Consider the following 57,180-nt stretch of genomic DNA (forward strand, 5'->3'; position numbering starts at 1 on the left):
ATCGGCTCATGGCTTCGATTCACGCTTCCTCTCCACACTCGGTCGCCCTTATGCAGTTGCGCTTCACTTCGTTCGCTGTGGTCAGCTTACGGCGGGACTTTCACCCACAAGATTGCGCCCATGCTGGGCGCACATAAAAAACGCGGCCGAAGCCGCGTTGCGAGAGTGATTTGCTGCCATTTATCAGGCCGCTGCGGCCTGCTGCAAATCCTGCCCTGAGGGCCTATCGCAGGGAGAAGCCGGCACGCTGGAGCGAACGTGCCGGGGAGCAAGCAGCAATCAGAAGAAGCCCAGCGGATTGATGTCATAGCTGATCAAGAGGTTCTTGGTCTGCTGATAGTGATCGAGCATCATCTTGTGGGTTTCGCGGCCAACGCCGGACTTCTTGTAGCCACCGAAGGCGGCGTGAGCCGGGTACAGGTGGTAGCAGTTGGTCCACACGCGACCGGCCTTGATCGCCCGACCCATGCGGTAGGCGCGGTTGATGTCGCGGGTCCACAGACCGGCACCCAGGCCGAACTCGGTGTCGTTGGCAATGGCCAGGGCTTCGGCTTCGTCCTTGAAGGTGGTGATACCCACCACCGGGCCAAAGATCTCTTCCTGGAACACGCGCATCTTGTTGTTGCCCTTGAGCAGGGTCGGCTGGATGTAATAACCGCTGGCCAGGTCTCCTTCCAGACGCTCTGCCGCGCCGCCGGTGAGCAGCTCGGCCCCTTCCTGCTGGGCGATTTCCAGGTAGCTGAGGATCTTGTCGTACTGCTGTTCGGACGCCTGGGCACCGACCATGGTTTCGGTATCCAGCGGATTACCGCGCTTGATCACCTTGATCTTCTTCATCACCTCGACCATGAAGGCGTCGTAGATGGATTCCTGCACCAGGGCCCGCGATGGGCAGGTGCACACTTCGCCCTGGTTGAAGAAGGCCAGTACCAGGCCTTCGGCGGCTTTTTCGATAAAGGCCGGCTCGGCGTTCATGATGTCTTCGAAGAAGATGTTCGGCGACTTGCCGCCCAGTTCCACGGTGCTCGGAATGATGTTCTCGGCGGCGCATTTCAAGATATGCGAACCGACCGGAGTGGAACCGGTAAAGGCGATCTTGGCGATGCGCTTGCTGGTGGCCAAGGCCTCACCGGCTTCGCGGCCAAAGCCCTGGACCACGTTGAGCACGCCTGGCGGCAGCAGGTCGCCGATCAGCTCCATCAGTACGGTGATCGACAGCGGGGTTTGCTCGGCCGGCTTGAGCACGATGCAGTTACCGGCGGCCAGGGCCGGCGCGAGTTTCCAGGCGGCCATCAGCAGCGGGAAGTTCCACGGAATGATCTGCCCGACCACGCCCAGCGGCTCATGGAAGTGATAAGCAGCGGTGTGTTCGTCGATTTCTGCAGCAGAGCCTTCCTGAGCGCGGATGCACCCGGCGTAGTAACGGAAGTGGTCGGCGGCCAGGGGCACGTCGGCTTTCAGGGTTTCGCGCACGGCCTTGCCGTTGTCCCAGGTTTCGGCCACGGCCAGCACTTCGAGGTTGGCTTCGATACGGTCGGCGATTTTCAGCAGCACCAGGGAACGGGCCTGCACGCTGGTCTTGCCCCAGGCATCGGCGGCGGCATGGGCGGCGTCGAGGGCGCGCTCGATATCGGCGGCATCGGAACGCGGGAACTCGCCGATGACCGAGGCATCGACCGGGCTGGTGTTAGTGAAGTAACTGCCACCCAGCGGCGCAACGAATTCGCCGTTGATAAAGTTGCCGTAGCGCGGCTTGAGATTGATGACTGCGCCTGGAGTACCGGGTTTAGCGTAAATCATGATGCTGACCTCTCTTGTTGTCGGAGCCTGCCGCCGGGAACGAGGCGCAGGTCATGGTTCGATATTAGGAAGCTGCCGGCGCGGCCGGTATGCGTCCATGGCATAGGACTGCTAATCATTTGGTAGTAGACAGCCCGGCCGTATGCCGCGCGGCAGGGCCCTGGACTGCTCAGCATAGGCGCTGCTGCCGAGCCGTGCTGTCGGCAATCCGGTGCACGCCCGGTAAAGGGTTGGCAACCAGCACCGCGAAAGGTTCGCGAGTTGCCGCTTGCCGCTTGTCCCCTCCCACAAAGGCCTGCGCGTCCGTAGCCCGGATGCAATCCGGGACAAATCTGCGCCGGCCAAACCGCTCCCGGATTCCATCCGGGCTACCCGCGGCATGGCTGGCCATGACATATACAGCGCCTGCTCGCTGGTGGCAGGCCTGCGTAACCGCCGGATTTCTGGTGCGCACGGCCTAGGCGGCCCCGCGCACCCTACCCAGGCGCAGCGCGTGCCTCGGTGCAATCCGGGGAAATCTGGCGGCTGCAAACCGCCCGCGAATTTCAGCCGGGCGACGCAAGACCGGAAAACCTGTACGACAGAAAGCACAAGGCCGGCTAAAAGCCGGCCTTGTGTAGCATTGCAGCCTTAGCGCTAAAGGATCAGCGCTTGGCTACCAGCTCCTTGGGCAGTTTGAAGGTCCAGAGCATGCCGCCCTGGTTGAAGTCCTTCACCCGCTTGGCCACTTCGCCGCCCCACAGCGGCACTGCGCCGCCCCAGCCGGAGAGTACGGAGACATACTGCTCGCCATCCATTTCCCAGGTAACTGGCGAACCGAGCACGCCGGAGCCGGTCTGGAATTCCCAGACCTTGTCGCCGGTCTTGGCGTTGAAGGCCTGCAGGAAGCCCTCAGGCGTACCGGTGAACACCAGGTTGCCCTTGGTGGTCATCACCCCGCCCCACAGCGGCGCGAAGTTCTTGTGCCGCCAGACTTCCTTGCCGGTCTTCGGGTCGATGGCGCGCAGCACGCCGATATAGTCTTCGTTCAGCGGCTTGATGGTGAAGCCAGAACCCAGGTAGGCCGCGCCTTTTTTGTAGGCGATGTCCTCGTTCCAGATGTCCATGCCCCACTCGTTGCTCGGCACATAGAACAGCCCGGTGTCCTGGCTGTAGGCCATCGGCATCCAGTTTTTCGCACCGAGGAAGGCCGGTGCGGAGAACACGCTCTTGCCCTTGGTTTCGCTGCCCGGTGCACCCGGACGGTTGCTGTCGTCGTAGATCGGCCGGCCGTTCTTGTCCAGACCCTTGGCCCAGGTGATCTTGTCGACGAAGGGGAAGCCGCGGATAAACTTGCCGTTGGTGCGATCCAGCACGTAGAAAAAGCCGTTACGGTCGGCGGTGGCCGCGGCCTGGATGGTCTTGCCGCCTTCCTGGTAGTTGAACGACACCAGTTCGTTGACGCCGTCGTAATCCCAGCCGTCGTGCGGGGTGGTCTGGAAGTGCCACTTGATGGTGCCGTCATCCGGGTTCAGGGCCAGACGCGAGGACGAGTAGAGGTTGTCGCCAGGGCGCAGGTGCGAGTTCCACGGTGCCGGGTTACCGGTGCCGAACAGCAGCAGGTTGGTTTCCGGGTCATACAGGCCGCCCAGCCAAGGGGCCGCGCCGCCGGTCTTCCACAGGTCGCCCGGCCAGGTCTTGCCGGCTTCGCCGCCGCTGATGCCGTTCTCGACCGCCTTGCCGTCCTTGTAGACATAGCCCATATGGCCTTCCACGGTAGGACGGGTCCACAGCAACTCGCCGTTTTTCGGGTCATAGGCTTCGATCTTGCCGACCACGCCAAACTCGCCACCGGACACCCCGGTAATCAGCTTGCCATTGATCACCAACGGTGCGGCGGTGATCGAGTAGCCGGCCTTGTGGTCCGCCACGCTCTTGCGCCATACCACCTTGCCGGTGTCCTTGTTCAGGGCCACCAACTTGGCATCCAGGGTGCCGAAAATCACCAGGTCACCGTACAGGGCAACGCCGCGGTTGATCACGTCGCAGCACGGACGGATGTCTTCCGGCAGGCGCGCATCGTACTGCCACAGCTCCTTGCCGGTGCGCGCGTCGACCGCAAACACCCGCGAGTAGGAGGCGGTGACGTACATCACGCCGTCCTTGATCATCGGCTGAGCCTGCTGACCGCGCTGCTTCTCGCCGCCGAAGGACAGCGCCCAGACCGGCCGCAGATCCTTGACATTGTCGACGTTGAGGGTATCCAGCGGGCTGTAACGCTGGCCTTGCAGGCCCATACCGTTGGTGACGATTTCATGGGTGGTATTCACGTCACCGAGAATCTCCTCGTCGGTAACGGCCCATGCGCTCGCGCCGGACATCAAGATGGCGGCACACAGCGTGCTGAGAACGAAAGGCTTGCGTAGACCAGAGTGTTTCATTGCGGCTACCTCTGTGGGTTCATTGTTATTACCGGGAAGTTTTCCCGGTCTGTGGCAGATTCTTGGCCTAAGGGGGCTGCCCAACAATTGAACGCAGTACCGATTTCTCTAGTTCCTTGGTAGCAATACCTCTCCGTCTGACATAGGCGCGATGAGTATCCGGCGCAGCGCACCTACCAGCTGTGACGCAATCCAGCCTGGACGGCCCAGCTCCGCTCGGCATCCACCGCAGAGGCTGTGGACGCCTCGATAAACAGGTTGGTGGGGCCGAAGCCGACATCGCCACCGAGCACAAACTCATGCCCGTTGCCTTTGCGCGCCACCGTATCGGGCGCAATGCTGCCACCGTCCTTGGAGGCGGTGATGTCCAGCTGCTCACCCTGATAACGCAGTGCCGAGGCGCGCGCGTACAGGCCACCATTCATCCCCACGCCCTGCAGGGTCTTGCCAAGCTCAACGCCGGCCCGCGCAACGGAAGACACCTGTCGGTCCTGCTCGATCTCTACGCCATTGCGGGTCGTGTGCTGGCTGCCGCGAACAACACCCACAGACAGGCCGAGCTGGGGTTCGATGTAATAGCCGTTGGCGAAGGTGAACGGATAGCCGCTTTCGGCGTAGGTCCGCGCCGCTTGAGTGCGGTATTGGCCGACAATCTTGCGGTTCTGCGAGTCGCGCGCGCTGTACCTGTTCTCCAGCTGCGAAGCATCGACTCCGAGCAGAAGATAAGGCCCGCTATCGGCGGCCCAGCCGCTGTAGAACCCCAGCGTGGTGCCGGTCAGCTCGCCCTTGCCCTGCTCGTAGTTCGCCGTCGAGCGGAGCTGCCCGACGCTAAAACCGAGGGTGCTGGAGGAACCGTCACGGGCAAAGCTGCGGTCCGCGCCGACGGTCAGGCCGCTGTAGTTCTGGCGATAGTCGCGCGCATAGGCGGTATCGGAGCTGAGCTCAGCGCTATCGCCTCTCGCCCAGACGCTGGTTTGATCGCTGCCCTGGCGACGTGCCCGGCTGCGCAGGTGCTGCAGCGAGGCCTGGCCGCTGGCATGCCACAGATCGACCATGCTGTCCGCGGCGTCGGCGGCGCTCAGCACCGTCTGCGATGGGCGGATGCGGGTAGCCCCGGCAACGCTTGGGCTCTCGCTGTCGATCACACTGGCCGTATCAGTGTTGCTGCCACTGCCCGTATTGGTGTTGGTGCCAGTTTCGGTGCCAGCGTCAGAGCTGGAACCACCTGAGCCGGCAGTGGTGCCACCCTCGCTGCCCTGGATACTAATCCCGCTCAACAGGATCTTCCTGCCATCGGCACTCCGCGCCACCTGGGGGGTATAGGTGAACTGCACCAGATCGCCTTCGTAGGTGCCGCTCCACTGGCTATTCAGGCCGGTCGCCGCCACGAAGGTGGCGCTGCCGCCAGCGGCCGCGCTGGCATCGACGATTTCGAGCGGTGTAGCGGCCTGGATCGTTGTGCCGCTGCGCAGGGTCGTGGCATTGACCCAGGAACTGTCGTCCAGCGCCGGGTCGTAGACGATGCTCACGCCCTGGGTGCCGGTGGCGGAGAAGCTGCTGATGCCACTGCCGAACACAATCTTGTCGGCGCTGGCCGTGCCGTTGATACCGGTGATGTCGCTCAGCAGTTGGAACCGCGCACCGTCGCCCAGTGAAACGCTGGCACCACTGCCGTTGCTGCTGTCGATCAGCAGGGTGCGGTAGCTGTGCGTGGGGATCGACGAAGGCGCAAAGCTGCCCCAGTAGCCGGCCATGTCGATCGAGCCAGTGTCGGCCAGGGTAAACGAGCCGCTACCGAAATCGTTGCTCAGCGTACCGGTGCCTTGTGGCGTCCAGGTCGCGCCATTGGTAAACGCAAGAATGGCTTGGCCGGTGGCCAAACCCGCCCAGCCACTGACCAGGCCGCGCAGGTAGGAGTCTGAGGTGTCGAGATTGATCTCGGCCGCACCGCGGAATCCGTTATCGGGGTTGGTCGCGGTCACCAGATCGCCGGTGAGTTGCACTGCCTGCCCGCCCGCCTGGTTGACCGAGACCACCGCGTCCTGGGTACCGGCCAGGCTCCAGATCGAATAGGCGTTCCCGCTGCCGGTCGCGGTTGCCACCACGCTCAATCCGCCGGCGGCGGAGACTGTGCCAAAGTTGCGGACGCCATACACCGCGCAGCCATCGCAGCTGGAGGCGACGATAAAGGACACCGGAGCGGTGGCCGAGGTAAAGCGGATGCTGCCGGTGTTGACGCTGCCATAGGTCTCTGCAGCGGAGGCGACATCGGCGTTGAACGCGCCATTGAAAGTCATTTGCGCGCCAGGGGAGCGATCATTGCTGAGGCCGCTGGGGTTGCCGAACGGCACGAAGGAGCCACCGCGCACGCGCACGTCGACGTCGCCATGCCAGGTCATCCGCGCCAGACGATGGGTGTTGGCGATGCCATGCGAGGAGCGCGGGCCGTCCACGTTGACCGTGGCGTCGCCGGTCACTTCCATGATGCCCTGGTTACGCACACCGAACGCAGTCGAGCCTTGCGAGATGGTGGTCAGCGCCAGATTGCCGTTTACCGTCAGGCGGCTGTTGACGCCGTCGTTGTAGATGGCATGGGAGTTGTCGCTGGGCCAGATGCCGAGCGCGGAGATGCTGGTGTCACCGTTAAAGGTAATGCTGCTGAGCTCGGAGTTGTAGACCGCGTCGAGCGTACCGCGGCTCTGCGCAAGTATCGTGGTCGGGCCATTGAAGACGATGCTGCTGCGTCCCGCCGCCCAGACCGCGCGCGCAAAGCCCTGCGTATAAGCGTGGAGGTCGGTCGAGCCGTTGAAGACCGTGGTGCTGCCGCCGCGGCCGATCACCGCGTGCGCGCCGTTACCGATGACCAGGCCGAAATCCGCGTCGCGGGCACGGGCGGAGATTCTGGTGTCGCCGTTGACGGTGAGCGTATTGCCGTCGTTAAGGATACCGATCGCCATCCCCCGGGTGGCGCTCTCACCGCGGATCGCCGACAGGTCCAGCCAGCCGCCGCCGACCACGTCCATCGCCACCGGAGGATTCCCGGAAGCGACGGACACGGTGATCACGTCGCGGTCGACATCTTCCATCTCTATGCTATCGCCGCCAGCGAGGGCGTAGTGCAAGGCACCGCCGATAAAGCTGACATCGTAAGCGGGGTCGTAGCCGCCCGTTCCGCCGGGCCCGTCGTTGCCGGCAACGCCGGTGATCGGCTCGATATAGAGCACCGCAGCGCTTACGCCAGGCCACACCGCCACCCCCGCCATCAGGGCCGCCCTGATCGAAAGAGAAAGCCTCTTGCGCAGGTAGAGGCCACCCTCTTCCCGGCCAGGTTCGGCTGTCGACGCCGACATGAGTGGCAGTACAGGCAGACGATAGCCAGCGCCACGCGCAGCAGATCGCCCCCGATTCTGGCGGATGCAGGTCATAGGTTTTCTCCAACAGATCGAAAGGCCATGGCTACGACGGCCAAGTAAATGCTCGGCCCCCAAGCCGAACGGCCGGACGCTAACACAGGCACTTCAAGGGCTGAAGGCGAATGACTGTATGTTGCTGACTGCGATGCATTCGTGTGAGCGGCATCGCACAAGCTTTGCCAAGTATGCCCATTACGTACGCGCCATTCGGCTTCTGCGACCGACTTAAGTGCCGCCCCGGCCACCGCAAAAGAGCATATCCAGCGCCCCGCCCAGGCTTTAGAAAGACACACCCCCACGCCAATGGAGAACACCCATGGCCCGTGTCATCTTGATGTGCTGCCTGTTACTCAACTGCCTGGGCAACCAGCTGCTTGCCGACCCGATCAAAATCGGCCTCAACTACCCACGCACCGGCAACTACAAGGATGAGGGCCTGGAGCTGCGCCGCGGGGCCATGCTCGCGGTCGAAGAAATCAATCGCGCCGGTGGCGTGCTCGGTAGGCCGCTGGAGCTGCTTAGCGAAAACACCGCCTCGCGGGCCGCACAGGCCCGCGACAATGTCGACCTGTTCGCCGACCAGGGCGCGCGCATGGTCTTCGGCGGTGCCACCAGCGAAGAGGCCATGGCCGCCGGACAGCGCGCTCGCGAGCGGGGTCTGCTGTACTTCGCCACCATAGGGTCTGTTGCCATTTCATCGTGAGCCGCGTTGCCGCGAGAAATGGCCCCCGGTTAGGCGCAGGACGCAGGTAATGGTTATTCCCTTGCCAAGTCCTGCAACAACAGCGGGGGCCATTTCCCGCGCAACCCGAAGGGCCGGGCCTGTTTTTGCGCGATACTGCGTTTCTCGACACTCATTTGGAACAACCAAACTTCGCGTCTCGTGCCTTGTCTCGCGCAAAAACAGGCTCCGGCGCGGCCACGAATGAAATGGCAACAGACCCTAAGCTATGCCAACGAAGTCACCGGCCAGGCCGGCCACCGCTACCTGTTTCGCGAATCCAACAGCGCCTGGATGAGCGCCCGGGTGCTGGGCGAATACCTCTCCTGGCATCAGCCGCGTCAGCACTACCACTACATCCTGATCGACGATGCCTGGGGCCGCAGCATGGAAAACGCCCTGCGCCAGGCCACCGGCAGCAGCGACCGCGCCCGCCACGGCCGCAGCGTACTGCCCAACGGCGTGGTCAGCCGCGCGCAGTACCGCAGCGTCCTGGCCAAGGCCCAAGCCAGCGAGGCCGATATCCTGGTGCTGGTGCTACTGGGGGAAAACCTGCAACGCAGCATGCGCCTGGTGCACAACCTCGGGCTGAAAGAGAACATGCAGATCATCGTGCCCAACCTGACCAAAAGCGTGGTGCAGAACACCGGGCCGCTGGTGATGGAAGGCGTGATCGGCACCGAAGCCTGGACCTGGGAACTGCCCCGGCTGGACCAAAACCCCCACGGCCAGCGCTTCGTCCAGCGCTATATCGACGCCCACCAGGAATACCCCGGCAGCACCAGTGGCAGCGCCTATTCGGTGGTCAAACAATGGAGCGCGGCGGTGCAGCGCAGCCAGAGCCTGGACAGCGAAACACTGATCCAGGCCCTCGAAGGCCACAGCTACAGCCTGCTCAAGGACCAGCAGCAATGGCGCGCTTTCGATCACCAGAACGTACAGAGCATCTACGCCGTGCGTGTGCGCAAGCGCGACGAGATCATGAGCGACCCCTTCAAGCAAAACTACTTCGAAATCATCCACCGCATGGCCGGCGACCAGGCCGCCCCCAGCCTGGACGACTGGCAACAGGAACGCGGCGAAGAGCTGACGCTGCAGTAGGCTGCAGCAGCTTTTTGCCAGCCGCCTGTCGATTCCTCGTCATGGCAAACGACTAGGGGTTGTTGGTAAGGGATCGCGTCCTACCGACACGATCTAGTCTGAAACCTGCCCTGTCGAGGAATCGCCCATGTCGCTGAAACTCTATGCCCACCCCTTCTCTTCGTACTGCCAGAAGGTACTGATTGCTCTTTATGAGAACGCCACCGCGTTCGAGATGCGCCTGCTCGCACCCGATGACCCGCAGACGGCGGCCGAGCTCGCCGCGCTCTGGCCGCTCAAGCGCTTTCCCGTGCTGCTGGATAACCAGCGCGGGGTGCTGGAGTCGAGCATCATCATCGAGTACCTGGACCTCTATCACGCAGGCCCGGTGCGCCTGACTCCCGAGGACGCGCGCGCAGCGCTGGAAGTGCGGACGATGGATCGCTTCTTCGACAACTACATTTCCACGCCGATGCAGAAGATCGTTTTAGACCGCATCCGCACGGCCGATACCCGCGACCCTCAGGGTGTCAGCGAAGCCCGGCAGATGCTCGACAGCGCCTATCGCTGGCTCGACACCACCCTGATCGGCCGCCAGTGGGCTGCGGGCGACAGCTTCAGCCTCGCCGATTGCGCCGCCGCGCCCGCGCTGTTCTATGCCGACTGGGTGCAGCCGATCAGCCCGACCCTGACCCAGGTGCATGGCTTGCGCCAACGCCTGCTTGCCCGCCCCTCCTTCGCCAGAGCGGTGGATGAGGCGCGCCCCTATCGCCACCTATTTCCGCAGGGTGCGCCTGATCGGGATTGAAAAGGCTGTGCCTCAGTTACCTGGTACATGCAGCAATTTCGTGTAGGAACGGGTGGGACACGCAGCTCCATGCCCACGATCCGCGGCGCGGCCAGACACTTTCGCGGGCATGGCCCGCTCCTACAAGTACCTACAAGTGCGGCGTCTGGACCACGGGCTCTGTGCTGATGCGGAGCCAACTGCGCCGTAATCCACCAGGCCGACCACCGCTTGGCGGGTTACGTGGCGCACAGATTGCGCAGTTGATGTTCAAGCCCCGCCCCACGCCACTCACCCGCCCTACACTGCCCAAGCCCCAGCAGGAGCCAATCCGCCGAGTAGAAGATTCCCCGTCGCGCAGCAAATCTATCGGCTTGTGGGTACCTGTAGGAGCGGGCTTGCCGCGATGGATTTCGCGGGCAAGGCTAGGTGCCCCCGCCGCTCCTACAAAAGCGCTTACCGGCCACAACCGGGAACAGCGCCTTATCTATCCACCCGCTGCATCTGCGCCTGCTCGTAGCGCGGATAGAGATGACTAACGCTGCGGATCAGCTCGTAGCGGCTCAGGCTGATGCCGGCAAAGCGTTCAGGGATGGGGGTGCGGATCAGTTCGTTCATTTCCGCGCCCCGCTCGGATCCGCTGCGCATCACGCCGTCGAGCCAGCCGAGGTAGTCGCGCATCTGCACGAAGGGGGCGGCGTCGCGGGTCAGCGGGCCGTGGCCGGGGACGATCTGTTTCCAGGGCAGTTGCTGCAGCTGGTCGAGATCCGCCAGCCAGGTGTCCAGCCCCGGAGTGCCGGGGGTGGTCAAGGCGCGCTGGTAGAACAGCAGGTCGCCAGCAAACAGCACGCCGCTGTTTTCGTCGAGTATCGCCAGGTCAGCCCCACTGTGGCCGCTCAGTTCCAGCAGATGCAGGCGGCGTTCGCCGATCTGCAGCACCCCGGGTTGCAGGGTCTGGTTGGGCAGCAGCACTTCGGTGCCGCGCATCCAGTCGCCGACCAGGCGGTACATGTTTTCCGCCATGGCCTCGCCCTGCTCGTCGAGCAGGCGGCGGGTGCCGGCCAGGGCGGCTATCGGCACGTCGGCGAAGGCCTGGTTGCCGAGGGCGTGGTCGGGGTGGTGGTGGGTCAGCAGCAGTTGCAGTACGGGCTTGTCGGTCACCCGGGCAATGGCCTGGCGCATGGCTTCGCCGTAGCGTTTCGAGGGGCCGCTGTCGATAACCACTACGCCCTGTTCGGTGACGATAAACCCGGTATTGACGATATTGCCGCCATTGCTCTGGGCGAAGTTGTCGGTGCTGCCTTGCAGCAGCCAGACGCCGTCGGCAATCTGCCGGGGTTGCAGCTCATAATTCAACTCGGCCTGGGCCGGGCCAAACGCCAGGCTTAGCAGCAGTACTATCCAGCGCATTGCATTCCCCCCGTCAAAACGCCGCCTCGAACTCATTGCCGTTGTTGTCGCGCAGCCACAGCGTGGTTTCACCCTCGCCCTTCACTTCCAGGCTGATGGTGGGGTTTTCGCTGACGGCGGCGAACAGCTCCAGGGTCGCCAGGCTGTTGCCGGCGCTGTCGCGCAGCTCGGCCTGGTTAAGGAAGAATTCGGGGATGCCGCCGACCAGGCCGTTGTCCATCGGGTGGGCAACCTGCAGGCGCAGACGGCTGGAGTCGGCCAGGGGGTAACGCTTGCCGAGCACCTGGCCCAGGCGCTCTTCCCATTCTGCTTCGGCGCGCACCACGCTGGGCGCGGTGCAACCGCCGCCGGCAGCCTCGACCTGGGCCGAGCCGATATGCCAGAGGCCATCGCGGGTCAGCACCGCGGCGCGGATCGGCGTGGCCTGCTCGACGCGAATGCGGATGGCCAGGCGCGCCACCATTTGCTCGCCGGGGCGAAAGTCGAAGATCTGCGCAATCGGGTTGAGCTCGGCCCAGGCCAGGATGCGCACCACCTCGCCGTCATAGGCGCTGGCGTCGACCTGGATCGGCACCTGGCGGGCATCCTCGGCAAAGGGCGGCACCTGCACCACGATGCGCTCGTCGAAGACATAGGGCGCGCCGTCGAGCAGGCGCGCGTGGTGGTACTCCCACATCACCGAGCTGACCGGGTCATCCTGCGCCGCCCAGCTTTCCCAGGGCACGGCCAGCAGGGCCAGTAACAGACAGCTACGCCAATCCAGATCCATCCGCCACCTCCGCTGCAACGACCTGTTAATCGACATCCTGATACAGGCCAGGCAGCTCGTAGCGCAGACCGTAGCGGCTGTAGAGGGTTTTCAGTTCGCCAGCGAGGATCAGTTCCTCAAGCTTTTCTTCCAGGGCATAGGCCAGTTGGCGGTTGCTTTCATGCACCGCCATGCCGATATCCCAGACCTGCTTGCCCATATCCGGGTAGGCGTTTTCCGCCAGGGCCAGGTTGTCGTCGGCGGCCTTCTGCAGCTGCCAGTCGATCTCGCCGCGCATGGCCATCACCGCATCCACCTCGCCGTTGCGCATCCCGGCAAAAGCCGCCTGGGGCGTGGCGAAATGGTGGGTCTTGGCGCTGAGCATGCCGTCGAACACCGAGGACAGGTAGAACGAGGGCACGCTGTCGACCTCGACGCCAATCGGGTGCCGCTGGAATACCGCAATGCTCGGCACCGCCTCAAGCCGGCGCTGGTCGTAGGCCACCTGCCAGCGCTCGCGCTGATAGGCCCCGAACATCACCACCAGTTCGTTGACCAGCTCGCCGAGCTCGTTGCTCTTGTAGGCAAATTCGCGGTCGTAAGGCACGCGCAGCATCACGTCGGCGAGCACCTCGGGGCGCAGGTAGTGACCGCGCCAGATATAGTCGCGCAGGTCGGCGTCGAGGTTTTCCCCAGGCGGTGCCCAGATCAGCTCCAGCCGTAGCCCCAGACCTTTGGCCAGGGCTTCGGCGACCTCGTAATCGACACCCCGGGGCTGGCCGTCCTGCCGGAAGCTGTAGGGGGCGAAATCATCGTAGAGGGCGACCTTGAGCACCCCGGACTCGATGATCGAGTCGAAGCTGCGCACCGGCGCGCGACCGACGCTCTGCGCCTGAACCTGGCCCGCAAACAGGGCCAGGCACAGGGCCAGGTACAGACCGCACTGGCGCACAAGGGCGACCAGGCTCGGCGCATTCTGGCCCATGGCCGTTACTCCTCGACGGCCACGCTTTCCAGGTAGCTGCGCACGGCCCACAGCGCTTCCTGGCTGAGGTAGTCGGCCATTTTCGGCATATACACCCGGCCGTCGCGCACCGCGCCGTTGATCACCCGCTCCTTGTACCACTCATCGCCCAGGGCACCGGCTTCAAGCAGACGCAGGTCCGGGGCGATGCCGCCGGATTTGGCTTCCAGGCCATGGCAGGCCGCGCAGTTCTGGTTATAGGCCGAAGAACCGATTTCGATGGCCTTGGGGTTGTCGCGGTAGGGGTTCTCTTCCAACCACTCCTCGCCCAGCGGCTCCAGGCCATCCGTCTCGACCGCTTGTGGCACTACATCGCCATGGGCCCACAGATTGGCGGAGAAGGCCAACAGCAGGAACGCACCGGCACAGTTGCTTTTAATAGCCATGATCAAGACCTCTTCTTCTTGTGAATGCACACAGAGCACATCAATAAATCGCTCGTCATCTGCATCTTAGAAAGGCCCCGGTCAACAACGAATGCTGCTTTGGTGGCTCACCTCTAGTCCCTTGGTAGTAGGGCCGATGGCGAGCGGCGGCAGGGCTTAAGACCCAAGGCCAAGTCATGACGGCCATAGGCAATTTTCCCGGCAAACCCGGGAGTTTTTCCGTTTCTGCCCGCAGGCCGTGGTTCCACTATCGGCTCGCCAGTTCGCCAACCAGGGCGCACTGGCTGCCTTCTTCATCACGATGGGAACCACAACCATGACAACAAGATCGTTACCCAGCTCGCCACGCCCCGTGGCACTCGCCCTGCACAGCCTGCTGCTGGCCGGCGGCCTGGCCCTGGCGGGCAGCGCACTGGCGAAGCCCGTCACCTGGGACGATATCGCCAGCGACCACCTGAGCACCCACAACGTGCTGCAGTACGGCATGGGCACCAACGCCCAGCGCTGGAGCCCGCTGGCCCAGGTCAACGACCAGAACGTGTTCAAGCTGACCCCGGCCTGGAGCTACTCCTTCGGCGACGAGAAGCAGCGCGGCCAGGAATCCCAGGCGGTGGTGCATGACGGTGTGGTCTATGTCACCGGCTCCTACTCGCGGGTCTTCGCCCTCGACGCCAAGACCGGCCTGCGCCTGTGGACTTACAGCCACCGCCTGCCGGACAACATTCGGCCGTGCTGCGACGTGGTCAACCGCGGCGTCGCCATCTACGGCGACAAGGTCTACTTCGGCACCCTCGACGCCCGCGTCGTGGCGCTGAACAAGGACACCGGCAAGGTGGTGTGGAACAAGAAGTTCGGCGACCACGCCGTCGGCTACACCATGACCGGCGCACCGACCATCGTGAAGGACAAAGTCAGCGGCAAGAGCCTGCTGATCCACGGCAGCTCCGGCGATGAATTCGGCGTGGTCGGCAAGCTGTTCGCCCGCGACCCGGAAACCGGCGAAGAGGTCTGGATGCGGCCCTTCGTCGAAGGCCATATGGGCCGCCTGAACGGCAAGGACAGCACGCCGACCGGCGACGTCAAGGCACCCTCCTGGCCGGATGATCCCACCCACCCCACCGGCAAGAAGGCCGCCTGGAGCCAGGGCGGCGGCGCGCCGTGGCAGAGCGCCAGCTTCGATGCCGAGACCAACACCATCATCGTCGGTGCCGGCAACCCTGCGCCCTGGAACGGCTGGGCGCGTACCAGCGACGGCGGCGACCCGAAGGACTATGACAGCCTCTACACCTCCGGCCAGGTCGGCGTCGACCCCAGCACCGGCGAAGTGAAATGGTTCTACCAGCACACCCCCAACGATGCCTGGGACTTCTCCGGCAACAACGAACTGGTGCTGTTCGACTACAAGGGCAGGGACGGCAAGACCGTCAAGGCCACCGCCCACGCCGACCGCAACGGCTTCTTCTATGTGGTCGACCGCGCCAACGGCAAGCTGCAGAACGCCTTCCCCTTCGTCGACAAGATCACCTGGGCCAGCCATATCGACCTGGAGACCGGCCGCCCGGTGGAAAACCAAGGCCAGCGTCCGCCCAAGCCGAAGCCCGGTGAGTCCAAGGGCGAGTCGGTGGAAGTCTCGCCGCCCTTCCTCGGCGGCAAGAACTGGAACCCCATGGCCTACAGCCAGGACACCGGCCTGTTCTACGTACCGGCCAACCACTGGAAGGAGGACTACTGGGCCGAGGAAGCCGTCTACAAGCCAGGCTCCGCCTACCTGGGCATGGGCTTTCGGATCAAGCGCCTGTTCGACGACCACGTCGGCATCCTGCGTGCCATGAACCCCACCACCGGCAAGGTGGAATGGGAACACAAGGAAAAACTGCCGCTGTGGGCCGGGGTGCTGGCCACCAAGGGCAACCTGGTGTTCACCGGTACCGGCGACGGCTTCTTCAAGGCCTTCGACGCCAAGAACGGCAAGGAACTGTGGAAGTTCCAGGTCGGCACCGGAATCATCTCCCCGCCCATCACCTGGGAACAAGATGGCGAACAGTACATCGGCGTGACCTCCGGCTACGGCGGCGCGGTGCCACTGTGGGGCGGCGATATGGCTGAGCTGACCAAGCCCATCGCCCAGGGCGGCTCGTTCTGGGTGTTCAAGCTGCCGAGCTGGGACAAGACCACCGCCAAGCGCTGAGTCCTGCCCACATGGCGCACCCACTGCGGGTGCGCCATGTACACGCCGCTCGGTGCGCGTGGCCTGAATGGCCCCGCGCACCCTACCCGAGGAATCACCATGAACTACCTGACCCTGTTTCTGCCGCTGATCCTGCTGGTGATCGGCTGCCAGGTACTGGCCGACGACCAGGTGCTGACGATCAACGGCTGCCGCATCGAAGCCGACAGCCAGTGCCCCAACGCCGACCTGCGTAATGCCGACCTGAGCCATCAGGACATGCGCCGCATGAACCTGGCCGGTGCCGACCTCTCCGGGGCCAACCTGCGCCACGCCAACCTCAACCTGGCCAACCTGGAAAAGGCCCGGCTGATAAAAGCCAACCTGACCCGCGCCAGCCTGCAACAAAGCAACCTGCGCCTGGCCGACTTCACCGACAGCAGCCTGGTGGCCATCCGTGGCTGGGGCCTGTTTGCCCAGGCCGCGCAATTTCAAAATGCCGATATGCGCGCCGCCGACCTGGAATTTGCGCGCATGTCCGCCGCCCGCATGCACAACGTCCAGCTGCACGCCGCCAACCTGGAAATGACCTGGCTAAGCAAGGCCGACCTCAAGGGCGCATCCCTGACCGATGCCAACCTGCAGGAAGTCAAACTCTCAGGCTCCAACCTGGCCAACGCCGACCTGAGCGGCAGCCGCACCCACTACGGCAACTTCCAGGGAGCCAATATGCAGGGCTGCACAGCCTGCCCGCCGACCTGGGATTAGGTTGTCATGGAGGTTCGGGGGGCGGATCGATTGGCTGAGATCAGGCTAATCCTGATCGGTAAATAACCGCTTCTATAGGTGGACAAGCTTCGCGTGTCCACCCTACAAAAACCCATCACCGTGTAGGGTGGAAAACCTCGAAGGGTTTTCCACCATTGATATCTGGGCTACTGGATGCGCGAACTACAGAATGGCCGGCGCGGTAAAGCCAAAAACAGGTTGGATATATGAATGAAACGTGCTAACGATAGATACAAAAGAAAAATTTGCTCACTACTTGCGGGAGAATCCATATATATATTGTCAGCCGCCGACTTTGATGCCTGGGTATAGAGAGCTGGCAATTTCATAGATTTTATCTTTACTTATTTTTGTTATTTCGTAACACTTTTCAAAGTAAGGCGACAAAAGCAGCTTGGTTTCCAAGAAATAGCTCTCAATTTCGCCGAGTTCGGTTATTGCTCTCTCATGCCATTCTTCGTGAGTTGCGGCGCGAGTAATAATTGCTGAAGCCCGATGAGCTAGTTCGTTTCGAAAATACACCATATTATCTAGCTCTTCTTCGAGTGCGCTAGATGGCTTTAATTCGCTTGTGAATTTTCTGACCAATTGCCCCAAAGTCATTCGCCTTATTTGCTCTACGCTCAAATCAACTTCGTTCTCAATGAGATGGCACATGAGAATTGCAGAGAGCTGCATTTCTAAATCATGAGCGCTGATCATAGCTCGACCATATGCAGCATGGACGAGTAGCAGTTGAAGAGATGACATCGATGGCAAGTTTTCGGGCATAGGTGGCTAACGTCCGCATTTGCGTCTGGTCTGGAGCGCAGCGGAAAACCAGTCCGAGAACACGCGCTTTTTAGGCATTTTCACTTAATTCTCCAGAGCGACTTATGATTACTCCGCGAGCAAATTTAAGTCTCTCAACTAGCCCACTTAACGCCTCAGGAGTCTCATTTAAATTACCCAACGGACAATATTCATCTTTGGCAACGATACCAATTCGGCAGTCACCATGTAACGAATTAAGAATAAGTGTTTCATCTTCATCCTCTTTCACAGGCACCTGTAGAAATCTATTGAAGTAGCTACTCTTCTTTTGCTTATGAATATGGCTAACTTTGGAGCAAAAAATTTCGCTACACCGAACACTCAGATCATGAAAGATAGTGTTAAAAATAGGCTCATATCGATTGAATCTCAATTTATCGGGGAGTTCCATACCTGGCTCAGCAAACTCCTCAGGATTAAATAGAACTTTTGCCGTTAGCTCTTCACCAATTCTTAAAAGAAGGCATTGAATAATATATGACAATCCATTAATAAGTATAGCCTGCTCTCTGTTCAGGGCGCTGCATTTTAATATGAATGGATACACGTTTAACATGCCTGTAGCAGCAACCGCGAACAACCTAGCCTCATCAATATCTAATCCCCATTGACGAGCAACAACATCTCCATATGCCACCTCAGCCAACATAGCAATTAAAGTAAGATATGAGTTCTCGTAATATTCCTCTCTCTTATTCCACAACTCATCCAGCTCACCCCCTGCCGGAAGAAGCATAAGATTTGAAAACTTAGACTCGATAACTTTACAACGACCACTGAATGCTAGTGACGAGGGGAGAAACCTAGCTAAAGTTCGTGGATTCTTCCTTAAAAGAAGCTCTAAATCATGACCTTGCCATACTGAAACACTTGGCGTTTTATGTGTATTTTGAAACTCCTTGATCCAGTCTAACGTGGGATTTGAAATTGTTTTATTTGCAACTATAACGACATTATCTTTTGAATTGTTTCCAGCTGCATTCAACACAGTGCCTTGGACTTGAGATTTTTCTAATTGACCCTTCCGATACTTTACTTCAAACCAATATTTTTCCTCTTTAGACACAGCAGGTAGAACTGTCCAAAATGTTGCCTCTAAATCACGACCACCATCTGTTGCAGAATTACCTTCCCCCCCTTTCCTCCACGTCAAATTAGAAAACCCCATCTCATCCAACAAATGAAATACGAGATTTTCAAAATCAACAGGACTAATTTCCGAAAAATTTAATTGTTCCTGCAGGAAATCAATATCTGCGAGAGTAATTGCTATATCCGTCATCTACGCCCTCTGTCTAATGGATGTCTAACAGTGATTAGATGGCACTCCACATCAATCCATTACACGAGAACCCGGTCTAACACCGTATGCCCGCCATGGCCCAGTGCCATCAATCTACACCGAATCAACGGCGTGCGGCGAGCCCCAGGCAGCGGCCGGTGTTATAGGGAATTGTGCTTTTGCCGCACTGAGATGACTGGATAGAAAGTGGCATCGCCTTCAGGCCCTGAGCAGGTCATTGCAACCTGGCCGCCTCGCCGTTTCAGGCGCTCTCCAGCCCCACCCGGATCACCCCGGTGTCGATGGCCAGGTGCACAAGTTCGGCATGGGAGTCGACCTGCAGTTTGCTCTTGAGCAGGGTCAGGTTGTTGGAGACGGTCTTGCTGCTGATGCACAGTTGCTCGGCGATCCGCCGGTTGGGGATGCCCTTGGCCAGCATCACGAAGATTTCCAGCTCGCGTTGGGTCATGCCCTGCAGGCGCGGGTCGTGGCTGCCGTCCTGGCCGCGGTTGCAGGCCAGGTGGGTGGCGAGGTCCTGCTCTATGTACACGTGCCCGGCCAGGGTGCGTTTGACGGCCTCGATCAGCACTTGCGGCGATGAGGTCTTGGTCAGGTAGCCCAGGGCTCCGGCCTCCAGGGCCTGGCGCACCAGCGGCAGTTCGTCGTGCATGCTGAAGAACAGCACACGGATCTGCGGCAAGCGCTGGCGCAGCCGGCGCAGGGTTTCCAGGCCACTGATGCCGGGCAGGCCGAGGTCCATGATCACCAGGCTGGGAATCTGTGCCTGCACCTGGGCCAGGGCCTGCTCGCCGTCACAGGCTTCGCTGACTTCGACCTCGGGCAACATGGCCCGCAGCAGGCTGGCATAGCCTTGACGCACCACGGCGTGGTCGTCCACCAGAAGAATTTTCATGGCTATGTCCTGACCAAGTGTTGCCGACAATGCTGAAGGGATCTGCGCAGACACAAGCGGCACTGGCCGCGATGTTTTTCCATTGGCTCTGATTCGCGGGCAAGCCCGCTCCTACAGGGTTCGGTTGTCTCGACAACAGCTGACGACATGGCCATTTTCATTGGCTCGTCCTCACCACAGGAATATTCAGGCACAGCAACCAACCGGCTCCCGGCCGGCTGTGCAGGCGCAGCACGCCACCCAGGCTGCGCACCCGCTCGCTGATCGAACGCAGGCCGATACCGGCGCGCTGCGGCATCTGCGCGCCACGGCCGTTATCGCGCACCAGCAGGCGCAAGCGTCGGCCCTGGTACTGCAAACGGATGCGCACCTCGCTGGCCTGGGCATGCCGGGCCACATTGGTCAGCGCTTCCTGCACCAGACGGTAGAGGTGCGCCTTGCTCGGCAACGGCAGTGCGGGCAAGGCCTCGCCCAGCAGCAAACGGCAACGGATGCCCTGGGCGCTCTGCCAGTCCTGGGTCAGCAGTTGCAGGGCGGCGTCCAGCTCCAGGCGCTCCAGCACCACCGGGTAAAGGTCGCGGATCAAGGCGCGAAAGCCGTTCTGCAGGTGTTCGCAGTGGCCTTCCAGGCTCTGTGCGGTGCTGCGCACGGCTTCCGGCTGTTCGGCCACAATCTGCAGCAGGCTGGCCTGGGCGCGAATCCCGGTGAGGTATTGCCCCAGGTCGTCGTGCAGGGTCTGGCCGAGCCGGGCGCGTTCCTGCTCCTGCAGGGCCATCAGCGCCTGGGTCAGTTCGGTATTGTCGGCCTGCACCTGTTGCAGGGTGGTGGCCATGGCATTGAAGCGCCCGGCCAGGCTGCGCGCTTCGGGCATGCGGTGGGCGACCAGACGCACATTGAGCTGGCCCTGGCTCACCTGCGCCAAACCCGCCAGCAGTTCGTCCAGCACGCGCAGGCCGCGGCGCACGGCCCAGGCGATGCTGAGCAGGCTGACCAGCCAGGCCAGCAGGCTGAGCAACAGCAGCTGCAGCAGCGAATCCCAGACTTCTTCGATTTCATCGGCGGGGTCCAGGGCGATCTGCAGCCGCTGGCCGTCGTCCAGTTGCAACTGCAGCGCAGGCCCTGCGTCTGGCAGCAGATGAGCGGCCAGCCACTGCTCCAGGCCGGATTCAGCAGCAGGCGGCGCAACGCCTTCCGGCGGCACAGGGGTCACCCGCACATGCCGCAGGCTACCGGCCAGGCCGCCGTGCAGGCTGGCCGGGTCGCGCTGGGCGGCCACTTGCAGGTATTCGATCATGGCCTCGGCGGCGCGCATCTCGCGCTGTACATCGGCACTGCCCTGGCGCAGCAGCAGGGCCGTGCCGAGCAATGCCAGCAGGGCAAAGAACAGCGTGACCCAGAGGTTGATCCGCCAGAGCGCAGTCATGCCTTACTTGACCACGAAGTGGCCTTGCATGCCCTTACCTTCCAGGCCCTTGGCATAGAAGCGGAACTTGCCCGGTTTGATCGGCACGAAGAAGATCTCCGCCTCGCCGGCGTCCTCGAACTCCAGTTCGGTCAGGGTGATCGCCTTGATCTCCACGCCACCGGCCTCGACCTTGCGCAGGAAGATCGAATGGGCGAACTCCGGAGCCTGGAAGGCGTATTCCTTCTGCCCGCTGGCGATGATCTTGAGGTTGTAGGCCTTGCCGGTTTCCAGCTGATATTCGTGCTGCGACATGCTGTAGTCGCTCTCCTCGTTGCCCAGGAGCAGGTCCGGTAACGCGGTGCTCATGCGGGTCAGATCGCCGGCGGCATAGAGGGGGTCGAAGCCAAGCAGGCTGCTGAGCAGAATCAGGGCCAGGGTGGTCGTCTTGAACGGAGACATGGGCGCGTACCTTTGTTGTTTTAGTAGATGACCCCATCCTAAAACCGCCGCACGCGCGCCGGCTTACTACCTTGGTAGCGCTCGGCTGGTACTTTGGACAGGCCCCGCAGCCCTAGCCCCGCCGCACAGTCGGCACCATGGATGCAGGCACTCGCCACCATGGAACTAGATCCGCGCAGCCCGCCGCTTGTTAGCCTCAGGCGCACTCCAGCCGCCCTCTGCCGACAGGTGCCTCATGCCTCGCCCTCTATTGTTAGCCCGCGGCTGCAAGCAGGCCGTTGCCCTGACGCTGGCCCTGAGTTGCAGCGCGCCTCTGGCCGCCGACGAGCAGAGTCGTATCGCCCGGGAGATGGTCCAGGTGCTGGAAGCCTATGCGGTGTACAAGATGGGCGAATATGAAGAGGCCTATGGCCGCTACCTGGCCCTGGCCGAGGCCGGCAACCGCCAGGGCATGCTCAACGTGGCCAATATGCATGCCGCCGGACTGGCCGTTGCGCAGAGCCATAGCCAGGCCCTGCACTGGTACCAGCGCGCCGCCGACAGCGGCGATGCCATCGGCATGTATGAGGTCGGCCGCGCCCATGAGCTGGGCCTGGGTACCGCGGTGGATGCGGCACAGGCCGAGCACTGGTACCGCCGCGCGGCGGAACGGGACAACAGCACGGCGCAGTGGCTGCTGGGCAAGCGCCTGTACGAGCGCGGTGACCAGCTGCCCGGCCTGAACTGGATCCGCGCTGCCGCACGCCAGGGCGACGAGCCCGCGGCCATCGCCTTTCTCGCCAACCTGGAAGGCCGCGCCGAAGGTGGCTCGCAGCCCTCCGCCGCCGAGCGCGAAGCGGTGCTCGCAACCCTGACGGCCATCGACCAGGCCGCCCAGCGCCGGGATGCTCAGGCAGTTGTGGCCGCCCTCGATGCGGATGCCGATATACAGGTACGCCTGCCCGACAGCCCGCACTGGCAACGCCTGAACAAGGCCGAGCTGGCTGCGCTCTGGCAGGCTAGCTTCGACCGCAGCGAGGACTACAGCTACGCCCGCGGCGCAACCGAGCTGCTGACCGCGGACGGTCGCATCCTCGCCTTCACTACCCTGCGTGAGCGGTTTGGCGCGGTGGGTGCGGCAGCGCGGGAACTGCAGATCGAGCAACAGGCGCAGCTGCGCATCAGCGCCGGGCACGCCGTGATAGAGCGCTTGCGCCTGGATATTCGCGACCCGCAACGCTGAGCTGCGCGCGTTGCACTTACGACCTTGGTACGAGCCCACCGGTACTTAGGGCATATTTCCCCCACGGCCGGCTGTTCCTATGCTGACAACACCGACTCAGGAGTTGCCCATGCGCCAGACCAGCCGTCACTTCTTGCTCTGCGCCATCGCCAGCCTCGGCCTGGCGCTGCCCTGCCTGGCAGCCACCCCGGCCGCCGAGCTGCAGGTGCGCATCGGTTACCTGGCCTATATCCCGGAAACCGGCCCGCTGCTGTCCAATGTCATCCCCGAACCCACCGACGCCGGCCTGCGCGGGGCCGAGCTGGCGATTACCGACAGCAACAGCACCGGGCGCTTCCTCAAGCACGCCTACAGCCTGAGCAGCGCCCAGCACGGCGACAGCGCCAGCCTGCTGGAAGCAGCCAGCGAACTGCATGACCAGGGCCTGCGCCTGTTTGTGGTCAACGCCCCCGCCGAGACCCTGCGCCAACTTAGCCTGCGCCTGGACGACAGCCTGCTGCTCAACGCCGGCAGCAGCGACGACAGCCTGCGCCAGAACGAATGCCTGCCCAACGTGCTGCACACCCTGCCCAGCCGCGCCATGCTCGCCGATGCCCTGGCGCAGTTTCTCAGCGTGCGCAAATGGCAGCGCTGGCTGCTGATCAGCGGCCCCACCGAAGACGACCAGGCCTACGCCGCGGCCCTCAAGCGTGCGGCCAAGCGCTTCGGCCACCAGATAGTTGCCGAGAAGCCCTGGAGCTTCGACAACGACCAGCGCCGCAGCGCCCAGGCGGAAATGCCGCTGTTTACCCAGACCAAGGAATACGACGTGGTGCTGGTGGCCGATGAGCGCGGCGACTTCGGCGAATACCTGCCCTACCAGACCTGGTACCCGCGCCCGGTGGCCGGCACCCAGGGCCTGACCGCCACCGGCTGGCACAAGACCGTGGAAACCTATGGCGCGGCTCAGCTGCAGAAGCGCTTCGAGGCCCACGCCGGGCGCTGGATGAACGACCGCGACTTCGCCGCCTGGATCGCCGTGCGCAGCATCGCCAGCGCGGTGAGCAAACTGCGCCAGACCGACGCGGCGGCGATCCAGCAACTGGCCCTCAGCGACCAGCTGCCCCTGGACGGTTTCAAGGGCCGCAAGCTGAGCTTTCGCAGCTGGAACGGCCAACTGCGCCAACCCATTCCCCTGGTGCACCCCCGTGCGCTGGTCAGCAATTCACCGCAAGACGGCTTTTTGCACCCCAGCAGCGAGCTGGACAGCCTCGGCTACGACCAACCGGAAGTGAGCTGTGATCTGGCTGGCAGTCGTACTTGATGGTGCGCACGGCGCACCCTACGAAGCCCACGGCCATGCCAACCCGTAGGGTGCGCCATGCGCGCCAATCCTCGGCCAAGAACAAATAGGAGGCTCCACATGCACAAGACCCTGCTCGCCACCCTGATCGGCGCAACGCTGCTGATCAGCACCGGGACCACAGTCGCCGCCACCGCCTATGTGTCCAATGAAAAGGACGACAGCATCAGCGTGATCGACCTGGACACCCTGGAAGTCAGCGCCACCCTGGAAGTCGGCATGCGCCCGCGCGGCCTGCTGCTGTCCAGCGACAACAAGCTGCTGTACATCTGCGCCAGCGACTCGGATCGGGTGCAGGTGATGGACCTGGCCACGCGCAAGATCATCAAGGAACTGCCCTCCGGGGCCGACCCCGAGCAGTTCGCCCTGCACCCCAACGACCGCTGGCTGTATATCTCCAACGAGGACGATGCCCTGGTCACCGTGGTCGATGTGCAGAGCGACGAAGTGCTGGCGCAGATCGATGTCGGCGTCGAGCCGGAAGGCATGGCGGTCAGCCCGGACGGCAAGTGGGCGGTCAATACCAGCGAAACCACCAATATGCTGCACTGGATCGACACCAGCACCCAGCAGCTGGTGGACAACACCCTGGTCGACCAGCGCCCGCGCCATGTCGAGTTCGACAAGGACGGCAAGCGCCTGTGGGCCTCGGCGGAAATCGGCGGCACGGTCAGTGTGGTCGATGTCGCCAGCCGGCAGATCGAGAAGGTGCTGACCTTCCAGATCAAGGGCGTGCACCCGGACAAGGTCCAGCCGGTGGGGGTCAAACTCAGCGATGACGGCAAGCTGGCCTTCGTCGCCCTCGGCCCGGCCAACCATGTGGCGGTGGTCGACGCCAAGACCTATGAAGTACTCGACTACCTGCTGGTTGGCCGGCGCGTCTGGCATATGGCTTTTACCCCGGACCAGAAACGCCTGCTGACCACCAACGGGGTCAGCGGCGACGTCTCGGTGATCGAGGTCGGCTCGCTCAAGGTGAGCAAGTCGATCAAGGTCGGTCGTTATCCCTGGGGCGTGGTCGTCACCCCATGAATGCCCTTGAGGTCAGCGCCGTCGGCTTTGCCTACGGCCCACGCCAGGCCCTGCAGGACGTCGGTTTCAGCCTCGAGTGCGGGCGCTTTACCGCCCTGCTCGGGCCCAACGGAGCCGGCAAGTCGACCCTGATCGCCCTGCTCACCCGCCTGTACGACCTGCAGCAGGGCGAGATCCAGGTGCTCGGCTGCAGCCTGCGCCGCCAGCCGCGCCAGGCCCTGCGTCAGCTCGGCGTGGTGTTCCAGCAGAGCACCCTGGATCTGGACCTGAGCGTGGAGCAGAACCTGCGCTATCACGCCGCCCTGCACGGCATGCCGCGGCGCGCGGCGCAGGCCCGGATCGACGAAGAACTGGCGCGCCAGCAACTCGACGAACGCCGCGCCGACAAGGTTCGCGACCTCAATGGCGGCCACCGCCGCCGCGTGGAAATCGCCCGCGCCCTGCTCCATCGCCCGCGCCTGCTGCTGCTCGACGAGGCCAGCGTCGGCCTCGATCCAGCCAGCCGCCTGGCGCTCAACCGCCATGTGCGCCAGCTGTGCCGCGACGATGACCTGGCCGTGCTGTGGACCACCCACCTGCTTGATGAAGTGCAGAGCAGCGATGAACTGCTGATTCTCAACCGCGGCCGCCTGGTGGCCCAGGGCCCGGCCAGCCAGATCGGAGCCGACGACGCCAGCCTGGCCGCCACCTTCGCCCGCCTTACCGCGGAGGTCACATGAGGCATCTCGTAGGGTGCGCCGTGCGCACCATGGACGCGACTCCGAACCTGCCAATGCGCACGACCTGGGGCGGCCCCGCGCACCCGACGATGCACAACGCCGCCCACCCGCTCCCACGAGCAGAACGCAACCCCGTAGGAGCGGCCCATGGCCGCGATCCGCTCGACGACTCGACGCCCATTCGCGGGCATTCAACAACCATTCGCGGGCATGGGACTCGGCGTCCCCCCTCGCTCCTACAAATGCGACGCAGCGTGGCAACGGTCGCCTTATACCCAGCGCCTCTGCCGGCCTCTGCATTGCTGGTGCTCACGGCACACCCTACGATGCGCCGCGCCGCCCAACCGCTCCCACTGGTAGAACGCAATCCTACCCAACCGCATCGCCCGATGGAGACTCGCCCATGAATGCCTACTGGTATTGCCTGCAAGGCATCGTGCAGCGCGAGTGGTTGCGTTTTGTGCTGCAACGCTCGCGGTTCTTTAGCGCGCTGGTGCGGCCGCTGCTGTGGCTTGTGGTGTTTGCCGCCGGCTTCCGGGCGGCGCTGGGCATCGCCATCATCGCGCCCTATGACACCTACATCACCTACGAGACCTACATAGTCCCTGGCCTGGCCTGCATGATCCTGCTGTTCAACGGTATGCAGGGCTCGCTATCGATGGTCTACGACCGCGAAATGGGCAGCATGCGTGTGCTGCTGACCAGCCCGTTGCCGCGGGCCTTTCTGCTGGCCAGCAAGCTGTTGGCGATCGCACTGATCTCGCTGCTGCAGGTTTATGCCTTTCTCGCCATCGCCTGGTTCTATGGCGTACAGCCGCCGCTCTGGGGCCTGCTCGCTGCGCTGCCGGCGCTGCTGCTGGTGGCGCTGCTGCTGAGCGCCCTGGGCCTGCTGCTGAGCAATGGCATCCGCCAGCTGGAGAACTTCGCCGGGGTGATGAATTTCGTGATCTTCCCGCTGTTCTTTCTGTCCTCGGCGCTCTACCCGCTGTGGAAGATGCGCGAGGCCAGCGAATGGCTGTACTGGCTGTGCGCCCTCAACCCCTTCAGCCATGCGGTGGAGCTGGTGCGCTTCGCCCTCTACCAGCGCCTGAGCCTGTCCGCCCTGCTGGTCTGCCTGGGCCTGACGGTGCTGTTCGCCGTGCTCGCGGTGCTCACCTTCAATCCGCAACACGCCGCCCTGCGCCGCGCCAGCTAAGCCATTCGCGGCTAAAGCGGAACGCCGCCCGGCCCCTCCTAAAAACAACGCATACCCCGTGGGAGGGGCTTTAGCCGCGATTGTCTCCAGGTCGCCCCCGCTATCGCCAAACCCAACGCCACTCGGCTTTGCCCAGGCGTTAAACCGCGCCGCGCCCATTCGCGGGCATGGAACTAGGCGTCCCCCTCGCTCCTACAGACAGCGCGCAGCGTGGCTGCGGTCGTCTCATACCCGGTCCCCCAGTTGGCATCAACATCCCTAGTGCGCAACGCCACCCAACCGCTCCCACGGGTAGGACGCAACCCCGTAGGAGCGGGCCATGCCCGCGATAATCTCAAGGCAGCACCCGCTACCACCTAAACCAGCAATACGCGGCTTTGCCCTGCCGACCCAACGCCACCCGGCTTTGTTCTGCCGTCAAACCGCGCCGGGCCCATTCGCGGGCATGGACTAGGCGTCCCCGCCGCTCCTACAGAGGCCGCGTGCTCTGCCAGAGTGGCTTTTACTACTTTGGTACTGCTTTTCCTCTCCAATGGAGAATTTCCAAAGCAGCAGCTTTGCTCTGTAATACGCACATAAAAAGAACCGAGACCAAAGGCGATGAAGTATCCCCTGCTAGCACGACCTGCTTTTCTGCTGTTCTGCGGCCTGTTGGGCAGCAGCCTGACCCCGCTGGCCCAGGCCCAGACCGAGGCTCCGCTGTTTTCCGCCGATGGCTATCGCCTGAGCCTTTACCGCAGCCCCACCCCGGCCCAGATCGACTATGGCCAGACCCTCGACACCCCAGCCCTGCAACAGCTGCTGCGTGAGCAACCGCGCACCCGGCTGATCGACGTGTATCGCCGACCATGGTGGCACGGCCAATTTATCGAAGACGAAGTACATGCCAACCTGCCGGACAGCCTGTGGCTGGCCAATACCGGTGACGGCGAACTGAGCCCGCAATGGCAGGCCTACTTCAGCCATTACCTTGAGCAGGCCAGCCAGGGCGACAAAGCCTGGCCACTGGTGTTCTACTGCCGTTCCGACTGCTGGCTCGGCTGGAATGCCAGCAAACGCGCCCATCACCTGGGTTACAGCAACCTCTACTGGTACCGCGACGGTATCGACGGTTGGCAACAGGCCGGCCTGCCCCTGATCCCCGCGCAACCGCTCGTCATGCCGTAACCGTACACAATTTTTCCTGCGGCTATAGCCACACCATAATCAAAACAATGAGGTGAAAGGCCATGTACAAAATTCTGATTGCCGACGACCATCCGCTGTTTCGCGAAGCCATCCACAACGTCATCAGCGACGGCTTCCCCGGCAGCGAGATCATGGAAACCGCCGACCTGGACAGCGCCCTGGCCCTGACCCTGGAAAACGACGACCTCGACCTGATCCTGCTCGACCTCAATATGCCCGGCATGCACGGCCTCAACGGCCTGATCAACCTGCGCAACGAAGCCCCGACCATCCCGGTGGTGATCGTCTCCGCCGAGCAGGACAAGCAGATCGTGCTGCAGGCCATCACCTATGGCGCGGTGGGCTTTATCACCAAGTCCTCGCCACGGGCGCAGATGACCGAAGCGATCCAGCAGATCCTCGACGGCAACGTCTACCTGCCGCCGGATATCATCCGCTCGCAGAAGAGCAGCTCGCATCGCAGCCACTCCGACCACCCCAGCTTCCCGCCGGAACTGCTGCAGGCCCTGACCCGCAAACAACTGCTGGTGCTCGAGCGCATGACCAAGGGCGAATCCAACAAGCAGATCGCCTACAGCCTGGATATCGCCGAAACCACGGTCAAAGCCCATGTCTCCGCCATCCTGCGCAAACTCAATGTGCATAACCGGGTGCAGGCAATCCTCTCCGCCGGCGATATCGACTTCGCCGCCTACCTGCGCCGTTAAGCTCGACGCCCTCGGCAGGTCGTAGGGTGCGCCGTGCGCACCGCGGATCGCCGCGGTTCCCAGCGACTGCTCCGTCCCTATTTCACCCTCTTCCAAGATCAGGCCGGCACATCCGGTCGAGACGGGTCGAGCTGGTGCGCACGGCGCACCCTACAAAATCAGGGTCGCGCGCACTCAGCGCCAACACCTCGCCGCTACTGGGTATTAGGGCATAGCCAATGCAAAGGCCCCGACACTGAAGTCAGGGTCGGGGCCTTTTCTGGGTAGGGCTGTCAGACGGCGTCGCGGTTAAAGCCCCTCCCACTAAGTGCGACTGTGCAGCTGCTCCAGGGTCAGATCCAGGCACAAACGCGCCTTTTCCACCAGCTCGTCGATCTCGGCTTTGCTGATCACCAGAGGCGGCGCAATGATCATGGTGTCGCCCACGGCGCGCATGATCAGGCCGTTGCTGAAGCAATGGCTACGGCAGATCATGCCCACACCCACCTCGCTCGGATAACGCTTGCGGCTGGCCTTGTCCTGCACCAGTTCGATGGCGCCGAGCAGGCCGACACCGCGCACCTCGCCCACCAGGGGGTGATCCGCCAGGCTCGCCAGGCGCTGTTGCAGGTAGGGGCCGGTGTCGCTCTTGACCCGCTCGATAATGCCCTCTTCCTTGAGGATGCGCAGGTTCTCCAGGCCCACCGCCGCTGCCACCGGATGCCCGGAGTAGGTGAAGCCGTGGTTGAAGTCGCCACCTTCGTTGATCACCGCAAACACCTTGTCGCTGACGATCAAACCGCCCATGGGCACATAGCCGCTGGTCAGGCCCTTGGCGATGGTCATCATATCGGGCGCGAGGTCGTAGTAGTCACTGCCGAACCACTCGCCGGTACGGCCGAAACCGCAGATCACTTCATCGGCGACAAACAGAATGTCGTACTTGGCGAGGATTGCCTTGATCCGCGGCCAGTAGCTGGCCGGCGGAATGATCACCCCGCCCGCGCCCTGGATCGGCTCGGCAATAAAGGCGGCGACGTTCTCCTCACCCACTTCGAGAATCTTCGCTTCCAGCTGATCGGCGGCCCAGATACCGAACTCCTCCGGGCTCATTTCACCACCGTCGGCGAACCAGTAAGGCTGCGGGATATGCACGATGCCCGGGATCGGCAGGTCACCCTGTTCGTGCATAAACTTCATCCCGCCCAGGCTCGCGCCGGCCACGGTGGAGCCGTGATAGCCGTTGATACGGCCGATAATCACCTTCTTGGCAGGCATGCCCTTGCACGCCCAGTAGTGACGCACTAGGCGCAGCATGGTGTCGTTGCCTTCCGAGCCGGAGCCGGTGAAGAACACATGGTTCATGCCGGCCGGGGCCACATCCGAAATGGCCTTGGCCAGCTCCAGCACCGGCGGGTGGGCGGTCATAAAGAAGGTGTTGTAGAAAGCCAGCTCGCGCATCTGCTTGCTGGCGGCCTGCACCAGTTCCTCACGGCCATAGCCCACGGCCATGCACCAGAGGCCGGCCATGCCGTCGAGGATCTTGTGGCCTTCGCTGTCCCACAGGTACACGCCCTCACCCTTGGTGATGATGCGCGGACCCTGCTCGGCCAGTTGCTTGAAATCGCTGAACGGTGCCAGGTGATGGTCGCGGCTCATGGCCTGCCATTGAGCGGTTTTTGGGTTGTTCATAGCCCCTCCTTAAAGGTACCAGCGGTACTCGCGCTGATGGATTTCATTCAAAAAGGCCAGATGGTCCTGGCGTTTGTTCTCGCAATAGACCATGACGAACTCCTCACCCAGGCCGGCATTCACCGCGTCGCTGACACGCATCTGGCGCACGGCTTCGAGCATGTCGGTGGGGAAGTCGATGCCACTTTCGCGGTCGTCATTCAGCGGCGCGATCGGCTCGCGGCGCGCCTCCAGGCCCTGTTCGATGCTGCACAGCAGCGCGGCCAGCACCAGGTAGGGGTTGGCGTCGGCACCCGGCAGGCGAAATTCCAGGCGCAGGTTGCGCTCATCGGATTCGGGGATGCGCACGCAGGCGTCGCGGTCCTCATAGCCCCAGCTGGCCTTGCTCGCCGAATTGACCATGGCACCGAAGCGGCGATAGCTGTTGTGATTGGGCGCGTAGATCGGCATCAGCTGCGGCAGCAGATCCAGGCAACCGGCCACAGCGTGGCGCAGCGGTTGCTGTTGGTCTTGCGCCAGCAGATTGTTGCCGGCTTCGTCATACAGGCTGACATGGATATGCATGCCGCTACCGGGGTACTGCAGATAGGGCTTGGCCATAAAGCTGGCGCGATGCCCATGCTTGAGCGCCACGCCGCGGGTGCTGCGGCAGAACAGCGCTGACCAGTCGGCGGCCTGCAGCGGGTCTTCACAGTGGGCAAAGTTGATCTCGAACTGCCCTGGGCCGAGCTCTGCGGTAATCACCGTGGCCTCGACACCCTGCTCGCGGGCGGTTTCGGTCATATCGTCGAGCACTTCGCTAAAGCGCGACAGACGCTCGATATGCATATTCGGCTGGTCGTCGGCGTCGCCACTCAGATCATCACGGGGGAACTGCGGCAGGCCCTCCTTGAGCGACTTGTCGAACAGGTAGAACTCCAGCTCAAAGGCCACCACCGGGCGGATGCCCTTGCGCGCCAGGCGCTCGACCACCCGCGCCAGCACTTCGCGCGGCTCGAACTCGATGGGTGCCTCGGTGCCGTCGGAGCTGATCAGCATCTGCCCCAGGGGCTGTTTTTCCCAGTTGACCGCTGTCAGGGTGCCGGGGATCAGACGCCGCGGCGCATCCGGGTCGCCGTCATGGAAGCAGTAGTCGCCAATCTCGTAAAGGCCGCCCTGAGCACCGAGCAGCACGCAGTTCTGCGGCAGCTTGAGGGCGCTGCCGGCGGCGACCTTCTCCAGCATCTCGATGGGGTAGCGCTTGCCATAGAAATGCCCGGGAATATCCAGACAGATCAGGTCGACGAAACGCACCTCGGGGTGGCGTTGGCGGAAGGCACGGACCTCATTGAGCAGGTCGGTACGGGGGGCTGTCATTGTTATAAGTCCTTGGTAAGGGGATATGGCAAATCAGTTGTAGACCCAGAGCACCCGCGCGGGCGCATCGCTCTGGTTGGCGTAACGAAAGCGGGCGTAACTGGAAACCTGAAAGGCATCGCCGGCCTGCAGGGTGGCGCACTCCTCCTCTTCACCAAGCCACAGGGTCAACTCGCCTTCGAGCACATACCCGCCCTGCTCCGAGCGGTCGCTCATCTGCCGCTCGCCGCTGCTGGCACCGGGCTCCAGCAGGCTTTCGAGCATGTTGAAGGCACCGTGCATGTTCGGCGAGGTGAGGATGTCGGTGATGCCATTGGCGAAATACAGGGTGCGCCGCTCGCCCGGGCGGGTAACCCAGCGCAGCGCCCGCGGCTTGGCCAGGCTGTAGAAATAGGTGGTGGGCACATCCAGCGCTTCGCTGATGGCGGTCAGGTCGGCCACGGTCGGGCGCGACAGGCCGCGCTCGACCTGGGAGACGAAACCCACCGAGCGGCCGATGCGCTCGGCCAGCTCGTTCAGGGTCACCTTCTTGTGCTTGCGCAGGTCGTGGATAAGGATGGCCAACGCGGCCATTTCTTCTTGCTTGTCCATGACGGCTCCCGAGTCGGTTAGAAAATTAGACAAAGTCACGTAGGCGATACCAGGCCTTGCCCACTGCTTCGAGGGGCGCGGCCAGCAGCTCGCCACCGGGGAAGCGCGGGTTGCGCAGACCCTGATAGAGCGCCAGCTCATCGCTGTTGCCGAGAATGGCGTCCGCCACCGCCCGGGCACCGGCCAGGGTCGGCAACACGCCGTGGCCGGAGTAGCCCTGCAGCCAGTAACGATTGTCCGCGCCGCCGATATCCGGGGTGCGCTGCATGCTGATATCCAGATGGCCGCCCCAGGAAAACTCGATGGGCACCCCGGCCAGTTGCGGGAACACCCGCTCGATAAAAGGCCGAGTGGCCGCAGCAATATCCTTGGGCAGGCCGCCCAGGTAGGTGCAGCCGCCGCCGAACAGCAGGCGGTTGTCCGGGGTGCGGCGGAAGTAATCCAGCACAAACTGGTTGTCGGTAACGCAGCTGTTGCGCGGCAGCAGGGACTCGGCCAGGGCCGGGTCCAGCGGCGCGGTGGCCACCTGATAGTTGCCCACCGGCAAAATGCGTTTAGCCAGTTGCGGGTCGAGCTTGTCGATATAGGCATTGCAGGCCAGCACCAGCACCTCGGCCTGCACGCTGCCGGCGGCGGTCGTGAGCTGATAGCCATCAGCTCCACGGTGGTAGCTCAGCACCCTGCTCTGCTCATGGATCACCCCACCGGCGCGCTCGAAGGCGGCGGCCAGGCCCAGGGCCAGTTTCAGCGGATTGAGATGGCCGCCCAGAGGGTCGAACAGGCCGGCCTGATAACGCTCGCTGGCCACCCAGCTGCCGAGCTGGTCGCGGGGGATAAACTGCAGCTGGTCATGGCCCCACTTGTGCGCGGCGTGCTCCTGCCATTCATGCAGCATGGCCACCCGCCGCGGCATCACCGAGGTCCACAGGTGGCCGGCGCGGTAATCACAGTCGAAACCGTGGCGCTGCGGCAATGCGCGGATTTCATCGGCGGCCCAGCGCATGCCATCCCACAGGCGGCGCGCGCGCTCCAGACCGAGGGCACGCTCCAGCGGCGGCATATCGCAGGACCAGCCGAGAATCGCCTGACCGCCATTGCGCCCAGAGGCCGCCCAAGCCACCCGACTGGCTTCCAGCAGCACCACGCGCTTGCCAGTCTCGGCCAGGCGCAGCGCCGTATGCAGGCCGCTGAAACCGGCACCAACCACCGCTATGTCATAGCGCTGCGCGCCGGCCAGTGGCGCGTATTCACACAGCTGGTCGCGGCAACTATGGGCGTAGTAGGTGTCGAGGTGCTGCTCGGACTGCTTGAACATAAACGACTCATGAAATTATTTATTTATAATTTCATGAAAAGTTACACGCTAAATTTCACAAAGGCAAGCCAGTGCGCGCAGCGCGCCCTGGCCTGGGGATCGCCGCCTCGGTCGACCTACAGCCCCATCTGCTTACTGATGATCTCGTTCATGATCTCCCGCGAACCACCGCCAATGGAGAGGATGCGATTGTCGCGATACAGGCGCTCCACCAGGGACTCGCGCATATAGCCCATGCCGCCCATGATCTGCACCGCGTCGTAGGTCAGGCGGTCGGCGATATCGGTAGCGAAGTTCTTGGCCATGGAGATCTCCTTGATCACGCTGTTGCCGGCAGCCATCTTCGCCGCCTGGCGGTAGGTGAACTCGCGGGACACTTCCAGCTGGGTGGCCATCTCGGCCAGGCGATGCTTGAGCACCTGAAACTTGCCGATTGGCTTGCCGAAAGCCTGACGCTCCCTGGCCCAGGTCAATGACTCTTCCAGCGCCAGTTGCGCGGTCATATTGGCCATGATCGCCAGGCTCAGACGCTCGCTCTGGAAGTTGGCCATGATGCAGGCAAAGCCCATGTTCTCCGCACCGATCAGGTTTTCCACTGGTACCAGGCAGTCATCGAAGAACAGCTCTGCTGTGTCCGAAGCCCACCAGCCCATCTTCTTCAACTTGCGCCCGACGCTGAAACCCGGAGTGCCCTTCTCGATCAACAGTAGGCTGACACCACCGAAACCGTCGCCACCGGTGCGCACGGCCACCGTGTAGTAGTCGGCGCGCACGCCACTGGTAATAAAGGTCTTGCTGCCGCTGACGCGATAGAAGTCGCCGTCGCGCACGGCGCGGGTCTTGAGGTTGGCCACATCGGAGCCGCCGGAAGGCTCGGTCACCGCCAGGGCCATGATCTTCTCGCCCGCTAACACCTGCGGCACCACCCGGTCACGCACCTGCGGCTTAGCCCATTTGACGATGGGCGGCAGGCCGATATCCAGCGAGCCCAGGCCCGCCACCAAACCGCCGGAACCGCTGCGCATCAACTCCTCGCTGGCCGCCACCTTGGCAAATACATCGCCCTCATGGCTGCCGCCGAACTGCTGTGGATAACCGATACCGAGAATCCCGGCGGCACCGGCCTTGAGGTACAGCTCGCGGGGAAATTCCTCGGCCTCCTCCCAGTCGTCGATATGCGGCAGGATCTCGCGCTCGACAAAACGCCGCACCGAGTCGCGGACCAGTTGGTGGGAGGCGTCGAAGTATTCCTGGAAAGCAGACATAGGGGATTCCCGCTGAGGTTTCCGGGAAAATACCAAGCGCTTGCTTGGCTTACAAGCCGTGGATAGCGCCAGATGTCAGGGCATAAGGGGCCCCGCAGCATAAACCTGCCCAATCCACACGCTAACAGGCGGTGTAGGAGGCAATGGCTTGGCTAGCCCCTTCACCTCTCAAGCAGCCCCCACCCGTCTGGCTTGAACCGGCAACAGGCCCACCGAGCGGGCTTATTCCAGAACACACAATTCTTATCGCTAAAAATTACAACAAATTGATTGCGCGCAAAATATTTGCGCACTACAGTCCGTCTCGACAACTTAGTTTGTACGCAAAATTTTATCGCACACAGCAAGTAACCCACAGCCTGGCCGCCCCACCAGTAACACCCTGGCGGACGTCCACCTTCTATAGAGAGCAATAGCCATGTCGATCGAAAACGTTGCATACCGCGCCTACGCAGAAGCCACCGGCGGCCGTGACGGCCGCGCCATCTCTTCCGACGGCGTACTCGATGTCGCCCTGAGCACCCCGAAAGAACTCGGCGGTGCTGGCGGTGCGGGCACTAACCCGGAGCAGCTGTTCGCTGCCGGTTACTCGGCCTGCTTTATTGGCGCGATGAAGTTCGTCGCCGGCCGCGACAAGCTGGCGATGCCAGCCGATGCCTCCATCGAAGGCGTAGTCGGTATCGGGGCTATCCCTAACGGTTTCGGTATCGAAGTCGAGTTGCGCATCAGCCTGCCGGGCATGGATCGTGAGCAGGCGCAGGCCCTGATTGAACGCGCGCACATCGTCTGCCCTTACTCCAACGCCACCCGCGGCAATATCGACGTCACCCTGACCCTGCTCGACTAACCCAAAACTCCCCACCACCCGGCCGCTGCCAGTCAGCGGCCCGCCCCAGGAGGCCGCACATGAACATCAAACAAGGTTTGTCGATCGCCGTACTCGCCCTTGCCGTCAACAGCGCATTTGCCGCGGGTAGCCCCGGGGTGGAACGCAACACCCAGGGTTTTCTCAATGCCCTGGCTGCCGGTGGCGGCACGCCGCTCAAGCAGATGACGCCGAAAGACGCCCGCGCCGTGCTGGTGGGCGCGCAGGCCGGGGTCAAGGTCGATGTATCCGGGATCAAGGTGGTCGACAAGACCATCGAGGTCGATGGTCAGTCGATCCAGCTCAAAGTCGTGCGCCCGAGCGATGCCAAGGGCACGCTGCCGGTCTTCATGTTCTTCCACGGTGGCGGCTGGGTGCTGGGCGATTACCCGACCCACGAACGCCTGATTCGCGACTTGGTGGTGGGCTCTGGCGCAGCGGCGGTGTATGTCGCTTACACCCCATCCCCGGAAGCCCAGTACCCAACCGCAATCAACCAGGCCTACGCGGCAACCCAGTGGGTGGCGCAGAACGGCGCGCAGATTGGTGTCGACGGCAAGCGCCTGGCGGTAGCCGGTAATAGCGTGGGCGGCAATATGGCCGCCGTGGTCAGCCTGATGGCCAAGGACAAAGGCACCCCGGCGATCAAGTTCCAACTGCTGCTGTGGCCGGTGACTGACGCCAACTTCAACAACGCCTCGTACAACCAGTTCGCCGACGGCCACTTCCTCAGCAAAAGCCTGATGCAGTGGTTCTGGGACAACTACACCACCGACCCGAAACAGCGCGCCGAGATCTACGCCTCGCCGTTGCAGGCATCGGCTGAGCAACTGAAAGGCTTGCCGTCGGCCCTGGTGCAAACCGCCGAGTTCGACGTGCTGCGCGATGAGGGCGAAGCCTATGCGCGCAAGCTGGATGCGGCTGGGGTCAACGTCACCGCCGTGCGCTACAACGGCATGATCCATGACTTCGGCCTGCTCAACGTGATCAGTCAGATCCCCGGCACGCAAAGCGCCATGCAGCAAGCCGCAGCAGCGCTGAAAGCCAACCTGAAGTAATCCGCGTTACAACAAAACGCCCCGACACGCTTAGCGTGCCGGGGCGCTCTGCTGTTTCAAGCGGCCTGACATTGCAGACTACGCAGCAGGCCTTGCTGCAAAGCCTGGTCGAGCACCTGCTGCAACAGCGGTGCCGTGAAGAATGCCTGTAACGCCGCTGTCGATCGCCAGCGGCTCTGCAGCATCCACTGCGCCGAATCATCCGGCAGCTGCTGCACCTCAACACCCAGGCAACCGGGAAGGAGCTGTATGGATTCACGCAAGCCATGCAGGCACAGCCCCAACTGCTCGGTGCGTCCCACCCTGGCATGCAGCACTGCGGTATGACTTAGCATCAGCTTGCTCTCCAGAGATACAGGCTCAGCGGGCACTGGCGGTCGGGCGCACGATCAACTCGCTGACATCGACATCCGCCGGCTGTTCGACGGCATAGGCAATGGCGCGTGCAATCGCGTCCGGGGTGATGGCGACCTTGCGAAACGCCTTCATCGCCTCACGGCTCGACTCATCGGAAATACTCTCGGCCAATTCCGACTCGACCACCCCCGGCGACACCAGGGTCACCCGAATATCGCCGCCCACTTCCTGACGCAAGCCTTCGGAGATGGCCCGCACCGCGTACTTGGTGGCGCAATACACCGCAGCGGTCGGCACCACGCTGTAAGCCCCGACCGAAGCGATATTGATCAACTGACCACTGCGCTGGGCCTGCATCAGTGGCAATACGGCGGCGATGCCGTGCAGAACGCCGCGGATATTCACGTCGATCATCCGGTTCCACTCGTCCACCTTCAGCGCCTCAAGCGGCGAAAGCGGCATCACGCCGGCGTTGTTGATTAACACATCGACGCGACCGAAGCGCTCGATGGCGAAATCGACAAAGGCCTGAGTATCCGTACGGCTGGTCACATCCAGTCGGCGAAACTCGGCCGTACCACCCGCCTCGCGGATCTCGCCGACCAGGGCCTCGAGCCTGTCGCTGCGCCGGGCACCGAGCAGCACACGTGCACGCTTGTGCGCCAGCAAACGAGCACAGGCCTCGCCGATGCCGCTGCTGGCACCGGTGATCAAAATGACTTTGTCTTGAATATTCAGCATGGGGGCATTCTCCAGAAGCTGTTGAGTAGGACTACAGCACCAGAGCCTAGAGAAATGACCCACCGAGGGTTAGACGATTACTGGAGAATTCTTGCCTGATACTGCTTTATGCCTGGCAGCATCTGTTCGTGACAGTCACTCGTCATTCACCCTCGCCTCGCCACACACCCCAGCTATTTGCCTATTCGTGGCGAATGATTGCCTGATCCTGCAATGCCTTTCTCGGCGGCAATACTTGCCTGAAAGACCAGGCTAAGCTGCTGCAATACCTTAGGAGATGCCCCGATGCTTGCACCCGCCGCGTCGCCACATGCCCCCGGCAGTGACCTTGAGCAGCGCCAGGTCGCGCTGGCGGCGCTGATTCAGCGCCTGACCCCGACCGAAGGGCTGCACGCCACCGCCATCGACGGCCTGCACCTGGTTCGTACCGACCAGCCCACCCTGCCCATGCCGGTGCTGTACAACCCCTGCCTGTGCATCATCGCCCAGGGCAGCAAGGAAGTACGTCTGGCTGATCAGCCCTATCGCTACGACCCGCTGAGTTATCTGGTCGCCTCGGTAACCCTGCCGGTATCGGGCCAGGTAATAGCAGCCTCCCCCGAGCTGCCTTATCTGAGCCTGCGCCTGGATATCGACCCGACGCAGCTCAGCAGCCTGATCGCCGATGCCGGGCCGATCGGCTTGGCCAGCACCTCGGGCGAGGGTCGCGGCCTGTACCTGGATAAAATCGACGACGCCCTGCTCGACGCCGTGATCCGCCTGACCCGTTTGCTGGAAAGCCCACGGGATATCGCCATGCTTGCGCCCTTGGCCCTGCGGGAGATCTTCTATCGCCTGCTGCACAGCCCTCAGGGCCGCTATCTGTATGAGATCGCCATTGCCGACAGCCAGGGCCAGCGCATCGCCCGCGCCATTGACTGGCTCAACAAGCACTACGACCAGCCACTGCGCATCGAACAGCTGGCCCGCGAAGTCAACCTCAGTCCATCGACCCTGCATCACCGCTTCAAGACGGTCACCGCCCTCAGCCCGCTGCAGTATCAGAAGCAACTGCGTTTGCAGGAAGCTCGCCGCCTGATGCTCTGTGAAGGTCTGGAGGCGGCCTCGGCCAGCTACCGGGTCGGCTATGAGAGCCCTTCGCAATTCAGCCGTGAATACAGCCGTTTATTCGGCGCGCCGCCGCTCAGAGACCTGGCCAAACTGCGAAATAACGGCTGAGCCACAACAAAAACACAATGAATTTGCTTCAATACCAGCACGGAACTCAAAAACGGCCTAGAATGCACAAGCTGAACAGTAGTAATCAGCAAAACCGCATAGGTGCTATGAGTATTCTGGCACCGCAATTCGTATCGATTTAAGAGAAACATCATGGCTAATCGCGAAACTGGCACCGTCAAATGGTTCAACGATGAGAAGGGCTTCGGCTTCATTACCCCGGCTAACGGCGGCGATGATCTGTTCGTGCACTTCAAAGCAATCCAGAGCGACGGTTTCAAAAGCCTGAAAGAAGGCCAAACCGTTACCTACGTGGCCGCTCGTGGTCAGAAAGGTATGCAAGCTGAAGAGGTTCAGGTGGCCTAAGCCTCTGATCCTGTTCTAGATAAGCCCTGCAGATGCGGGGCTTATTTTTGTCTGCCGCCTGAAAAGCCAACGCAAGATGGCAAAGACAAGAACCGCAGGGTGCAATGCCCGCAGCGGTAACCTGATCGCCCCACCCAGATATCGTCAGCACTGCATTGCAGGGCTAATGCCGTTGCACGCCCCCTCTCCCGCAGTTATTCGCCGCCACAGCCATATGGCCGGAAGCCTTCGCGCGCCTAGTTGTCGTTATGGATAGCCTTCAAAAGACTCTACAGCTGAATCGGACGACGCCCGGCAATCGAATGCGCCAGAGTGCCGCCATCGACTAACTCCAGCTCACCCCCCAGAGGCATACCGTGGGCGATACGCGAAGCGATCAGGCCCTTGCCCGCCAGCAGCTGGGCAATGTAATGGGCGGTCGCTTCGCCTTCCACCGTGGGATTGGTAGCCAATATCACCTCAGCGAAACTGCCAGCTGTGATGCGCGCCAGTAGCTCGGGAATGCCTATGGCTTCCGGCCCCAGGCCATCGAGTGGCGACAAATGGCCCTTGAGCACAAAGTAGCGCCCACGAAAACCGGTGTGCTCCACCGCGTACACATCCATAGGCCCTTCCACCACGCAAAGCAGACTGTCGTCGCGGCGTGGATCGAGGCACAGCTGGCACACCTCATCCTCGCTCAGGCTGCGACACTGCTTGCAGTGCCCTACCCCTTCCATCGCCTGCGTCAACGCCTGGGCCAGACGCATGGCACCCGAGCGATCACGCTCAAGCATCTGCAAGGCCATACGCTGGGCAGTCTTCTGCCCCACACCGGGCAGGATGCGCAGAGAATCGATCAGTTGACGGATCAGCGGGCTAAAGCTCATGGCAAGGAATCACATGGGTTCTGGGCGGATGGAAACGACGGAGGGCCATTTCCATAGAAGGTTTCAGCCAATGGTGGATAACGCTGCGCGGTTATCCACCCTACTCACTGCCTGCTCATCGCCCCGACTGCTATCGCTCGGGGCGACTAGACGGTATGCAGTACAAGGCGCGAACGGCCACGGGCACCGGAGTTTACGCCTGTAAATGAGGATGCACGGGGCCGTTCGCAACGCAGTAATGCGTGCCGGCTGGGCGTCACTTACTCAAAAAGGCATTTTGAAGCCGGGGGGGAGCTGCATACCTGCGGTCATGCCGGACATCTTGTCCTGGCTGTTCTGCTCAACCTTGCGCACTGCGTCATTGACTGCCGCGGCGATCAGATCTTCAAGGATTTCCTTGTCTTCCTGCATCAGGCTGTCGTCCAGGCTGACACGCTTGACGTCATGACGACCGGTCATCACCACGCTGACCAGGCCGGCACCGGATTGACCGGTCACTTCGGCGTTCGCCAGCTCTTCCTGCATTTTCTGCATTTTTTCCTGCATCTGCTGTGCCTGCTTCATCAGGCCGGCCATGCCACCTTTCATCATGGTTGTTGTCCTCGGTAATTATCAGACAGTCAGGGGTTTGACTGGGGTATCCAGGGGTTCGATGCTATCCGCGCGGATTACCGCGGCGAACTGCTGAATCATTTGCTGCACCAGCGGGTCGTTATGGATCGAGGCCTCGGCATCGCGCTGGCGGTTGGCCCGCTGGCGGGCAGACGCCTGTGCCGGGGTTTCCTGTTCGGGCTTGCGCAGTTCGATCTGCAGGCTGAGCTCGCGCCCAAGGTGCTGGTTGAGGGCATCGTTGAGTCTGCGCTGCTGGGTCGGGTTGAACAAGGCGCTATGGCCCGGATCCAGATGCAGCAGCCAGTTATCGCCGTCTACCGTGATCAGGGTGCAGTTGGCCCCGATGCTGCCGGTCATCCCCGACAGCCCCAGCTTGGGAAACAATTCCAGCCAATCGGCCGCCAAACCGGTGGCGGGCTGCGCGGCCGGCAACACTGGCGGCTCGGCCGACTGTTCGGCCTCGGCGGCGTCGAAATCATAATCGATCGACTCGGCGTCCATCTCTACATAGTCGTAGTCACCGAGTGGCGGCTCATCGTCATCCGCATCCGCGTCCACTGGCGACGCAACCTCGACCGACGGCAACGCTGCTGGCGCGGGCTGCGGCTGTGCAGCCGCTGGTTCAGGGGCAAGCGCCGGGCTCGGCGCTGCCTCGGCAACGGGAACTGGTGCGGGACTTGCGACCTGTTCTTCCCAGGGCAGCGCCACGGCAGGCGCAGATGTAGCCTGAGCCGGTTCAGGCTGCATGACCGGCGCAGGTTCAGCGGGCACAGGCGTAGCGGCGACCATCGGCGCGGGTTCTACCCGCGGACTCGGAAGCGGCTCAGCGACTGCCGGTAACGGCGAGGCCGCCGCGACCGGCGCAACTACAGCTGCAGCAGCCACAACGGCCGGCGCAACCATAGCTGCGCCGGCCACTGGGTTGGGCGCGGGATCAGCAGTGGCCTGACTAATCCCCAGCGGCTTTAGCGCCACCCTGGGTACATCGTCAGTATCCGCGGGGCGGAACGCCAACATGCGCAGTAGCACCATTTCAAAGCCACTGCGTGGGTCAGGTGCCAGGGGCAGATCGCGTCGACCGATCAAGCCCATCTGGTAATAGAACTGCACATCCTCGCCAGGCAGCACCTTGGCCAGTTCAAGCACGCGCTCGCGATCGCCCTGGCCGTTATCCACCGCCTCAGGCAAGGCCTGGGCAATGGCCACGCGATGCAGCACATTGAGCATTTCCGACAGCACGCCATTCCAGTCCGGGCCCTGCTCGGCCAGATGGCGTACGGCTTCGATCAGGCCGCGGGCATCGCCCTCGATCAGGGCATGCAGCACGCCATAGACCTGACCATGGTCGAGGGTACCGAGCATGGCGCGCACATCGGCGGCCAGCACCTTACCTTCGCCAAAGGCAATCGCCTGATCGGTCAGGCTCATGGCATCGCGCATGGAGCCATCGGCGGCGCGACCCAGCAGCCAGAGCGCATCATTCTCGAACGGAATATTTTCCGCCGCCAAAACATGGCTGAGGTGATCAACCACCCGCTCCGGCGGCATGTTCTTCAGGGAAAACTGCAGGCAGCGCGACAGCACGGTCACCGGCAGTTTCTGCGGATCGGTGGTGGCCAGCAGGAATTTGACGTGGGGTGGCGGCTCTTCCAGGGTTTTCAGCAACGCGTTGAACGAGCTGGTGGAAAGCATGTGCACTTCGTCGATCAGGTAGACCTTGAAGCGGCCGCGGCTGGGCGAATACTGCACGTTGTCCAGCAGTTCGCGGGTGTCTTCCACCTTGGTACGACTGGCGGCGTCGACTTCGATCAGGTCGACGAAGCGCCCCTCATCGATCTCCTTGCACACCGAACACACGCCGCAGGGCGTGGAGCTGATGCCGGTTTCACAGTTCAGGCACTTGGCGATAATCCGCGCGATGGTGGTCTTGCCCACCCCGCGGGTACCGGTAAACAGGTAGGCATGGTGCAACCGTTGACTGTCGAGCGCATTGATCAGCGCCCTGAGCACATGGGTCTGGCCAACCATTTCGCTGAACGAGCGCGGACGCCACTTGCGTGCAAGAACCTGATAACTCATCGAAACCCGTCACGAGAGGAAAGCAAAAGTGGGCTAATCCTAACGGAGCATGGGGCAAATTGCATCCGACCTACCGCCTCTATATGGACCAACGCACTGTCCGCTGAAAATTTAGCTGGCTAAAAAACGCACAAGAGCCTAGTATTCGCGGCGTTAGTACCACGCTGTAAGTCAATTAGGCCTTTTAGGCCCCCTCGATGGTATCCAGGTTAAAGAGCGCATCCGCCCCATCAAGCGATGCCGTACAGCTCTCGACCAAGACCCAACCTGCTGACTGATCTGGCCGTCCCGCGCAAGCGCCGACTCAGCCCGCCTCCGAAGTACCGACCCGCAACAAGATTCCCGACCGGAACTTTTGCGCGCAGTCCCGCTCCGATCTGACACATGCATCGACACACGTGGTCGACAGCCTGGAGCTTTATTCAGCGCAATGATGCGCACGCAGTTTTAGGAACACCCAAGAAATGAATACTCAACACCAAATTCAGGATGCCATTCGCACCCTCGCCAGCGCATTTGCGCCACTTGATTGCCGAATCATGGCCGCCCGCAAAGGCAGCTTCAGCTTCACCATCGTCAATCATGCGGGCATTGCCCAACACAGCCAGCGCCTCTACCCAGGCCAGTACAGCGGTGCGCACTTGCAGCAAGTGATCGATCGCGCACGCCAGTCCCTGGCGGCCTGAGCCGACGCACGACGAACTATCCATCCAGGGAGGTGTCTTAATCAGTCAACCTCAGGATGGAGCATGGTCAATGGATAACATCAACCAGCAACTCGTCGAACAACTGTTCACGCCCTTGCGCGTCACATTCAGCGCACCGCGCCCGGACGGTGGCATCATCCTCTCCCTCGTGGATGCCGCCGATGTCACTGCCTATAGCCGGGTATTGAGCACCGCCCAGCGCACGGACGCCCAGGCCTTCGCCCAGAGCCTTGAAGAGATCCGCCTGGAACTCGCCATGCGCTCCGGCAGCATCCCCGCAGATATGCGCAAGGCCCTGAAAGAACAGGACAGCGTTCTTAACTACCACCTGGCTTGAACCCGCTCCGCCAAGAGCCCCGCCCAACCGCGGGGCTTTTTATTGCGCGCAATAACAGGCCGCGCCCTGCCCAGAGGCTGCATAAACAGAGTTGTGTTGCCCAGCGCACAGGAAACGCCACCCCGTAGGGTGCGCCGTGCGCACCGAGCTCCTGCCCCAGATCGAGCCGTGCCCCGGCCAGGGATATGACCGAGATCCGCCCTGGACGCAAAGCCTGACGTTTATCTGAGATGGCGCAGCCCAACAGCGCTTAGCGCCGGGCAGGCACAGGCAAGCCGCAACGAGGCAGGCAAGAGCTGAAGGATCGAATAATGGATGTAATGCATAGCCCGAACGGGCTTGGAGATGGAGGCAACCCTGCCAGCCACACCCCGGCACACAATGTCACCGCTGCGGCTGCTCCCTTCCAGGCCTGACCGGGTTCACGGCTGATCGTTGCGGGGGGACCGGCAGGGCCACCATAACGCTACCCGCCTTGCAGCGAGCCGCGCCATTGTACTGGCTTGATTCAAACTTACAACCGCTTCAAGCACTTATAAGCAGTTTAGGGTTTGCCCGGCACCGCTTGAGCCGGCCGTATCACTCGCATTGCCTACTCCGCGGACTTACACCCGAAAGCGCCCGACCAAGGCGGTCAAGCCATGGGACAGTTCGGACAGGTGCTGACTGGCCTTGGCGCTCTGCTCGGAAGTCAGCGCCGCCTCGTTGGAGAGATCGCGAATATCGCTGATATTGCGGGCGATTTCTTCGGTGACGCTGCTTTGCTCCTCGCAGGCGGTGGCAATCTGCGCAGTCATATCGTTGATGCGTTGCACCGAGTCGCTGGTATCAGTCAGCGCCTGGTCCACTCCGGCGGCCTGGTCGACGCTTTCCCGCGCCCTGGCGCTGCCCGAGTGGGTCGCCTTGACCGCATTCTGTACCCCGACCTGCAGGCGCTCGATCATCAGCTGAATATCCTTGGTCGACTCCTGGGTGCGGGCGGCCAAGGCCCTCACCTCATCGGCCACCACGGCAAATCCGCGGCCCTGCTCTCCGGCCCGGGCGGCTTCGATGGCCGCATTCAGAGCCAATAGATTGGTCTGTTCGGCAATACCCCGGATCACGGCCAGTACCGCGCCAATACTCGCGGCTTCCTGCTCAAGGGTCTGGATGCTGACCGAGGCGCTTTCCACTTCCTGGGCCAGTTGACGAATCGAGTCGATGGTCGCGCCCACCACCAGGGCTCCTTCGCGCGACTGCACCTGGGCACTGCGGGCGGCATCGGCGGCGTTCTGCGCATTGCGCGCCACCTCATGCACCGCACTGCTCATCTCGGTGGCCGCCGTACTGACCTGATCCACCGCCGCGTGCTCGCTGCTGATCAGGCGGTCATTGGCGGCCGCCATACCGGCCAGGCTCTGCGCCGAACTCTCCACCTCCCCCGTGACTCGTCCGACTTCCTTGATCAAGGGCTGCAGCTTGTCGAGAAAACGGTTGAAGGCATGACTGAGCTTGCCCAGCTCATCGCGGGAAAGCACATCCAGACGCACGCGCAGATCACCGTCACCGTCGGCAATCTGCTCGATGCGATTGAGCAGGCTGTGCAACGGCCGGGTAATCAGCAGCGGAAAGCCGACCACCAATACCAGGCAGACCAGCAGGCCGATGGCAATGATCAGGCCCTGCTGCCAGCTCAGGGTCTCACCCAGACGAATAGCCGCCATGCCCTCATCGTTGGCCGCCTGATCATCCATCTCGCCAAGCTTGTCGATGGCCGTGCGCATGGCCTCGAACTGTTCTTCGCTGGCAGCGAAGCTCAGCGCACTGGCGGCTTGTTGATCGCTGCCCGCCAACTGCAGCACCTGCTGCGAGGTCGCCTTCCAGCGTGTAAAACCACTGTCGAACTGGGCCACCAGCTGCATCGCCTCGGTACCCGGCTGCATAGCGGCGAACTTGTGCACGCGATCGTAAGCCTGCTGCAGATTCTCCGCATGGGCCGCCTCCAGCGCGCTGGCATGCGCACTTGCACCCTCGCCGAGCATGCTGCGCTCGGCCACAAAGGCCTGGTAGAGATCACGATCGGCGTTGAGCAGCAGGCTGATGCCCGGCAAGAAGCGATTGGTCAGCCGGGTGCTGGAATCGGCGACCTGATCGATACCGCGCATACCGAGAAAACCCATCGTAACCAGCAGTGCGGCCAGTAACAGAATGGGCAAGGCCATTTTCCAGCGGAATCCCAGATCGGCGAAGATGCGCAACATAGCGATACTCCAGAACAATGGCCAAGTAGTATCAGCGTAGACCAAGTACGCCACTCCCCAGAAAAAGCTAGCGCGCTGCAAGCGTGGCGAATCGAGCGGTGAGCGTGCGCGGGGAATTATCGATGCGCGGGCGGGTCGGAAGCAGATCGCGGCAGCCTCAGAACCGTGCCCCGTCTATCAATTCGCAGTACCCTGTGTGCGTTTTGCCAACCCCTAGCCTTTACCAAGGAGCAACAACATGGCCATGACCAAAGACCAACTGATCAGCGATATTGCCGAGTCGACCGACACGCCGAAAAGCACTATTCGCTCGGTCCTCGAGCAACTCAGCGAGATCGTCAGCGATGCCCTGGAGAACGGCGATGAAATCACCCTGCCGGGCATCGGCAAACTGAAAGTCAGCGAGCGCCCGGCCCGCACCGGCCGCAACCCGCAGACCGGCAAAGCCATCGAGATCGCCGCCAAGAAGGTGGTCAAGTATGTACCGGCCAAGGCCCTGAGCGACGCAATCAACTAAGGCCCGCCTAAGCCCGACAGGATGGGCGAGCTACGCCACGGAGCGTCGCCCCATCCTGCGGAAGCTGGCCTGACTGACATGGACGAGATCTGCTGCACGGCCTCCTCCAGCGGCACCACGGCGACCGAATCGGAGCCGCCCACCTGCCAAGGTCACCTGACCTGCTGCGCCGGATCGAGATTGCCCTTTATTCAGACAGCGGTTGATCGACTACTGACCCAGACGGGCCAGTTCCGCCAGAAAGGTTTCCTCATCTATCACCCGCACCCCTAGCTCACTGGCCTTGGCCAGCTTGGAGCCCGCCCCAGGGCCGGCCACCACGCAGCTGGTTTTCGCCGATACGGAACCGGCTACCTTGGCTCCCAGGCTTTCCAGGCGCTCCTTGGCCACATCGCGGCTCATCACCTCCAGGCTGCCCGTCAGCACCCAGGTCTGCCCGGCCAGGGGCAAGCCGGCGATGACTTTCTTCTCGCTCTGCCAGTGCATGCCAAAGGCCTTCAGCTGGGCTTCAATAGCGCGCGCCCGCTCGGCATTGGCCGCCACCGCAAAAAACTCGCGCACCGCATTGGCCTGTTTTTCCGGCAAGGTCTGCCTCATATCCAGCCAGTCCGCGGCCAGCACCGCATCCAGGCTGACAAATTTATCCGCCAGCTTCTGCGCACCACCGGGCCCCACGGAGGGGATATTCAGCTTGTCGAGCATGCCCGCCAGGGTGGCGCTGGCACTGAACTCGGCGCTCAAGTCGCCCTGCTCCTGCAATTGCAGCCCGCACTGATCACTGGCCAGCAAGGCCGCGATAACCTGCTGGTTATGGCTGTCGGCAAAGAAGCTGTGGATCTCATGGGCCACTTCCAGGCCGATATCCGGCAGGTAGGTCAGCACTTCCGGCAGCGCCTGCTGCACCCGCTCCAGAGAGGCCAGCGAGCGGGCCAGCACCTTGGCGGTTTCCTCGCCCACATCAGGTATGCCGAGGGCGTAGATAAAGCGTGCCAGGCTCGGTTGCTTGCTGTCGGCAATGGCCTGCAGCAGCTTGTTGCTGGAAACCTCGGCAAAGCCTTCCAGGTTGATGATCTGCTCATAGCTCAGCTTGTACAGATCGGCCGGCGAGGCGATCAGCTGCTCATCGACCAGTTGCTCGATAGTCTTATCGCCCAGCCCTTCGATATCCATGGCGCGGCGCGAAACGAAGTGGATGATCGCCTGCTTGAGCTGCGCCGCACAGGCCAGACGGCCGACACAGCGGTACACCGAGCCTTCACTAAAGGTTTCCTTACCCTTGCTGCGCTTGACCAGCTGGGTGCGCTCGACGTGGGAGCCGCACACTGGGCAGCTCTCTGGAATCTGCACAGGCCTGGCATCCAGTGGGCGACGCTCAGGCACCACTTGCACCACCTGCGGAATCACATCACCGGCGCGACGAATAATTACCGTATCGCCGATCATCACCCCCAGGCGCGCCACTTCATCCATATTGTGCAGCGTGGCATTGGACACCGTGACGCCGGCCACCTTGACCGGCCTCAAGCGCGCCACCGGGGTGACCGCACCGGTACGGCCGACCTGGAACTCTACATCCAGCAGCTCGGTCAGCTCTTCCAAGGCCGGGAATTTGTGGGCAATCGCCCAGCGCGGCTCGCGGGCGCGGAAGCCCAGCTCGCGCTGAGAGGCCAGGTTGTTGACCTTGAACACCACGCCGTCGATCTCATAAGCCAGCGACTCGCGGCGCTCACCAATACTGCGGTAATAAGCCAGGCACTCATCTGCGCCCTTAGCCAGCTTCAGCTCACGACTGATCGGCACACCCCAATGCTTCAGGGCCTCAAGAATGCCGATATGGGTTTGTGGCAGCTCGCCTTGTACCTGGCCGATGCCGTAGCAGCAGAACTCCAGCGGGCGGCTGGCGGTAATTTTCGAATCCAGCTGACGCAGGCTGCCCGCAGCAGCATTACGCGGATTGGCGAACGTCTTGCCGCCCAGCTCCAGCTGCCGAGCATTCAGCGCCTCGAAACCGGCCTTGGAGATAAAGACTTCGCCACGCACTTCCAGCACGGACGGCCAGCCCTCGCCCTGCAGCTTTAACGGCACATTGCGGATGGTGCGCACATTGACGCTGATGTCCTCACCAGTGCTGCCGTCGCCGCGGGTGGCCCCGCGCACCAGCACACCATCGCGGTACAGCAGGCTGACGGCCAGGCCATCGAGTTTGGGTTCGCAGCTGTACTCAACCTCGGCCCCGCCACCAAACAGATCACCCGCAGGCAAATCCAGCCCATCGCGTACTCGGCGATCAAAATCCAGCAGATCGGCCTCTTCGAAGGCATTGCCCAGGCTGAGCATCGGCACTTCATGCTTGACCTCGCCAAAGGCCGAGAGCGCCAGACTGCCTACCCGCTGGGTCGGTGAGTCGGCGGTAACCAGCTCTGGGTGTTCGGCTTCCAGAGCTTTGAGCTCATGGAACAGGCGGTCGTACTCAACGTCCGGAATACTCGGCTCGTCGAGTACGTGATAACGGTAGTTGTGCCCATCCAGTTCGGCACGCAGTTGCACAATGCGCTGGGCAGCAGTCGAGGCGTCGGTCATTGCGGTGTTCTCTCAAACGAAAAGAGCAGCCTTGGCTGCTCTTTCTACTTCATGGGTTAAATCAGCGCTTATTGGTCAGTTGTTTGCGCTCATATTCCACGATGCGCTGGCGGTAGTGCTCAATGGTTTGCGCGGTCATTACGCTGCGCTGGTCATCTTTCAACTCGCCATTGAGTTCATGGGCCAGCTTGCGCGCCGCGGCCACCATCACATCAAAAGCCTGCTTGGGATGACGCGGACCCGGCAGACCGAGAAAGAAACTCACGGCGCGGGTGCTGAAACCTTCAATGTCATCGAGATCAAAAGTGCCAGGCTTAAGTGCATTGGCCATGGAGAACAGCACTTCGCCATTGCCGGCCATGCTTTCGTGGCGATGGAAGATATCCATTTCACCGAAGCGCAGGCCACTTTCGAGAATATTCTGCAGCAGCGCCGGGCCTTGGAAGCCGGCGTTGTCACGAGCAATCACGTTGATTACCAGCACCTCTTCGACCGGCGGCAGCTCCTTGCTGCTCGGTGCGGTCTTACCGACCGGCTCTTCAGCAGCCTTACCGACCGGATTGAGCAGGGTTGGCACCGGCTCGTCCAGGCCAAGATTCAGGTCCCCCTGCTGCGGCTCACCGCTGCGGCGACGGTTCAGTTCGCGAGCGCTCATCGCTGGCAGGTCGTCTTCGTCCAGGGAGGGTTCGTGATTGCGATCAATCACCCGCGGCGGGCTGAGCAGATTGGGGTCGCTGTCATCATCCGGGATATTGGCAAAACTGCGATCAAGCTTGAACTTGAGCTTGCCCTTGCCACCGCGCATACGCCGCCACCCATCAAAGAGGATGCCAGCGATAACAATAATGCCGATGACGATCAGCCACTCGCGCAGACCGAATTCCATGAAATAACCTAACCCCTAATAAATTTGATAAACCGAGGAGCATCCCGCCCCGTTTCGCTAATTCTGTAACCTGACGCCAACTCCATGTTCTTGCAGGTCTTTCTCTGGGCCACGGGCCACTCTTGATAACATTGCGCGTTAAGCTAGCACGACGAAAGGCAACTTTACACAGGCAGACGCATCATGCTTCAACCATTGCCAACGCCTCCTCCACATCAACTGCAACCAAACGTGAACAGCCTGGCTCATGCATGGTCACACCCATCAACTGATCGGCCATTTCCATGGCGATTTTATTGTGGGTGATATAGATAAATTGCACCGTTTCTGACATCTCTTTTACCAGCCGTGCGTAACGCCCGACGTTGGCGTCATCCAGCGGCGCATCCACCTCATCGAGCATGCAGAAAGGTGCTGGATTGAGCTTGAAGATGGCGAAAACCAGAGCCAATGCGGTCAGCGCTTTCTCACCGCCCGAGAGCAGATGGATGGTGCTGTTCTTCTTGCCCGGTGGCCGCGCCATGATAGTTACCCCGGTATCGAGTAGATCTTCGCCGGTGAGTTCCAAATAAGCGTTACCGCCGCCAAAAACCTTGGGGAAAAGGGCCTGCAGACCGCCATTGATCTGGTCGAAGGTTTCCTTGAAGCGGTTGCGGGTTTCCTTGTCGATCTTGCGAATCACGTTTTCCAGGGTATCCAGCGCTTCCACCAGGTCGGCGTTCTGCGCATCCAGATAACGTTTTCGCTCGGATTGCTGCTGATATTCGTCAATCGCCGCCAGGTTGATCGGGCCGAGGCGCTGGATACGCGCTGCCAGGCGCTCCAGCTCGTCCTCCCAGGCCGTTTCGCTGGCATCGCCCGGCAAGGTCGCCAGTACGCCGTGCAGGTCGTAATTGTCTTCCAACAGCTGATCCTGCAACGCCTTGCGCCGCACGGTCAGGGATTGCCACTCCATGCGCTGCTGTTCAAGCTGGCCGCGCAGTAGCTGGGATTGCTGTTCAGCCTGGGTGCGGCGTTTTTCCGCGTCGCGCAGCTCGCGGTCGGCGTCTTCCAGGGCCAGGCGCGCCAGTTTGAGTTCGTCTTCCACCGCCATGCGCTTGTCGAGCAGCTCTTCGAGCTTCATGCGCAGCTCTTCCAGCGGCGCTTCGCCCTCCTCCAGATTGAGGTTGAGCTGCTCGCGCTTCTCGTGCAGGCGCTCAGCCTGCAACTCCAGACGCTCCAGAGCCTGACGGGTGGAATCGTGCTGCGCCTTGAGCGAACCCAGGCGTACGGCCAGCTGGTGGGCGTGGTCCTTGTGTTGGCGGGCTTCCTGGCGCACCCGGTCGAGTCGCTCGCGCAAGCTGTCGCGACTGGCCAGCAGGCTTTCGCGCTGCTCGTTATCGGTCGCCATGGCGTCCAGGGCGTCCTGCAGCTGCAGGCGCGACTCGCCCAGCTGCTCGTGCTCGATGGCGCGCTGCTCGGCCAGTTCGTGCAGCTCAGCATCCAGCCGGGTGCGGCGCAATATCAGCTGTTCGACCTTGGCCTGCCCGGCAGACAACTGCGCCTTTAGCTCGCCCAGGCGGCGGGCCTGGTCCTGCAACTGGCGACGCTGCTGCTCGCGCTGTTCTTCCTGCTGGCCCTGGCTTTCGCGCAGCTGCAGCAAGCGTTCCTCCAGCAGCGCCAGGGCCGCTTCGCGCTCTTCGCGCTCCAGCCCCAGCTGCTCGATTTCCTGGCCGCGGGCCAGCAGGCCGCTTTCCGCTTCGCTGGCGCGGCGCACCCGCAGGAAGTGCCGGCCGACCCAGTAGCCGTCGCGGCTGATCAGGCTTTCGCCTTCGCCCAAGCTGGCACGGGCAGCCAGAGCATCGTCCAGCGAGTCCACCGGTTTGACCCTGGCCAGCCAGGGTGCCAGATCGACAGCCGCCTCAACCTTGTCCAGCAGGCTGCCGGCAAACCGCGCGCCGCCCTTGGCCGGGCTGACCAGGCGCAAATCGCCCTGGGCAAGGCCGGAAAAATCCAGACCCTGAAAATCATCCAGCAGCACCGCCTGCAGATCGGCACCCAGCACGGTTTCCACCGCCAGTTCCCAGCCGGCTTCAACCCGCAGGCCTTCGGCCAGACGCGGGCGCTCGCTTAAGTTGTGCTCGCGCAACCAGTCACCTGGGCCCTTGCCGGGGTCGAGGGCGGCTTGTTGCAGGGCTTCCAGCGAGGCCAGGCGGCCGTTCAAACGTTGCAGCTCGCCCTGGGCCTGCTGCTGGGCCTGGCCGGCCTGTTGCAACTCGTGGCGCAACTGCTGCAGGCGTTCGGCTTGCTGCTCTTCGGCCAGTTGCAGGTCTTCCAGGTTCAGTTCGCTGGCGGCGATCTGCTCGCCCAGCTCGATAATGGCGGCGTCTTCCGGGTCGGCGGCCAGCTGCTGCAGCTCATCGGCAAGACGGCGCTGGCGCTCCGCCAGGCGCTCCAGGCTCTGCTCCAGCTGGGCGATACGGGATTGCTGCACCTCGGCCTGGCGGCGTGGCTCGGCGCTGCGCTGGTTGAAGCCGTCCCACTGCTCCTGCCAGCCATGCATGGCGCTTTCGGATTCTTCCAGCGCGGCAGCGGACTCTTCGGCCGCCGCGGCGGTCATCTCCTGCTCAGGTTCGAGCATGGCCAACTCTTCACCCAAAGTCGCCAGCAGGGTGCGGTCGTGGCCCAGGTGCGATTCGGTTTCCAGGCGTGCGCGCTCGGCTTCGTTAAGGTCGTCCTGCAACTGGCGCAGGCGCTGCTGGCCGTGCTGGATGCTCTGCTCGACCCGGGCGATATCGCCGCCCACTGAATAGAAACGGCCCTGCACCAGGTTGAAGCGCTCGCTCAGCTCGTGGTGACCATCGCGCAGGCGCTCGATGCTGGCATCGGCGTTGCGCTGCTCGGCCACCAGGGCTTCGAAGCTGATTTCCTGGTTGCCAATCACCGCCTCGCGGCTGCCCACCTGCTCATTCAACGCCTGCCAGCGCAGGGCGGTGAGCTGGGCCTTGAGCTGACGCTCTTCTGCCTTGTATTCCTGATACTTCTCCGCCGACTGGGCCTGGCGATGCAGACGGTCGAGCTGGCGCTCCAGCTCTTCACGCAGGTCGGTCAGGCGCGCCAGGTTCTCGTGGGTGCGGCGGATGCGGTTTTCGGTTTCGCGGCGGCGCTCCTTGTACTTGGAGATACCGGCCGCTTCCTCGATAAAGTTGCGCAGGTCTTCCGGCTTGGCTTCGATCAGCTTGCTGATCATGCCCTGCTCGATGATCGAGTAGCTGCGCGGGCCCAGGCCGGTGCCGAGGAAAATATCGGTAATGTCGCGGCGACGGCACTTGGTGCCGTTGAGGAAATAGGTGTTCTGGCTGTCGCGGGTGACCCGGCGGCGGATCGAGATTTCGTTATAACCGGCGTACTCACCGGTCAGGGTGCCGTCGGAGTTGTCGAAGATCAGCTCGATGGAGGCCTGGGTCACCGGCTTGCGGGTATTGGAGCCGTTGAAGATGACGTCGGTCATCGACTCGCCACGGAGGTTCTTTGCCGAACTCTCGCCCATCACCCAGCGTACGGCGTCGATAATGTTCGACTTGCCGCAACCATTGGGCCCGACCACCGCCGCCATATTACTGGGGAAGGTCACCGTGGTGGGGTCGACGAATGATTTGAAACCCGCCAGCTTGATGCACTTGAGCCGCATGCGCAGTCTTCCTCAGGATTCGGCCAAGGCAGCCAGCACTAGCTGACAGTTGTGCTCGCCATAGCCGATCAACACCTCGCGAATGCGCGGCTGATCACGGGCGATGATCACCTGCAGCAACTCGGCAAAGGTATTGAGAAACTGGCCCATTTCGCTTTTGCGCCGTTCCAGCGCCAGGTGATAGGTGCGGCTGATCGCCGGCAGCAGGTTCTCTACGGTTTCCTGCAGGTAGGGGTTGTCGGCAAAGGGAAACGCCGCGCGCATGATGTCGAAGCTGGTTTCCACAAAGGCGTTGATGTCCTCACGCTGCAAACTTTCCTGCAAGCGCTGCTGGATAGCCAGGAAAGGGGCCAGGTCGCTCTGGATCTGCCAGCCCTCGGCCACCGCCTTGCCCAGCAGGATGTACAGCTCTATCACCAGGGCATACAGGCTCTTGACCTTGTGCGGGGTCAACTCGGCCACCTGGGCACCGCGGCGCGGCGGAATCACCACTAGGTGACGGCGTTCGAGAATCAGCAGCGCTTCACGCACCGAACCCCGGCTGACATTCAACGCCTGGGTGACTTTCTGTTCCTGAATCCGCTCACGGGCCTGCAACTCACCACGAATGATGCGTTCAGCCAGATGGTGGGCGATCTGCTCGGCGAGGCTGTCCGGTGCCTTGAACGTCATGATGATCCTTAGGCTCTACTGACCTATTGGGGGCAAGCGATAGAGATACTGAAACCCCCGCCAGGCTTGGCGTGGGCAGGTATGCGCAGGGCGCGAGTGTAACACAGGGTGTTACCGGGCCAAGGGCACAGGCGGGGCACTTTCAGGCCAAAAGATAGGCCTCTTGTGGCTGTTGGTGAAAACACATTGTCCTACAATCCTACCAGCGCTATCGCCCAAGAATAAAAAAATGGAGCCCCCTATGTTCGAACGCCTTCCCTCCAACTGGATGCTTGCCATCAAGAGCATCGGCTACTGGTTCTGGTTGATCCCGGTACTGGGCATCCCCCTCAGTTATTACTGGTCGCAAGGCAGCGACTATGCCAACGCCTGGGCCTGGATGGTGATACTGGTGGTGTTCGGCGTGATCCCGCTGCTGGACTTTATCGTCGGCCGTGACCCGGCCAACCCGGACGAAGCGGTGCAGGTGCCGCAGATGGAGCAGCAGACCTACTACCGCCTGCTCAGCCTGGCCACTGTGCCCTTCCTGCTGGGCATGCTCGGCTGGGCCGGCTGGGTCTTCGTCAACTATCAGGCCTGGAACTGGCTCGGCCAGCTGGGCTGGATGCTCTCGGTGGGCACGGTCACGGGTGCCATCGGCATTACCGTGGCCCACGAATTGATCCACAAGGACCCGAAACTCGAGCAGAACGCCGGCGGCCTGCTGCTGGCAGCGGTGTGCTACGGCGGCTTCAAGATCGAACATGTGCGCGGCCACCATGTGCATGTATCGACCCCGGAAGACGCCAGTTCCTCACGCTACGGTCAGAGCCTGTATGCCTTCCTGCCCCACGCCTACAAGCACAATTTCCTCAATGCCTTCGCACTCGAAGCCGAGCGTCTCAAGCGCAAGAACCTACCCGCCCTGCACTGGCGCAACGAGCTGCTCGCCTGGTACGCCATCAGCGCCCTGTTCCTGCTCGGCTTCAGCCTGGCCTTCGGCTGGCTCGGCGCACTGTTCTTTATTGGCCAGTCGATCGTCGCCTTTACTCTGCTGGAGATCGTCAACTACGTGGAGCATTACGGCCTGCACCGCCGCAAACTGGACAGCGGCCGCTATGAGCGCACCAATCCGACCCACTCATGGAACAGCAACTTCCTGCTGACCAATCTGTTTCTCTTCCACCTGCAGCGCCACTCCGACCATCACGCTTACGCCAAACGCCGCTATCAGGTGCTGCGCCACTTCGACGACAGCCCGCAACTGCCCAATGGCTATGCCGGAATGATCGTTCTGGCGCTGTTTCCGCCACTGTGGCGGGCGGTGATGGACCCGCGAGTGCGCGCCTACTATGCCGGCGAAGAACATCAGCTGACCGACTCGCAACTCGCCAGTCACTAAGCCTCGCCTTTCAAAAGCCCCAACGGCATTCGCCCTTGGGGCTTTTTGTTGTGCGCTCGAACGGTGACCACGCGTGCCAGCCTTCTATCAGCACCTTAACCGCCTGCCCCAGAGGCTTTGTTGGCATAAAACCGGCTAGCCTTCAGCCATCCTCTTGCGTCACGGCAGCCTCATAACCGAATCGCATGACAATAGCCTGACCACAGAGTCAAATATTTATTGACCCCAAAGTCAGAAAACTCTAGATTCGCCTCATGCCAAGCCTTGTCGAAACGCTGCGCCGTTGCGCTCAGTCGTTTCAGCAGAGCCTGATACGAGAACAATAAAGTGCCTGGAGGTCGTCCTTGATCCAGTTTTTACTCAACCGGGAGCTGCGTACTGAGCATGCCCTGGACCCAAACGTTACCGTGCTCAATTACCTGCGTGAGCATCTCGGCAAATCTGGCACCAAAGAAGGCTGCGCCTCGGGCGACTGCGGGGCCTGCACCGTGGTAGTCGGTGAGCTGATTGGGGAGCGCGTGCGCTATCGCACCCTCAACTCCTGCCTGACCTTTGTCTCCTCCTTGCACGGAAAACAGCTGATCACGGTTGAAGACCTCAAGCACCAGGGCCAACTGCACAGCGTGCAGCAAGCCATGGTCGACTGCCACGGTTCGCAGTGCGGCTTCTGCACCCCAGGCTTCGTTATGTCGCTGTTCGCCCTGCAGAAAAATTCCGATGGCTTCGACAAGGCCGACACCATGGAAGCCCTGGCCGGCAACCTCTGCCGTTGCACTGGCTACCGCCCGATCATCGATGCGGCCGA

47 protein-coding genes, 1 other RNA gene and 2 pseudogenes (1 of these 50 only partly in view) are annotated in these 57,180 nt (G+C 62.2%); 21 read left to right on the forward strand and 29 right to left on the reverse strand.

The annotated features are described in order from the left end of the window. Positions 1-279: 279 nt before the first annotated feature. The 3 genes from VMP31_RS17155 to VMP31_RS17165 form a co-directional block, all read right to left on the reverse strand. Complete coding sequence (locus VMP31_RS17155) at positions 280-1,800, reverse strand: aldehyde dehydrogenase family protein (RefSeq protein ID WP_325508920.1); 1,521 nt, start codon at positions 1,798-1,800, stop codon at positions 280-282. Between the two features lie 644 nt (positions 1,801-2,444). Next, positions 2,445-4,220 (reverse strand): methanol/ethanol family PQQ-dependent dehydrogenase, encoded by a 1,776-nt coding sequence (locus VMP31_RS17160; RefSeq protein WP_325508921.1) that lies wholly within the window; start codon positions 4,218-4,220, stop codon positions 2,445-2,447. A 173-nt stretch (positions 4,221-4,393) separates the two neighbouring features. Then, positions 4,394-7,570, reverse strand: coding sequence for an autotransporter outer membrane beta-barrel domain-containing protein (locus tag VMP31_RS17165; RefSeq protein WP_325508922.1), 3,177 nt, complete (start codon positions 7,568-7,570; stop codon positions 4,394-4,396). Positions 7,571-7,949: 379 nt separating this feature from the next. On the opposite strand from VMP31_RS17165, the pseudogene VMP31_RS17170 reads away from it, so the two are divergent. From VMP31_RS17170 to VMP31_RS17180, 3 genes and pseudogenes are all read left to right on the forward strand, one after another. After that, positions 7,950-8,315 (forward strand): annotated as a pseudogene (locus tag VMP31_RS17170) (ABC transporter substrate-binding protein); the annotation flags it as partial. Between the two features lie 201 nt (positions 8,316-8,516). Continuing rightward, positions 8,517-9,455, forward strand: a complete 939-nt coding sequence (locus tag VMP31_RS17175) for an ABC transporter substrate-binding protein (RefSeq protein ID WP_414705470.1) — start codon at positions 8,517-8,519, stop codon at positions 9,453-9,455. A gap of 127 nt (positions 9,456-9,582) precedes the next feature. Then, positions 9,583-10,242, forward strand: a complete 660-nt coding sequence (locus tag VMP31_RS17180) for a glutathione S-transferase family protein (protein ID WP_325508923.1) — start codon at positions 9,583-9,585, stop codon at positions 10,240-10,242. A 462-nt stretch (positions 10,243-10,704) separates the two neighbouring features. Here VMP31_RS17180 and VMP31_RS17185 read toward each other — a convergent pair whose 3' ends face one another. From VMP31_RS17185 to pedF, 4 genes are read right to left on the reverse strand one after another with little or no spacing between them, the layout of a single operon-like run. Continuing rightward, a complete protein-coding gene (locus tag VMP31_RS17185; RefSeq protein ID WP_325508924.1) occupies positions 10,705-11,631 on the reverse strand; it encodes a quinoprotein relay system zinc metallohydrolase 1 in 927 nt (308 codons plus the stop codon). A gap of 13 nt (positions 11,632-11,644) precedes the next feature. After that, positions 11,645-12,394 carry a quinoprotein dehydrogenase-associated SoxYZ-like carrier gene (locus VMP31_RS17190; protein ID WP_414705475.1) on the reverse strand — a complete coding sequence of 250 codons (750 nt, stop codon included), beginning with the start codon at positions 12,392-12,394 and terminating at the stop codon, positions 11,645-11,647. 31 nt (positions 12,395-12,425) lie between these two features. Then, the gene (locus tag VMP31_RS17195) at positions 12,426-13,364 is read right to left on the reverse strand and encodes a transporter substrate-binding domain-containing protein (protein ID WP_325508926.1); all 939 of its coding nucleotides are present in this window, start codon (positions 13,362-13,364) and stop codon (positions 12,426-12,428) included. A 5-nt stretch (positions 13,365-13,369) separates the two neighbouring features. After that, complete coding sequence (gene pedF, locus VMP31_RS17200) at positions 13,370-13,789, reverse strand: cytochrome c-550 PedF (protein ID WP_325508927.1); 420 nt, start codon at positions 13,787-13,789, stop codon at positions 13,370-13,372. A 316-nt stretch (positions 13,790-14,105) separates the two neighbouring features. Between pedF and exaA the strand changes: the two genes are divergently transcribed. Together exaA and VMP31_RS17210 are read left to right on the forward strand one after the other, a co-directional pair. Next, a complete protein-coding gene (exaA, locus tag VMP31_RS17205) occupies positions 14,106-15,977 on the forward strand; it encodes a quinoprotein ethanol dehydrogenase (protein ID WP_325508928.1) in 1,872 nt (623 codons plus the stop codon). 99 nt (positions 15,978-16,076) lie between these two features. After that, positions 16,077-16,724 carry a pentapeptide repeat-containing protein gene (locus VMP31_RS17210; protein WP_325508929.1) on the forward strand — a complete coding sequence of 216 codons (648 nt, stop codon included), beginning with the start codon at positions 16,077-16,079 and terminating at the stop codon, positions 16,722-16,724. A 303-nt stretch (positions 16,725-17,027) separates the two neighbouring features. Here VMP31_RS17210 and VMP31_RS17215 read toward each other — a convergent pair whose 3' ends face one another. The 5 genes from VMP31_RS17215 to VMP31_RS17235 form a co-directional block, all read right to left on the reverse strand. Then, positions 17,028-17,447, reverse strand: a complete 420-nt coding sequence (locus VMP31_RS17215; protein ID WP_325508930.1) for a hypothetical protein — start codon at positions 17,445-17,447, stop codon at positions 17,028-17,030. Positions 17,448-17,586: 139 nt separating this feature from the next. Further along, positions 17,587-18,840 carry a restriction endonuclease gene (locus tag VMP31_RS17220; RefSeq protein WP_325508931.1) on the reverse strand — a complete coding sequence of 418 codons (1,254 nt, stop codon included), beginning with the start codon at positions 18,838-18,840 and terminating at the stop codon, positions 17,587-17,589. Positions 18,841-19,102: 262 nt separating this feature from the next. Continuing rightward, complete coding sequence (locus VMP31_RS17225; protein ID WP_325508932.1) at positions 19,103-19,753, reverse strand: response regulator transcription factor; 651 nt, start codon at positions 19,751-19,753, stop codon at positions 19,103-19,105. A 157-nt stretch (positions 19,754-19,910) separates the two neighbouring features. Further along, positions 19,911-21,176 (reverse strand): HAMP domain-containing sensor histidine kinase, encoded by a 1,266-nt coding sequence (locus tag VMP31_RS17230; protein WP_325508933.1) that lies wholly within the window; start codon positions 21,174-21,176, stop codon positions 19,911-19,913. Between the two features lie 3 nt (positions 21,177-21,179). After that, entirely contained in the window at positions 21,180-21,617 is a 438-nt protein-coding gene (locus tag VMP31_RS17235) for a copper-binding protein (protein WP_325508934.1), read from the reverse strand. Positions 21,618-21,852: 235 nt separating this feature from the next. Here VMP31_RS17235 and VMP31_RS17240 point away from each other — a divergent pair, with 235 nt between their 5' ends. The 7 genes from VMP31_RS17240 to VMP31_RS17270 all read left to right on the forward strand — a co-directional run bounded on the left by VMP31_RS17240 (position 21,853) and on the right by VMP31_RS17270 (position 29,022). After that, positions 21,853-22,839 carry a tetratricopeptide repeat protein gene (locus VMP31_RS17240; protein ID WP_325508935.1) on the forward strand — a complete coding sequence of 329 codons (987 nt, stop codon included), beginning with the start codon at positions 21,853-21,855 and terminating at the stop codon, positions 22,837-22,839. Between the two features lie 109 nt (positions 22,840-22,948). Next, the gene (locus tag VMP31_RS17245; RefSeq protein WP_325508936.1) at positions 22,949-24,142 is read left to right on the forward strand and encodes an ABC transporter substrate-binding protein; all 1,194 of its coding nucleotides are present in this window, start codon (positions 22,949-22,951) and stop codon (positions 24,140-24,142) included. Between the two features lie 99 nt (positions 24,143-24,241). Continuing rightward, entirely contained in the window at positions 24,242-25,213 is a 972-nt protein-coding gene (locus VMP31_RS17250; RefSeq protein ID WP_325508937.1) for a YVTN family beta-propeller repeat protein, read from the forward strand. Further along, the gene (locus tag VMP31_RS17255; RefSeq protein ID WP_325508938.1) at positions 25,210-25,932 is read left to right on the forward strand and encodes an ABC transporter ATP-binding protein; all 723 of its coding nucleotides are present in this window, start codon (positions 25,210-25,212) and stop codon (positions 25,930-25,932) included. Before VMP31_RS17250 ends, VMP31_RS17255 begins: the two co-directional genes overlap by 4 nt. Positions 25,933-26,335: 403 nt before the next feature. Further along, positions 26,336-27,127: an ABC transporter permease gene (locus VMP31_RS17260; protein WP_325508939.1), complete on the forward strand. Its 792-nt coding sequence runs from the start codon at positions 26,336-26,338 to the stop codon at positions 27,125-27,127. A 600-nt stretch (positions 27,128-27,727) separates the two neighbouring features. After that, positions 27,728-28,294, forward strand: a complete 567-nt coding sequence (locus tag VMP31_RS17265; protein ID WP_325508940.1) for a PQQ-dependent catabolism-associated CXXCW motif protein — start codon at positions 27,728-27,730, stop codon at positions 28,292-28,294. Positions 28,295-28,356: 62 nt separating this feature from the next. Then, positions 28,357-29,022 (forward strand): response regulator transcription factor, encoded by a 666-nt coding sequence (locus VMP31_RS17270; RefSeq protein ID WP_325508941.1) that lies wholly within the window; start codon positions 28,357-28,359, stop codon positions 29,020-29,022. 303 nt (positions 29,023-29,325) lie between these two features. Here VMP31_RS17270 and VMP31_RS17275 read toward each other — a convergent pair whose 3' ends face one another. From VMP31_RS17275 to VMP31_RS17295, 5 genes are all read right to left on the reverse strand, one after another. Further along, entirely contained in the window at positions 29,326-30,693 is a 1,368-nt protein-coding gene (locus tag VMP31_RS17275; RefSeq protein ID WP_325508942.1) for an aspartate aminotransferase family protein, read from the reverse strand. Positions 30,694-30,702: 9 nt separating this feature from the next. Further along, entirely contained in the window at positions 30,703-32,049 is a 1,347-nt protein-coding gene (locus tag VMP31_RS17280) for a glutamine synthetase family protein (protein ID WP_325508943.1), read from the reverse strand. A gap of 33 nt (positions 32,050-32,082) precedes the next feature. Next, positions 32,083-32,640 (reverse strand): XRE family transcriptional regulator, encoded by a 558-nt coding sequence (locus VMP31_RS17285; RefSeq protein WP_325508944.1) that lies wholly within the window; start codon positions 32,638-32,640, stop codon positions 32,083-32,085. 25 nt (positions 32,641-32,665) lie between these two features. Continuing rightward, on the reverse strand, positions 32,666-33,955 hold the full coding sequence (locus VMP31_RS17290) for an FAD-binding oxidoreductase (protein WP_325508945.1): 1,290 nt from the start codon (positions 33,953-33,955) through the stop codon (positions 32,666-32,668). A 116-nt stretch (positions 33,956-34,071) separates the two neighbouring features. After that, a complete protein-coding gene (locus tag VMP31_RS17295; protein WP_325508946.1) occupies positions 34,072-35,220 on the reverse strand; it encodes an acyl-CoA dehydrogenase family protein in 1,149 nt (382 codons plus the stop codon). A gap of 418 nt (positions 35,221-35,638) precedes the next feature. Between VMP31_RS17295 and VMP31_RS17300 the strand changes: the two genes are divergently transcribed. Both VMP31_RS17300 and VMP31_RS17305 read left to right on the forward strand, forming a co-directional pair. Further along, on the forward strand, positions 35,639-36,067 hold the full coding sequence (locus VMP31_RS17300) for an organic hydroperoxide resistance protein (protein ID WP_325508947.1): 429 nt from the start codon (positions 35,639-35,641) through the stop codon (positions 36,065-36,067). Between the two features lie 59 nt (positions 36,068-36,126). Further along, positions 36,127-37,143 carry an alpha/beta hydrolase gene (locus tag VMP31_RS17305; protein WP_325508948.1) on the forward strand — a complete coding sequence of 339 codons (1,017 nt, stop codon included), beginning with the start codon at positions 36,127-36,129 and terminating at the stop codon, positions 37,141-37,143. Between the two features lie 56 nt (positions 37,144-37,199). Here VMP31_RS17305 and VMP31_RS17310 read toward each other — a convergent pair whose 3' ends face one another. Together VMP31_RS17310 and VMP31_RS17315 are read right to left on the reverse strand one after the other, a co-directional pair. Continuing rightward, positions 37,200-37,478: a putative quinol monooxygenase gene (locus tag VMP31_RS17310; protein WP_325508949.1), complete on the reverse strand. Its 279-nt coding sequence runs from the start codon at positions 37,476-37,478 to the stop codon at positions 37,200-37,202. Between the two features lie 25 nt (positions 37,479-37,503). Further along, complete coding sequence (locus VMP31_RS17315) at positions 37,504-38,241, reverse strand: SDR family oxidoreductase (RefSeq protein WP_325508950.1); 738 nt, start codon at positions 38,239-38,241, stop codon at positions 37,504-37,506. Positions 38,242-38,526: 285 nt separating this feature from the next. On the opposite strand from VMP31_RS17315, the gene VMP31_RS17320 reads away from it, so the two are divergent. Together VMP31_RS17320 and VMP31_RS17325 are read left to right on the forward strand one after the other, a co-directional pair. Continuing rightward, on the forward strand, positions 38,527-39,459 hold the full coding sequence (locus VMP31_RS17320) for an AraC family transcriptional regulator (protein WP_325508951.1): 933 nt from the start codon (positions 38,527-38,529) through the stop codon (positions 39,457-39,459). A 153-nt stretch (positions 39,460-39,612) separates the two neighbouring features. Continuing rightward, a complete protein-coding gene (locus tag VMP31_RS17325; RefSeq protein ID WP_262183764.1) occupies positions 39,613-39,825 on the forward strand; it encodes a cold-shock protein in 213 nt (70 codons plus the stop codon). A gap of 269 nt (positions 39,826-40,094) precedes the next feature. Here the strand turns inward: VMP31_RS17325 and recR are convergent, their stop codons facing one another. From recR to dnaX, 3 genes are all read right to left on the reverse strand, one after another. Then, positions 40,095-40,694: a recombination mediator RecR gene (recR, locus tag VMP31_RS17330; RefSeq protein ID WP_325508952.1), complete on the reverse strand. Its 600-nt coding sequence runs from the start codon at positions 40,692-40,694 to the stop codon at positions 40,095-40,097. Positions 40,695-40,958: 264 nt separating this feature from the next. Further along, positions 40,959-41,285, reverse strand: coding sequence for a YbaB/EbfC family nucleoid-associated protein (locus VMP31_RS17335; RefSeq protein WP_090385942.1), 327 nt, complete (start codon positions 41,283-41,285; stop codon positions 40,959-40,961). A gap of 21 nt (positions 41,286-41,306) precedes the next feature. After that, on the reverse strand, positions 41,307-43,385 hold the full coding sequence (dnaX, locus tag VMP31_RS17340) for a DNA polymerase III subunit gamma/tau (RefSeq protein WP_325508953.1): 2,079 nt from the start codon (positions 43,383-43,385) through the stop codon (positions 41,307-41,309). A 464-nt stretch (positions 43,386-43,849) separates the two neighbouring features. Between dnaX and VMP31_RS17345 the strand changes: the two genes are divergently transcribed. Together VMP31_RS17345 and VMP31_RS17350 are read left to right on the forward strand one after the other, a co-directional pair. Further along, positions 43,850-44,071, forward strand: coding sequence for a hypothetical protein (locus tag VMP31_RS17345; RefSeq protein ID WP_325508954.1), 222 nt, complete (start codon positions 43,850-43,852; stop codon positions 44,069-44,071). 70 nt (positions 44,072-44,141) lie between these two features. Beyond that, positions 44,142-44,429 carry a DUF3509 domain-containing protein gene (locus tag VMP31_RS17350; protein ID WP_325508955.1) on the forward strand — a complete coding sequence of 96 codons (288 nt, stop codon included), beginning with the start codon at positions 44,142-44,144 and terminating at the stop codon, positions 44,427-44,429. Positions 44,430-44,784: 355 nt separating this feature from the next. Here VMP31_RS17350 and ffs read toward each other — a convergent pair. The 3 genes and pseudogenes from ffs to VMP31_RS23470 all read right to left on the reverse strand — a co-directional run. Beyond that, positions 44,785-44,881, reverse strand: an RNA gene (gene ffs, locus VMP31_RS17355) — signal recognition particle sRNA small type. Between the two features lie 153 nt (positions 44,882-45,034). Continuing rightward, positions 45,035-45,814, reverse strand: a complete 780-nt coding sequence (locus VMP31_RS23465) for a methyl-accepting chemotaxis protein (protein WP_414705476.1) — start codon at positions 45,812-45,814, stop codon at positions 45,035-45,037. A gap of 78 nt (positions 45,815-45,892) precedes the next feature. Beyond that, a pseudogene (locus VMP31_RS23470) lies at positions 45,893-46,669 on the reverse strand (MCP four helix bundle domain-containing protein); the annotation flags it as partial. Positions 46,670-46,907: 238 nt separating this feature from the next. On the opposite strand from VMP31_RS23470, the gene VMP31_RS17365 reads away from it, so the two are divergent. After that, entirely contained in the window at positions 46,908-47,186 is a 279-nt protein-coding gene (locus VMP31_RS17365; protein ID WP_325508957.1) for an HU family DNA-binding protein, read from the forward strand. A 210-nt stretch (positions 47,187-47,396) separates the two neighbouring features. On the opposite strand, the gene ligA is transcribed toward VMP31_RS17365, so the two are convergent. From ligA to VMP31_RS17385, 4 genes are all read right to left on the reverse strand, one after another. Beyond that, a complete protein-coding gene (gene ligA / locus VMP31_RS17370) occupies positions 47,397-49,766 on the reverse strand; it encodes an NAD-dependent DNA ligase LigA (protein WP_325508958.1) in 2,370 nt (789 codons plus the stop codon). 61 nt (positions 49,767-49,827) lie between these two features. Next, on the reverse strand, positions 49,828-50,652 hold the full coding sequence (zipA, locus tag VMP31_RS17375; RefSeq protein ID WP_325508959.1) for a cell division protein ZipA: 825 nt from the start codon (positions 50,650-50,652) through the stop codon (positions 49,828-49,830). 181 nt (positions 50,653-50,833) lie between these two features. Further along, on the reverse strand, positions 50,834-54,322 hold the full coding sequence (gene smc / locus VMP31_RS17380; RefSeq protein ID WP_325508960.1) for a chromosome segregation protein SMC: 3,489 nt from the start codon (positions 54,320-54,322) through the stop codon (positions 50,834-50,836). 12 nt (positions 54,323-54,334) lie between these two features. Next, a complete protein-coding gene (locus VMP31_RS17385) occupies positions 54,335-54,994 on the reverse strand; it encodes a GntR family transcriptional regulator (RefSeq protein ID WP_325508961.1) in 660 nt (219 codons plus the stop codon). 241 nt (positions 54,995-55,235) lie between these two features. Between VMP31_RS17385 and VMP31_RS17390 the strand changes: the two genes are divergently transcribed. Further along, the gene (locus VMP31_RS17390) at positions 55,236-56,375 is read left to right on the forward strand and encodes an alkane 1-monooxygenase (RefSeq protein ID WP_325508962.1); all 1,140 of its coding nucleotides are present in this window, start codon (positions 55,236-55,238) and stop codon (positions 56,373-56,375) included. 344 nt (positions 56,376-56,719) lie between these two features. Then, positions 56,720-57,180 carry the beginning of a xanthine dehydrogenase small subunit gene (xdhA, locus tag VMP31_RS17395; protein WP_325508963.1) on the forward strand. Its footprint extends 979 nt past the window's final position, so 461 of the gene's 1,440 nt are visible here — the first part of the coding sequence; the start codon lies at positions 56,720-56,722; its stop codon lies beyond the right edge, outside the window.

The organism is Pseudomonas sp. (assembly GCF_035512415.1).
Classification (GTDB): Bacteria; Pseudomonadota; Gammaproteobacteria; order Pseudomonadales; family Pseudomonadaceae; genus Aquipseudomonas.

Excerpts from the sequence above, each read along its gene's own strand:
- VMP31_RS17210 (WP_325508929.1), top strand. The coding sequence starts at position 16,077 with ATGAACTACCTGACCCTGTTTCTGCCGCTGATCCTGCTGGTGATCGGC.
- VMP31_RS17315 (WP_325508950.1), bottom strand. The coding sequence starts at position 38,241 with ATGCTGAATATTCAAGACAAAGTCATTTTGATCACCGGTGCCAGCAGC.
- VMP31_RS17390 (WP_325508962.1), top strand. The coding sequence starts at position 55,236 with ATGTTCGAACGCCTTCCCTCCAACTGGATGCTTGCCATCAAGAGCATC.
- VMP31_RS17310 (WP_325508949.1), bottom strand. The coding sequence starts at position 37,478 with ATGCTAAGTCATACCGCAGTGCTGCATGCCAGGGTGGGACGCACCGAG.
- VMP31_RS17325 (WP_262183764.1), top strand. The coding sequence starts at position 39,613 with ATGGCTAATCGCGAAACTGGCACCGTCAAATGGTTCAACGATGAGAAG.
- recR (WP_325508952.1), bottom strand. The coding sequence starts at position 40,694 with ATGAGCTTTAGCCCGCTGATCCGTCAACTGATCGATTCTCTGCGCATC.
- VMP31_RS17180 (WP_325508923.1), top strand. The coding sequence starts at position 9,583 with ATGTCGCTGAAACTCTATGCCCACCCCTTCTCTTCGTACTGCCAGAAG.
- VMP31_RS17275 (WP_325508942.1), bottom strand. The coding sequence starts at position 30,693 with ATGAACAACCCAAAAACCGCTCAATGGCAGGCCATGAGCCGCGACCAT.
- VMP31_RS17295 (WP_325508946.1), bottom strand. The coding sequence starts at position 35,220 with ATGTCTGCTTTCCAGGAATACTTCGACGCCTCCCACCAACTGGTCCGC.
- pedF (WP_325508927.1), bottom strand. The coding sequence starts at position 13,789 with ATGGCTATTAAAAGCAACTGTGCCGGTGCGTTCCTGCTGTTGGCCTTC.
- ligA (WP_325508958.1), bottom strand. The coding sequence starts at position 49,766 with ATGACCGACGCCTCGACTGCTGCCCAGCGCATTGTGCAACTGCGTGCC.
- VMP31_RS17350 (WP_325508955.1), top strand. The coding sequence starts at position 44,142 with ATGGATAACATCAACCAGCAACTCGTCGAACAACTGTTCACGCCCTTG.
- VMP31_RS17215 (WP_325508930.1), bottom strand. The coding sequence starts at position 17,447 with ATGATCAGCGCTCATGATTTAGAAATGCAGCTCTCTGCAATTCTCATG.
- VMP31_RS17195 (WP_325508926.1), bottom strand. The coding sequence starts at position 13,364 with ATGGGCCAGAATGCGCCGAGCCTGGTCGCCCTTGTGCGCCAGTGCGGT.
- VMP31_RS17345 (WP_325508954.1), top strand. The coding sequence starts at position 43,850 with ATGAATACTCAACACCAAATTCAGGATGCCATTCGCACCCTCGCCAGC.
- VMP31_RS23465 (WP_414705476.1), bottom strand. The coding sequence starts at position 45,814 with ATGGCGGCCGCCAATGACCGCCTGATCAGCAGCGAGCACGCGGCGGTG.
- dnaX (WP_325508953.1), bottom strand. The coding sequence starts at position 43,385 with ATGAGTTATCAGGTTCTTGCACGCAAGTGGCGTCCGCGCTCGTTCAGC.
- VMP31_RS17235 (WP_325508934.1), bottom strand. The coding sequence starts at position 21,617 with ATGTCTCCGTTCAAGACGACCACCCTGGCCCTGATTCTGCTCAGCAGC.
- VMP31_RS17320 (WP_325508951.1), top strand. The coding sequence starts at position 38,527 with ATGCTTGCACCCGCCGCGTCGCCACATGCCCCCGGCAGTGACCTTGAG.
- VMP31_RS17160 (WP_325508921.1), bottom strand. The coding sequence starts at position 4,220 with ATGAAACACTCTGGTCTACGCAAGCCTTTCGTTCTCAGCACGCTGTGT.
- VMP31_RS17300 (WP_325508947.1), top strand. The coding sequence starts at position 35,639 with ATGTCGATCGAAAACGTTGCATACCGCGCCTACGCAGAAGCCACCGGC.
- VMP31_RS17260 (WP_325508939.1), top strand. The coding sequence starts at position 26,336 with ATGAATGCCTACTGGTATTGCCTGCAAGGCATCGTGCAGCGCGAGTGG.
- VMP31_RS17305 (WP_325508948.1), top strand. The coding sequence starts at position 36,127 with ATGAACATCAAACAAGGTTTGTCGATCGCCGTACTCGCCCTTGCCGTC.
- VMP31_RS17155 (WP_325508920.1), bottom strand. The coding sequence starts at position 1,800 with ATGATTTACGCTAAACCCGGTACTCCAGGCGCAGTCATCAATCTCAAG.
- VMP31_RS17265 (WP_325508940.1), top strand. The coding sequence starts at position 27,728 with ATGAAGTATCCCCTGCTAGCACGACCTGCTTTTCTGCTGTTCTGCGGC.
- VMP31_RS17365 (WP_325508957.1), top strand. The coding sequence starts at position 46,908 with ATGGCCATGACCAAAGACCAACTGATCAGCGATATTGCCGAGTCGACC.
- VMP31_RS17230 (WP_325508933.1), bottom strand. The coding sequence starts at position 21,176 with ATGACTGCGCTCTGGCGGATCAACCTCTGGGTCACGCTGTTCTTTGCC.
- exaA (WP_325508928.1), top strand. The coding sequence starts at position 14,106 with ATGACAACAAGATCGTTACCCAGCTCGCCACGCCCCGTGGCACTCGCC.
- VMP31_RS17220 (WP_325508931.1), bottom strand. The coding sequence starts at position 18,840 with ATGACGGATATAGCAATTACTCTCGCAGATATTGATTTCCTGCAGGAA.
- VMP31_RS17250 (WP_325508937.1), top strand. The coding sequence starts at position 24,242 with ATGCACAAGACCCTGCTCGCCACCCTGATCGGCGCAACGCTGCTGATC.
- VMP31_RS17255 (WP_325508938.1), top strand. The coding sequence starts at position 25,210 with ATGAATGCCCTTGAGGTCAGCGCCGTCGGCTTTGCCTACGGCCCACGC.
- VMP31_RS17385 (WP_325508961.1), bottom strand. The coding sequence starts at position 54,994 with ATGACGTTCAAGGCACCGGACAGCCTCGCCGAGCAGATCGCCCACCAT.
- VMP31_RS17225 (WP_325508932.1), bottom strand. The coding sequence starts at position 19,753 with ATGAAAATTCTTCTGGTGGACGACCACGCCGTGGTGCGTCAAGGCTAT.
- VMP31_RS17185 (WP_325508924.1), bottom strand. The coding sequence starts at position 11,631 with ATGCGCTGGATAGTACTGCTGCTAAGCCTGGCGTTTGGCCCGGCCCAG.
- VMP31_RS17165 (WP_325508922.1), bottom strand. The coding sequence starts at position 7,570 with ATGTCGGCGTCGACAGCCGAACCTGGCCGGGAAGAGGGTGGCCTCTAC.
- VMP31_RS17280 (WP_325508943.1), bottom strand. The coding sequence starts at position 32,049 with ATGACAGCCCCCCGTACCGACCTGCTCAATGAGGTCCGTGCCTTCCGC.
- VMP31_RS17245 (WP_325508936.1), top strand. The coding sequence starts at position 22,949 with ATGCGCCAGACCAGCCGTCACTTCTTGCTCTGCGCCATCGCCAGCCTC.
- VMP31_RS17335 (WP_090385942.1), bottom strand. The coding sequence starts at position 41,285 with ATGATGAAAGGTGGCATGGCCGGCCTGATGAAGCAGGCACAGCAGATG.
- VMP31_RS17290 (WP_325508945.1), bottom strand. The coding sequence starts at position 33,955 with ATGTTCAAGCAGTCCGAGCAGCACCTCGACACCTACTACGCCCATAGT.
- VMP31_RS17270 (WP_325508941.1), top strand. The coding sequence starts at position 28,357 with ATGTACAAAATTCTGATTGCCGACGACCATCCGCTGTTTCGCGAAGCC.
- zipA (WP_325508959.1), bottom strand. The coding sequence starts at position 50,652 with ATGGAATTCGGTCTGCGCGAGTGGCTGATCGTCATCGGCATTATTGTT.
- VMP31_RS17285 (WP_325508944.1), bottom strand. The coding sequence starts at position 32,640 with ATGGACAAGCAAGAAGAAATGGCCGCGTTGGCCATCCTTATCCACGAC.
- smc (WP_325508960.1), bottom strand. The coding sequence starts at position 54,322 with ATGCGGCTCAAGTGCATCAAGCTGGCGGGTTTCAAATCATTCGTCGAC.
- VMP31_RS17240 (WP_325508935.1), top strand. The coding sequence starts at position 21,853 with ATGCCTCGCCCTCTATTGTTAGCCCGCGGCTGCAAGCAGGCCGTTGCC.